Source organism: Halobacillus sp. A1-3 (genome assembly GCF_050971765.1).
GTDB classification, from domain to species: Bacteria; Bacillota; Bacilli; order Bacillales; family Halobacillaceae; genus Halobacillus; species Halobacillus mangrovi_B.
Window position 1 is genome coordinate 1 of record NZ_JBPCEO010000014.1, and the last position, 56,307, is coordinate 56,307.

The 56,307-nt window shown below is 43.3% G+C and carries 70 protein-coding genes and 2 other annotated features; all 70 genes read left to right on the plus strand.

Features of this window, described 5'->3' with window-relative positions; genetic code table 11:
* The first annotated feature begins 144 nt into the window (after positions 1-144).
* Positions 145-783 (plus strand): MgtC/SapB family protein, encoded by a 639-nt coding sequence (locus tag ACRYKC_RS19240; RefSeq protein WP_433809491.1) that lies wholly within the window; start codon positions 145-147, stop codon positions 781-783.
* Between the two features lie 162 nt (positions 784-945).
* The gene (locus ACRYKC_RS19245) at positions 946-1,410 is read left to right on the plus strand and encodes a CtsR family transcriptional regulator (RefSeq protein WP_433809327.1); all 465 of its coding nucleotides are present in this window, start codon (positions 946-948) and stop codon (positions 1,408-1,410) included.
* Positions 1,411-1,429: 19 nt separating this feature from the next.
* On the plus strand, positions 1,430-1,978 hold the full coding sequence (gene mcsA, locus ACRYKC_RS19250) for a protein-arginine kinase activator protein McsA (RefSeq protein WP_433809329.1): 549 nt from the start codon (positions 1,430-1,432) through the stop codon (positions 1,976-1,978).
* A complete protein-coding gene (mcsB, locus tag ACRYKC_RS19255; protein ID WP_433809331.1) occupies positions 1,978-3,048 on the plus strand; it encodes a protein-arginine kinase McsB in 1,071 nt (356 codons plus the stop codon). The genes mcsA and mcsB overlap by 1 nt, the downstream gene beginning before the upstream one ends.
* Positions 3,049-3,066: 18 nt before the next feature.
* Positions 3,067-5,526: an ATP-dependent protease ATP-binding subunit ClpC gene (gene clpC / locus ACRYKC_RS19260; protein WP_433809333.1), complete on the plus strand. Its 2,460-nt coding sequence runs from the start codon at positions 3,067-3,069 to the stop codon at positions 5,524-5,526.
* A 170-nt stretch (positions 5,527-5,696) separates the two neighbouring features.
* Positions 5,697-7,076 (plus strand): DNA repair protein RadA, encoded by a 1,380-nt coding sequence (gene radA, locus ACRYKC_RS19265; protein ID WP_433809335.1) that lies wholly within the window; start codon positions 5,697-5,699, stop codon positions 7,074-7,076.
* Positions 7,076-8,149, plus strand: a complete 1,074-nt coding sequence (gene disA, locus ACRYKC_RS19270) for a DNA integrity scanning diadenylate cyclase DisA (protein ID WP_433809337.1) — start codon at positions 7,076-7,078, stop codon at positions 8,147-8,149. Before radA ends, disA begins: the two co-directional genes overlap by 1 nt.
* Before the next feature lie 154 nt (positions 8,150-8,303).
* On the plus strand, positions 8,304-9,407 hold the full coding sequence (locus ACRYKC_RS19275; protein ID WP_433809339.1) for a PIN/TRAM domain-containing protein: 1,104 nt from the start codon (positions 8,304-8,306) through the stop codon (positions 9,405-9,407).
* 108 nt (positions 9,408-9,515) lie between these two features.
* Positions 9,516-10,706 carry a bifunctional 2-C-methyl-D-erythritol 4-phosphate cytidylyltransferase/2-C-methyl-D-erythritol 2,4-cyclodiphosphate synthase gene (locus ACRYKC_RS19280; protein WP_433809341.1) on the plus strand — a complete coding sequence of 397 codons (1,191 nt, stop codon included), beginning with the start codon at positions 9,516-9,518 and terminating at the stop codon, positions 10,704-10,706.
* Positions 10,707-10,764: 58 nt separating this feature from the next.
* Complete coding sequence (gene gltX, locus ACRYKC_RS19285) at positions 10,765-12,234, plus strand: glutamate--tRNA ligase (protein WP_433809343.1); 1,470 nt, start codon at positions 10,765-10,767, stop codon at positions 12,232-12,234.
* A gap of 44 nt (positions 12,235-12,278) precedes the next feature.
* Positions 12,279-12,491: a binding site (T-box leader), on the plus strand.
* Positions 12,492-12,561: 70 nt separating this feature from the next.
* Entirely contained in the window at positions 12,562-13,224 is a 663-nt protein-coding gene (gene cysE / locus ACRYKC_RS19290; RefSeq protein ID WP_433809345.1) for a serine O-acetyltransferase, read from the plus strand.
* Positions 13,214-14,614, plus strand: coding sequence for a cysteine--tRNA ligase (gene cysS / locus ACRYKC_RS19295; protein WP_433809347.1), 1,401 nt, complete (start codon positions 13,214-13,216; stop codon positions 14,612-14,614). The genes cysE and cysS overlap by 11 nt, the downstream gene beginning before the upstream one ends.
* Positions 14,615-14,616: 2 nt before the next feature.
* A complete protein-coding gene (locus tag ACRYKC_RS19300; RefSeq protein WP_433809349.1) occupies positions 14,617-15,018 on the plus strand; it encodes a Mini-ribonuclease 3 in 402 nt (133 codons plus the stop codon).
* Positions 15,015-15,758: a 23S rRNA (guanosine(2251)-2'-O)-methyltransferase RlmB gene (gene rlmB / locus ACRYKC_RS19305; RefSeq protein ID WP_433809351.1), complete on the plus strand. Its 744-nt coding sequence runs from the start codon at positions 15,015-15,017 to the stop codon at positions 15,756-15,758. The genes ACRYKC_RS19300 and rlmB overlap by 4 nt, the downstream gene beginning before the upstream one ends.
* 3 nt (positions 15,759-15,761) lie before the next feature.
* Positions 15,762-16,271: an NYN domain-containing protein gene (locus ACRYKC_RS19310; protein ID WP_433809353.1), complete on the plus strand. Its 510-nt coding sequence runs from the start codon at positions 15,762-15,764 to the stop codon at positions 16,269-16,271.
* Between the two features lie 81 nt (positions 16,272-16,352).
* The gene (gene sigH / locus ACRYKC_RS19315; RefSeq protein ID WP_433809355.1) at positions 16,353-17,009 is read left to right on the plus strand and encodes an RNA polymerase sporulation sigma factor SigH; all 657 of its coding nucleotides are present in this window, start codon (positions 16,353-16,355) and stop codon (positions 17,007-17,009) included.
* A gap of 79 nt (positions 17,010-17,088) precedes the next feature.
* A complete protein-coding gene (rpmG, locus tag ACRYKC_RS19320) occupies positions 17,089-17,238 on the plus strand; it encodes a 50S ribosomal protein L33 (protein WP_085026921.1) in 150 nt (49 codons plus the stop codon).
* Between the two features lie 42 nt (positions 17,239-17,280).
* On the plus strand, positions 17,281-17,457 hold the full coding sequence (secE, locus tag ACRYKC_RS19325; RefSeq protein ID WP_085026919.1) for a preprotein translocase subunit SecE: 177 nt from the start codon (positions 17,281-17,283) through the stop codon (positions 17,455-17,457).
* A gap of 127 nt (positions 17,458-17,584) precedes the next feature.
* Positions 17,585-18,121 carry a transcription termination/antitermination protein NusG gene (gene nusG / locus ACRYKC_RS19330; protein WP_085031714.1) on the plus strand — a complete coding sequence of 179 codons (537 nt, stop codon included), beginning with the start codon at positions 17,585-17,587 and terminating at the stop codon, positions 18,119-18,121.
* Between the two features lie 209 nt (positions 18,122-18,330).
* Positions 18,331-18,756: a 50S ribosomal protein L11 gene (gene rplK, locus ACRYKC_RS19335; protein WP_035545742.1), complete on the plus strand. Its 426-nt coding sequence runs from the start codon at positions 18,331-18,333 to the stop codon at positions 18,754-18,756.
* A gap of 116 nt (positions 18,757-18,872) precedes the next feature.
* On the plus strand, positions 18,873-19,568 hold the full coding sequence (rplA, locus tag ACRYKC_RS19340; protein WP_433809358.1) for a 50S ribosomal protein L1: 696 nt from the start codon (positions 18,873-18,875) through the stop codon (positions 19,566-19,568).
* A gap of 52 nt (positions 19,569-19,620) precedes the next feature.
* Positions 19,621-19,773 (plus strand) — a sequence feature (ribosomal protein L10 leader region).
* Between the two features lie 40 nt (positions 19,774-19,813).
* Positions 19,814-20,314, plus strand: a complete 501-nt coding sequence (gene rplJ / locus ACRYKC_RS19345; protein WP_433809360.1) for a 50S ribosomal protein L10 — start codon at positions 19,814-19,816, stop codon at positions 20,312-20,314.
* 52 nt (positions 20,315-20,366) lie between these two features.
* Positions 20,367-20,732, plus strand: coding sequence for a 50S ribosomal protein L7/L12 (gene rplL / locus ACRYKC_RS19350; RefSeq protein ID WP_433809362.1), 366 nt, complete (start codon positions 20,367-20,369; stop codon positions 20,730-20,732).
* Between the two features lie 80 nt (positions 20,733-20,812).
* On the plus strand, positions 20,813-21,415 hold the full coding sequence (locus ACRYKC_RS19355) for a class I SAM-dependent methyltransferase (RefSeq protein WP_433809364.1): 603 nt from the start codon (positions 20,813-20,815) through the stop codon (positions 21,413-21,415).
* 315 nt (positions 21,416-21,730) lie between these two features.
* Positions 21,731-25,258 carry a DNA-directed RNA polymerase subunit beta gene (rpoB, locus tag ACRYKC_RS19360; RefSeq protein WP_433809366.1) on the plus strand — a complete coding sequence of 1,176 codons (3,528 nt, stop codon included), beginning with the start codon at positions 21,731-21,733 and terminating at the stop codon, positions 25,256-25,258.
* A 65-nt stretch (positions 25,259-25,323) separates the two neighbouring features.
* Entirely contained in the window at positions 25,324-28,932 is a 3,609-nt protein-coding gene (gene rpoC / locus ACRYKC_RS19365) for a DNA-directed RNA polymerase subunit beta' (protein WP_433809368.1), read from the plus strand.
* A gap of 144 nt (positions 28,933-29,076) precedes the next feature.
* Positions 29,077-29,328, plus strand: a complete 252-nt coding sequence (locus ACRYKC_RS19370; protein WP_433809370.1) for a 50S ribosomal protein L7ae-like protein — start codon at positions 29,077-29,079, stop codon at positions 29,326-29,328.
* A 99-nt stretch (positions 29,329-29,427) separates the two neighbouring features.
* A complete protein-coding gene (rpsL, locus tag ACRYKC_RS19375; protein ID WP_433809372.1) occupies positions 29,428-29,847 on the plus strand; it encodes a 30S ribosomal protein S12 in 420 nt (139 codons plus the stop codon).
* Between the two features lie 54 nt (positions 29,848-29,901).
* On the plus strand, positions 29,902-30,372 hold the full coding sequence (gene rpsG, locus ACRYKC_RS19380) for a 30S ribosomal protein S7 (protein ID WP_085026901.1): 471 nt from the start codon (positions 29,902-29,904) through the stop codon (positions 30,370-30,372).
* A 42-nt stretch (positions 30,373-30,414) separates the two neighbouring features.
* Positions 30,415-32,493, plus strand: a complete 2,079-nt coding sequence (fusA, locus tag ACRYKC_RS19385; protein ID WP_433809374.1) for an elongation factor G — start codon at positions 30,415-30,417, stop codon at positions 32,491-32,493.
* A gap of 127 nt (positions 32,494-32,620) precedes the next feature.
* Positions 32,621-33,811 (plus strand): elongation factor Tu, encoded by a 1,191-nt coding sequence (tuf, locus tag ACRYKC_RS19390; protein WP_433809376.1) that lies wholly within the window; start codon positions 32,621-32,623, stop codon positions 33,809-33,811.
* A gap of 820 nt (positions 33,812-34,631) precedes the next feature.
* Positions 34,632-34,940, plus strand: a complete 309-nt coding sequence (gene rpsJ, locus ACRYKC_RS19395; protein WP_035511694.1) for a 30S ribosomal protein S10 — start codon at positions 34,632-34,634, stop codon at positions 34,938-34,940.
* Positions 34,941-34,973: 33 nt separating this feature from the next.
* Complete coding sequence (rplC, locus tag ACRYKC_RS19400) at positions 34,974-35,609, plus strand: 50S ribosomal protein L3 (protein ID WP_433809379.1); 636 nt, start codon at positions 34,974-34,976, stop codon at positions 35,607-35,609.
* A gap of 22 nt (positions 35,610-35,631) precedes the next feature.
* Positions 35,632-36,255 (plus strand): 50S ribosomal protein L4, encoded by a 624-nt coding sequence (gene rplD / locus ACRYKC_RS19405; RefSeq protein ID WP_433809381.1) that lies wholly within the window; start codon positions 35,632-35,634, stop codon positions 36,253-36,255.
* A complete protein-coding gene (gene rplW / locus ACRYKC_RS19410; protein ID WP_085026892.1) occupies positions 36,255-36,542 on the plus strand; it encodes a 50S ribosomal protein L23 in 288 nt (95 codons plus the stop codon). The genes rplD and rplW overlap by 1 nt, the downstream gene beginning before the upstream one ends.
* Before the next feature lie 34 nt (positions 36,543-36,576).
* The gene (rplB, locus tag ACRYKC_RS19415) at positions 36,577-37,410 is read left to right on the plus strand and encodes a 50S ribosomal protein L2 (RefSeq protein WP_085026891.1); all 834 of its coding nucleotides are present in this window, start codon (positions 36,577-36,579) and stop codon (positions 37,408-37,410) included.
* Positions 37,411-37,467: 57 nt separating this feature from the next.
* Entirely contained in the window at positions 37,468-37,746 is a 279-nt protein-coding gene (rpsS, locus tag ACRYKC_RS19420) for a 30S ribosomal protein S19 (protein WP_085026889.1), read from the plus strand.
* Between the two features lie 19 nt (positions 37,747-37,765).
* Positions 37,766-38,107 (plus strand): 50S ribosomal protein L22, encoded by a 342-nt coding sequence (gene rplV / locus ACRYKC_RS19425; RefSeq protein ID WP_433809384.1) that lies wholly within the window; start codon positions 37,766-37,768, stop codon positions 38,105-38,107.
* A gap of 3 nt (positions 38,108-38,110) precedes the next feature.
* Complete coding sequence (rpsC, locus tag ACRYKC_RS19430) at positions 38,111-38,752, plus strand: 30S ribosomal protein S3 (RefSeq protein WP_035543749.1); 642 nt, start codon at positions 38,111-38,113, stop codon at positions 38,750-38,752.
* Between the two features lie 18 nt (positions 38,753-38,770).
* Complete coding sequence (gene rplP / locus ACRYKC_RS19435; RefSeq protein ID WP_433809386.1) at positions 38,771-39,205, plus strand: 50S ribosomal protein L16; 435 nt, start codon at positions 38,771-38,773, stop codon at positions 39,203-39,205.
* The gene (rpmC, locus tag ACRYKC_RS19440; protein WP_008636054.1) at positions 39,195-39,395 is read left to right on the plus strand and encodes a 50S ribosomal protein L29; all 201 of its coding nucleotides are present in this window, start codon (positions 39,195-39,197) and stop codon (positions 39,393-39,395) included. The genes rplP and rpmC overlap by 11 nt, the downstream gene beginning before the upstream one ends.
* A 24-nt stretch (positions 39,396-39,419) precedes the next feature.
* Positions 39,420-39,683, plus strand: coding sequence for a 30S ribosomal protein S17 (gene rpsQ / locus ACRYKC_RS19445; protein ID WP_035543753.1), 264 nt, complete (start codon positions 39,420-39,422; stop codon positions 39,681-39,683).
* A gap of 41 nt (positions 39,684-39,724) precedes the next feature.
* Positions 39,725-40,093, plus strand: a complete 369-nt coding sequence (rplN, locus tag ACRYKC_RS19450; RefSeq protein ID WP_085026885.1) for a 50S ribosomal protein L14 — start codon at positions 39,725-39,727, stop codon at positions 40,091-40,093.
* 39 nt (positions 40,094-40,132) lie between these two features.
* Entirely contained in the window at positions 40,133-40,444 is a 312-nt protein-coding gene (gene rplX / locus ACRYKC_RS19455; RefSeq protein WP_085026883.1) for a 50S ribosomal protein L24, read from the plus strand.
* A gap of 26 nt (positions 40,445-40,470) precedes the next feature.
* A complete protein-coding gene (gene rplE / locus ACRYKC_RS19460) occupies positions 40,471-41,010 on the plus strand; it encodes a 50S ribosomal protein L5 (RefSeq protein WP_433809390.1) in 540 nt (179 codons plus the stop codon).
* Positions 41,011-41,036: 26 nt separating this feature from the next.
* Complete coding sequence (locus ACRYKC_RS19465; protein WP_079477340.1) at positions 41,037-41,222, plus strand: type Z 30S ribosomal protein S14; 186 nt, start codon at positions 41,037-41,039, stop codon at positions 41,220-41,222.
* Positions 41,223-41,252: 30 nt separating this feature from the next.
* Positions 41,253-41,651 (plus strand): 30S ribosomal protein S8, encoded by a 399-nt coding sequence (gene rpsH / locus ACRYKC_RS19470; protein WP_085026880.1) that lies wholly within the window; start codon positions 41,253-41,255, stop codon positions 41,649-41,651.
* Between the two features lie 31 nt (positions 41,652-41,682).
* Positions 41,683-42,219, plus strand: a complete 537-nt coding sequence (gene rplF / locus ACRYKC_RS19475; protein ID WP_433809393.1) for a 50S ribosomal protein L6 — start codon at positions 41,683-41,685, stop codon at positions 42,217-42,219.
* A gap of 35 nt (positions 42,220-42,254) precedes the next feature.
* Positions 42,255-42,617, plus strand: coding sequence for a 50S ribosomal protein L18 (rplR, locus tag ACRYKC_RS19480; RefSeq protein WP_085026876.1), 363 nt, complete (start codon positions 42,255-42,257; stop codon positions 42,615-42,617).
* A 20-nt stretch (positions 42,618-42,637) separates the two neighbouring features.
* The gene (rpsE, locus tag ACRYKC_RS19485) at positions 42,638-43,135 is read left to right on the plus strand and encodes a 30S ribosomal protein S5 (RefSeq protein WP_085026875.1); all 498 of its coding nucleotides are present in this window, start codon (positions 42,638-42,640) and stop codon (positions 43,133-43,135) included.
* 18 nt (positions 43,136-43,153) lie between these two features.
* A complete protein-coding gene (gene rpmD, locus ACRYKC_RS19490; RefSeq protein WP_085026873.1) occupies positions 43,154-43,336 on the plus strand; it encodes a 50S ribosomal protein L30 in 183 nt (60 codons plus the stop codon).
* A 29-nt stretch (positions 43,337-43,365) separates the two neighbouring features.
* Positions 43,366-43,806, plus strand: a complete 441-nt coding sequence (rplO, locus tag ACRYKC_RS19495) for a 50S ribosomal protein L15 (RefSeq protein ID WP_433809396.1) — start codon at positions 43,366-43,368, stop codon at positions 43,804-43,806.
* Positions 43,806-45,098, plus strand: coding sequence for a preprotein translocase subunit SecY (gene secY / locus ACRYKC_RS19500; protein WP_433809398.1), 1,293 nt, complete (start codon positions 43,806-43,808; stop codon positions 45,096-45,098). Before rplO ends, secY begins: the two co-directional genes overlap by 1 nt.
* A 41-nt stretch (positions 45,099-45,139) precedes the next feature.
* Positions 45,140-45,793: an adenylate kinase gene (locus ACRYKC_RS19505; RefSeq protein WP_433809400.1), complete on the plus strand. Its 654-nt coding sequence runs from the start codon at positions 45,140-45,142 to the stop codon at positions 45,791-45,793.
* Complete coding sequence (gene map, locus ACRYKC_RS19510; protein ID WP_433809402.1) at positions 45,790-46,536, plus strand: type I methionyl aminopeptidase; 747 nt, start codon at positions 45,790-45,792, stop codon at positions 46,534-46,536. The genes ACRYKC_RS19505 and map overlap by 4 nt, the downstream gene beginning before the upstream one ends.
* Positions 46,537-46,552: 16 nt before the next feature.
* On the plus strand, positions 46,553-46,888 hold the full coding sequence (locus ACRYKC_RS19515; protein WP_085026863.1) for a KOW domain-containing RNA-binding protein: 336 nt from the start codon (positions 46,553-46,555) through the stop codon (positions 46,886-46,888).
* Positions 46,866-47,084, plus strand: coding sequence for a translation initiation factor IF-1 (gene infA, locus ACRYKC_RS19520; RefSeq protein WP_035543089.1), 219 nt, complete (start codon positions 46,866-46,868; stop codon positions 47,082-47,084). The genes ACRYKC_RS19515 and infA overlap by 23 nt, the downstream gene beginning before the upstream one ends.
* Positions 47,085-47,112: 28 nt before the next feature.
* Positions 47,113-47,226: a 50S ribosomal protein L36 gene (rpmJ, locus tag ACRYKC_RS19525; RefSeq protein WP_002509257.1), complete on the plus strand. Its 114-nt coding sequence runs from the start codon at positions 47,113-47,115 to the stop codon at positions 47,224-47,226.
* A gap of 23 nt (positions 47,227-47,249) precedes the next feature.
* Entirely contained in the window at positions 47,250-47,615 is a 366-nt protein-coding gene (rpsM, locus tag ACRYKC_RS19530; RefSeq protein WP_433809464.1) for a 30S ribosomal protein S13, read from the plus strand.
* Positions 47,616-47,644: 29 nt separating this feature from the next.
* Positions 47,645-48,040, plus strand: a complete 396-nt coding sequence (gene rpsK / locus ACRYKC_RS19535; protein WP_085026859.1) for a 30S ribosomal protein S11 — start codon at positions 47,645-47,647, stop codon at positions 48,038-48,040.
* A 176-nt stretch (positions 48,041-48,216) separates the two neighbouring features.
* Positions 48,217-49,161, plus strand: a complete 945-nt coding sequence (locus ACRYKC_RS19540) for a DNA-directed RNA polymerase subunit alpha (protein ID WP_085026858.1) — start codon at positions 48,217-48,219, stop codon at positions 49,159-49,161.
* 44 nt (positions 49,162-49,205) lie between these two features.
* A complete protein-coding gene (gene rplQ / locus ACRYKC_RS19545; protein WP_035543099.1) occupies positions 49,206-49,565 on the plus strand; it encodes a 50S ribosomal protein L17 in 360 nt (119 codons plus the stop codon).
* Positions 49,566-49,779: 214 nt separating this feature from the next.
* Positions 49,780-50,619: an energy-coupling factor ABC transporter ATP-binding protein gene (locus tag ACRYKC_RS19550; RefSeq protein WP_433809467.1), complete on the plus strand. Its 840-nt coding sequence runs from the start codon at positions 49,780-49,782 to the stop codon at positions 50,617-50,619.
* Complete coding sequence (locus tag ACRYKC_RS19555) at positions 50,595-51,467, plus strand: energy-coupling factor ABC transporter ATP-binding protein (protein ID WP_433809469.1); 873 nt, start codon at positions 50,595-50,597, stop codon at positions 51,465-51,467. Before ACRYKC_RS19550 ends, ACRYKC_RS19555 begins: the two co-directional genes overlap by 25 nt.
* Positions 51,460-52,257 (plus strand): energy-coupling factor transporter transmembrane component T family protein, encoded by a 798-nt coding sequence (locus tag ACRYKC_RS19560; RefSeq protein WP_433809471.1) that lies wholly within the window; start codon positions 51,460-51,462, stop codon positions 52,255-52,257. Before ACRYKC_RS19555 ends, ACRYKC_RS19560 begins: the two co-directional genes overlap by 8 nt.
* Positions 52,258-52,272: 15 nt before the next feature.
* Entirely contained in the window at positions 52,273-53,022 is a 750-nt protein-coding gene (gene truA / locus ACRYKC_RS19565; protein WP_433809473.1) for a tRNA pseudouridine(38-40) synthase TruA, read from the plus strand.
* A gap of 365 nt (positions 53,023-53,387) precedes the next feature.
* Positions 53,388-53,825 (plus strand): 50S ribosomal protein L13, encoded by a 438-nt coding sequence (rplM, locus tag ACRYKC_RS19570; protein ID WP_433809475.1) that lies wholly within the window; start codon positions 53,388-53,390, stop codon positions 53,823-53,825.
* A 19-nt stretch (positions 53,826-53,844) separates the two neighbouring features.
* Positions 53,845-54,237, plus strand: a complete 393-nt coding sequence (gene rpsI, locus ACRYKC_RS19575; RefSeq protein WP_433809477.1) for a 30S ribosomal protein S9 — start codon at positions 53,845-53,847, stop codon at positions 54,235-54,237.
* A gap of 188 nt (positions 54,238-54,425) precedes the next feature.
* Positions 54,426-55,148 carry an N-acetylmuramoyl-L-alanine amidase CwlD gene (gene cwlD / locus ACRYKC_RS19580; RefSeq protein ID WP_433809479.1) on the plus strand — a complete coding sequence of 241 codons (723 nt, stop codon included), beginning with the start codon at positions 54,426-54,428 and terminating at the stop codon, positions 55,146-55,148.
* Between the two features lie 79 nt (positions 55,149-55,227).
* Positions 55,228-56,280 (plus strand): Mrp/NBP35 family ATP-binding protein, encoded by a 1,053-nt coding sequence (locus ACRYKC_RS19585; RefSeq protein WP_433809481.1) that lies wholly within the window; start codon positions 55,228-55,230, stop codon positions 56,278-56,280.
* Positions 56,281-56,307: the final 27 nt, after the last annotated feature.

Sequence of the window (56,307 nt, forward strand, 5' to 3'; positions counted from 1 at the left end):
GTCAAATGCAAGAAACCAGAAGTCATATGCTTCTGGTTTTTTCTATATTCATAGTGTGGTACATATAGTAAAAGCAAGGAGGGATCTGGATTGGAATGGTCTTACTTTTTTGATGATGATATCTTTACATTTATTTTTCGAATCATGATGGCTCTACTTTTATCAGGATTAATTGGGTTTGAACGTGAACTGAAAAACCATTCTGCTGGTTTCCGAACGCATATACTAGTAGGAATTGGTGCATGTCTCATGATGCTATTATCGCTCTATGGTTTTGAAGAATTTATGGATAAGTATGAGAATGTACGATTTGATCCTGCTCGTATACCTTCTTACGTAATTAGCGGTATCGGCTTTTTAGGTGCAGGGACGATTATTGTAAATGGAATGACAATTCGGGGATTAACGACTGCGGCATCCATCTGGACCGTGGCGGGCATCGGGCTAGTCGTTGGTGCGGGAATGTATGACATTGCTACAATAACCACCCTCCTCGTCTTACTTAGTCTCGTGTTCTTGAATAAGATTGAGAAGAAGAAATTCAACACCAATAGCAAGCATGTGTTTTACATTAAAGTAGAGCCGAATATTCGCTTGAACCAAGTGCTGGCAGTCTTTGAAGATGCGAATTTATACGTAAATAAAATAGACATTAGAAAACAGGAAAATGATTATCAAAAGCTGATTATAGGCCTGGATAAAAAGCAGACCTATCAAGCTGCCCCTTTGCTTCAAGCTTTATCCAATATTACTGAGGTCATTCAGGTTAGCCATCGTGATTAAAACTACGTAGAATTCTACGTAGTTTTTTTGTTTTAACTTAAGAAGAAACAGGGAATCATGAGAGATGTATTCTATATAAACATTTTAGTTGCGTATTGCCCAAAAATGAGTATAATAAAATTAAAGTCAAAGATAGTCAAAGTCAAAAAAGGGGGAGGGTAAATGAGGAATATTTCCGATATCATCGAAGAATATTTAAAGAATATTTTAAATGAAGATCATCAAAAGACCATTGAAATTAAGCGGAGTGAAATTGCTGACCAATTTCAATGTGTACCTTCTCAAATCAATTATGTGATTAAGACTCGTTTTACAGTGGAAAAAGGATATATAGTAGAAAGTAAACGAGGTGGGGGCGGATATATCCGGATTAGTCGGATCGAGCACAAAAAAGATTCAGATATGATTGAAGAAATTATGGATATGGTTCAGCCTACAGTTTCCCAAACAGCAGCGCTTGATGTTATTACCCGTCTCTTAGAAAGTGAAATCATAACAAATAGGGAAGCGAAAATAATACAAAGTATTATTGACCGCGAAGTACTAGCTTTTCCTCTCCCCTTACGTGATGAAGTTCGATCTCGAATTATGACAGCATTACTGTTTACTCTTAAATATAAAAGTTAAGGAGAAGGGAGAGAATGAGATGGAATGTCAAAATTGTCACCAAAGACAGGCAACCGTTCATTTAACTCAAGTCATCAATGGTCAAAAGACAGAAATTCACGTATGTGAACAGTGTGCCAAAGATAAAGGGTATATGAACTACGGGGAAGAGAATTTCACATTGAATGACCTCCTTTCTGGTCTATTTCATACTGAAAGCCCCTCGTCATTCAGTAATAAAAGTACCCAGCCGTATAAAAAATCCACACAGCTGAAGTGTCCAACATGCGGGCTGACTTATCAAGAGTTCGCACGAACAGGAAAATTTGGGTGTGCATCCTGTTATCAAACTTTTGATGAAAAATTGAATCCTATTTTAAGGCGTGTGCATAGTGGTAATACGACTCATGATGGGAAAATACCTAAACGTGAAGGCGGCAACCTGCACATGAAAAGAGAGCTTGATGAACATAAATCCAAGCTTCGACAATTAATCGAGCAGGAAGAATTCGAGGAAGCAGCGAAAGTTAGAGATAAGATCAAAACTTTGCACAGCCAACTTCATGAGGGGGAGGACGGTGATCAATAATGTCATTGCAACAGTTTATGAACGAGGCGATAAGCCCTTGGATGAAGCAGGAGGGACCGGATAGCGATATTGTAATGAGCAGCCGAATTCGACTTGCTCGGAATTTTTCGCAGCATCCTTTTCCAACGGTCGCTTCTGAAGAAACGTTAGAAAAAATCCTCGAGTTTTTTAACGGAGAATTTAAAAATCAATCTTTCAGGGATTATGAAAATTTCGAGCTTGTAAAGATGAAAGAGTTGCAACCCGTTGAAAAGCGCGTATTAGTGGAAAAACATTTGATCAGTCCTCATTTAGCTGAGAAATCAGACCAATCTGCTACGCTCATTTCTCAAAATGAACAAGTATCGGTTATGGTCAACGAGGAAGATCATATTAGGATTCAGCTTTATTTCCCTGGCTTCCAGCTTGATCGAGCTTTAGAGCAGGCCTCTCAACTGGATGATTGGCTGGAAGAAAAGATTGATTATGCTTTTGATGAAAAGCGTGGATACTTGACCGCATGTCCGACAAACGTGGGGACAGGGATGCGGGCATCCGTGATGATGCACCTTCCAGCCTTATCAATGACTCAGCAGATCAACCGTATGACCCCGGCTATTAACCAATTAGGTTTAGTTGTTAGGGGAATCTATGGAGAAGGCAGCGAGGCTGTGGGAAACATTTATCAAATATCGAATCAAATTACACTGGGAAAATCAGAGCAGGATATTGTGGAAGATCTCCATAGTGTAGTTAAGCAGTTGATCGATCAGGAACGAAAAGCAAGAGATGCATTGATGAACCGTTCTGGAATCCAGTTGGAAGACAGAATTTTCCGCTCATATGGTGTTCTGAAGCACAGTCGTATCATAGAGTCTAAAGAAGCGGCTAAGTGTTTATCTGATCTTAGGTTAGGAATTGATCTTGGCTTCATTGATCATATTCCAAAGACTATATTGAATGAGCTGATGATTTTAACTCAGCCTGGATTTTTGCAACAATATGCAAAAACCACACTAAGTCCTGATGAAAGAGATATTCGAAGAGCATCACTAATTCGAGAAAGACTTCAATTAGAAAATGAAGAATAATGTTAGGAGGGATTGTCCATGATGTTTGGGCGTTTTACAGAAAGAGCTCAGAAAGTACTTGCATTAGCACAGGAAGAAGCTGTTCGCTTAGGTCATAACAACATTGGAACTGAACACATTTTACTTGGATTAGTCAGTGAAGGTGAAGGTATAGCGGCTAAAGCATTAACAGCTCTAGGTCTCGAATCATCTAAAATCCAGCAAGAGGTTGAAAAACTAATTGGAAAAGGTGAGAAAGTATCACAGACGATCCACTACACACCACGTGCTAAAAAAGTGATTGAACTATCTATGGATGAAGCGCGTAAATTGGGTCATTCCTACGTGGGAACCGAGCATATTCTTCTAGGGTTGATCCGAGAAGGTGAAGGCGTCGCTGCCCGCGTATTAAATAACCTTGGTGTAAGCTTAAATAAAGCTCGTCAGCAAGTGCTGCAGCTATTAGGGAACAATGAGTCTACCGGAGGGCAAAATCGTCGAGGAGGAGGCTCTGCAGGTCAAGCAGCTAGTGCAAATACTCCAACCCTAGATTCACTGGCTCGTGACTTAACAGCGATTGCTAAAGAAGGCAACATCGATCCGGTCATCGGCAGAAGCAAAGAAATTGAACGAGTGATCCAGGTGCTAAGCCGCCGTACGAAAAACAACCCTGTTCTTGTCGGGGAGCCAGGTGTAGGTAAAACGGCGATAGCCGAAGGTCTTGCCCAGCAGATTATGAACAATGAAGTTCCGGAAATTCTACGCGATAAGCGAGTTATGACATTAGATATGGGTACGGTTGTAGCTGGTACCAAATATCGCGGTGAGTTTGAAGATCGCTTGAAAAAAGTAATGGAGGAAATCCGTCAGGCTGGCAACATCATTCTTTTCATTGATGAACTTCACACATTGATTGGTGCTGGCGGTGCTGAAGGTGCAATTGATGCTTCTAACATTCTTAAGCCATCACTTGCCCGTGGTGAATTGCAATGTATCGGTGCCACTACACTGGATGAGTATCGTAAATATATTGAGAAAGATGCTGCTCTTGAGCGTCGTTTCCAGCCGATCCAGGTTGATGAGCCTACACTTGATGAATCAGTTCAAATTCTTAAAGGACTGCGTGACCGCTATGAAGCTCACCACCGTGTAACGATCACGGATGATTCCATTGACTCTGCCGTACGTTTCTCTGACCGTTATATTACCGATCGCTTCCTTCCAGATAAGGCGATTGACTTGATTGACGAAGCAGCTTCTAAAGTGCGTCTTCGTTCTTACACTGCTCCACCGAACCTGAAAGAGCTTGAGCAGAAGCTTGAGGAAGTACGCAAAGAAAAAGACGCCGCTGTACAAAGTCAAGAATTCGAAAAAGCAGCTTCTTTAAGAGATACCGAGCAAAGGCTTCGCGACGAACTTGAGCAAACGAAAGATGAATGGAAAGAAAAACAAGGCCAGGAAGATTCAGAAGTAACAGTCGAAGATATCGCTTCTGTTGTATCCACTTGGACTGGAGTACCAGTTTCAAAAATGACGAAAGATGAAAGTGAACGTCTTCTTCAACTGGAAGACACGCTTCACAATCGTGTCATTGGTCAGGATGAAGCGGTAAAAGCTATTTCTAAAGCGATTCGTCGAGCTCGTGCCGGCCTTAAGGATCCGAAGCGTCCAATTGGCTCTTTCATTTTCCTAGGTCCTACAGGTGTAGGTAAAACAGAGCTTGCTCGTGCATTAGCCGAGAGCATGTTCGGTGATGAAGATGCGATGATCCGCATTGACATGTCCGAGTATATGGAAAAACACAGCACGTCTCGTCTTGTAGGTTCACCTCCAGGTTATGTAGGTTACGATGAAGGTGGTCAGCTGACTGAGAAAGTCAGAACGAAACCATACTCTGTCGTTCTGCTTGATGAAATTGAAAAAGCACACCCTGAAGTATTCAACATCTTGCTTCAAGTGCTTGAAGACGGACGACTTACAGATTCTAAAGGACGTGTTGTAGACTTCCGTAATACCGTACTGATCATGACTTCAAACGTTGGTGCTCAGGAGCTTAAACGTAATAAATACGTTGGCTTCTCAATGGGAGATGGCGACCAGGATTATAAAGACATGAAGTCTAAAGTGACAGATGAGCTTAAGAAAGCCTTCCGTCCAGAATTCTTAAACCGTATCGATGAAACGATCGTGTTCCATTCTCTTGAGCGTAAACACATGAAAGACATCGTTACACTTATGGTTGAAGAGCTCAGAAAACGTCTGCAAGAACAAGAAATCGACTTTACGCTTTCAGACGAAGCCATTCAGCATATTGCTGAATCCGGATTTGATCCGGAATATGGAGCTCGACCACTTCGTCGATCCATTCAGAAAAATGTCGAAGACTTATTGTCTGAAGAGCTGTTGAAAGAAAACATTGCTAAAGGACAAAAAGTAAGAATTGACTTAAATGACAACAAAGAATTCGTCGTTCACACCCAGCAAGAATCAACAAGTTAATCAGAATGTGAACCATTAGATTCAATTTTAAAAATCGGAAGGCTTTTGCCTTCCGGTTTTTTTCGTATTCTTATATGATTCTAGTAAGGGAATCTTAATATAAATGATATGATCATGAAACTTTTTCACAAGACATATCGTATAAACTATACAGAGAAGGAGCGATGATCTTGGCAAAAAGAAAAACAAAGTTTGTTTGCCAGGAATGTGGCTATGAAACACCCAAATGGATGGGGAAATGCCCAGGGTGTCACCAATGGAATACATTAGTAGAGGAAGTCAGTGCGGCCAGCACGAGCTCTCGGCATGTTTTCCAAACAAGTTCCACGTCAGCGTCGAGCAAGCCAGAAAAAATAAATTCAATTAAATCTCAGAAGGAACCGCGTCTACCTACGGATATGCCTGAGTTTAACCGTGTGCTTGGAGGTGGAATCGTCGCAGGCTCACTGGTTTTAATTGGTGGAGATCCGGGTATCGGAAAATCAACTTTACTTCTTCAAGTGTCTGCTCAAATTGCGAATAAGGACATGCCGGTCCTGTATATGTCTGGGGAGGAGTCTCCGCGGCAGACAAAACTTAGAGCAGAACGTTTAGATATATCGTCGGAGCAGCTTTACGTGCTGTCCGAAACCAATTTGCAAGATGTCATTAATCAAATTGAGGCGATTGATCCTAAGTTTGTGGTAATCGACTCGATTCAAACGATATTCAAAGAGGACGTAACTTCCGCACCAGGGAGCGTATCACAGGTGCGTGAGTGTACAAGTCAACTGATGAGAATTGCCAAAAGTAAAGGTATCCCGATTTTTATTGTTGGGCATGTTACTAAAGAGGGTTCTATTGCAGGACCGAGACTGCTCGAACATATGGTAGATGCCGTACTCTATTTTGAAGGAGAAAGGCATCACACATTCAGAATTTTGAGAAGCGTGAAAAACCGATTTGGAAGCACCCATGAAATGGGCATTTTTGAAATGAAAGAAAAAGGATTGAAAGAAGTCCTCAATCCTTCTGAAATATTTTTGGAAGAACGATCGCAAGGAGCGGCCGGGTCAATTGTCGTTGCTTCTATGGAAGGGACGAGGCCTGTGCTCGTGGAAATCCAGGCATTGATCTCTCCGACAGCCTTTGGTAATCCGAGGCGCATGGCGACTGGCCTTGATAACAGCAGAGTTCCACTTTTGATGGCTGTGTTGGAAAAACGAGCGGGACTGCTTTTACAAAACCAGGACGCTTACGTGAAAGTGGCAGGTGGAGTGAAGCTTGATGAACCCGCGATTGACCTTGCAGTAGCGATCAGCATCGCTTCAAGTTTTAGAGATCAGGCACCTAACCCGGACGATGTTGTCGTCGGTGAGGTGGGGCTGACTGGCGAAATTAGACGAGTCGCACGGATTGAACAGCGTGTGCAGGAGGCTGCTAAACTCGGATTTAAGCGAGCGATTATACCTAAGAAGAATATGGATGGTTGGACACCGCCTACTGAAATTCAAGTCATCGGGGTTAGCACCGTACAAGAAGCTATGAAGGTGACACTGGGGGATGCGTGATGGAGTGGCATGAAATGAAAGACAACGGAATAGGGGAAATTTTAAAACTGGTTGCTCCGGGAACCCCGCTTCGTGATGGCATTGATAACGTTCTTAGGGCGAACACAGGAGGACTTATCGTGCTTGGATACGGAGACCACATGCGTGATTTAGTAGATGGGGGCTTCCATATTCAGGCTGATTTCACACCAGCCCACCTCTACGAACTGGCAAAAATGGATGGGGCTCTTATATTGAATGACGAAGGTTCTAAAATTCTTTTTGCAAATGCTCAGCTTATGCCGGATCCTCATATCTATTCAACAGAAACTGGGATGAGACACCGGACGGCTGAACGTGTGGCGAAGCAGACAGGTGCCCTGGTTATTGCTATTTCCCAAAGAAGGAATGTCATTACTCTTTATAAAGGATCCTTGAGGTATTCATTAAAAGATATTGGCGTTATTTTGACAAAAGCGAACCAAGCCATTCAGACACTTGAAAAATATAAGAATGTACTCGATCAGAGTATAACGAATCTGGGTGCTATGGAATTTGAAAATATGGTTTCATTTTCTGAGGTTGTCCAGGTCGTTCACAGAGTCGAAATGGTGCTCCGTACAAAAACGGAAATCATTAATTACGTCAATGAATTAGGCACAGAGGGGCGATTAATTCAGCTTCAGATGACAGAGCTTGTTTCAAACATCGAAGAAGAAGCAGCACTCCTGCTTAAAGATTACAGTAAACGCCCTGATTACGAGCCTTATTATATTTTGAGAAAAATGCAGGAAGTCTCAAACACGGAGCTATTGTCAGATGAGCAGATATTGAAGTTACTAGGCTTTTCTCCAAATACAAAAATGGCTGATCCGATCCACCCGAGAGGGTATCGCATTTTAAGCCGGATTCCTCGCCTTCCTCCTTTAATTATTGAGCATTTGGTAGAGCGATTTGCCACCTTGGATGACATGATCCAGGCTTCTACGAAGGAACTTGTAGAAGTGGATGGGGTTGGAGAGATCAGAGCTTCGAAAATTCGTGATGGTTTAGAACGTATTCAAGAACAGCTGTTCGTAGATCGTCATATTTAATAAAATTGACTTATTTGCCATATATATGATATGATATTTGTTTTACTGATTGACTTATTTTGGGAATTGTGCTATTTTTATACCCATCATTCCTTTTTTATACGATTAATGGTTGTAGGGTTTGGTCATACTGTGAGTGAGGAGGTGAATACAAGTGCTTAAACGAATTGTACAGTTATTTATTGTAATAACCGGTGGAACAATCGGTTACCTCTATTTTCCAGAACTGTTTACAACCATGGGGCTGTCCTGGCAGAATTGGATACAATCTGTATTAGGAGCCGTACTAGGAGCACTTATTTTATTTTTATTAACTTTTTGGGTCGTGGATTATATTGTCGATTTCATTAGATGGGTGGAAGATTCTCTGGTCCGTGCACCAGTAGCTGATCTGCTTTTTGGCAGTATCGGTTTAATTGTCGGTCTGATTGTCGCTTATCTGATTAATGTATTTGTACAAGATATTCAGATTCAAGTCGTTAACCAAGTTGTACCGATCTTTTTAACGATTTTACTTGGCTATTTAGGTTTCCAGGTAGGTTTCAAGCGAAAAGATGAATTCCTAAGTCTACTTTCTAAAAAAGAAAAAAGCCATGATGGTGAACTGTCCCATACGCAGGATTTAGCAAAAGTAGATGCATCTCTTGTTCCGAAAGAGAAGATTTTGGATACGAGTGTCATCATTGATGGACGAATTGCAGACATCTGTGAGACGCACTTTTTAGAAGGTACCATTGTGATTCCGCAGTTTGTACTGGAGGAACTTCAACATATTGCTGATTCCTCTGATGGACTGAAGCGGAACCGTGGGCGCCGTGGGCTGGATATTCTCAATCGTCTGCAGAAGGATCTCCCTGTAAATGTTGAGATTTATGAAGGAGACTTTGAGGACATTCAGGAAGTGGACAGTAAGCTGGTTAAACTCGCTAAAGTGATGGACGGCATTGTTGTAACGAACGATTTTAATTTGAATAAAGTTTGTGAGTTTCAGAATGTTCAAGTCTTAAATATCAATGACTTGGCAAATGCGGTCAAACCAGTCGTTCTTCCTGGAGAAGAAATGAAGATTCAAGTCATCAAGGACGGTAAGGAGCATAATCAAGGTGTTGCTTATTTAGATGACGGTACGATGATTGTGGTTGAAGAAGGTAAAGACTACATTGGAAAAACAATTGATGTAGTTGTTACCAGTGTCCTTCAAACATCAGCGGGCCGCATGATTTTCGCCAAGCCGAAATCACTTGAAAAAGCCCTATAAAAACGGTATAAACAAATAGAGAATGACAAAAGTGATAACCTGTGTGTTATCGCTTTTGTTGTTTTAATGAGCATGAATAACGGTATAAATCAATTTAGGATGGATATTATGATAAAATACACAGCGATTATACTTGCGGCTGGTCAGGGAAAGCGGATGCTCGCCGGAAGGAATAAGCAGTTTCTATTGATCGATCAGCAGCCGTTGATCCTGCATACGTTATCGGTTTTTGACGCTGATGATTGGTGTGAAGAAATGGTCTTAGTAACCAACGAACGTGAGCGGTCGGAAATGGTACATCTTCTTGCTTCTTCTTCCATAAAGAAAGATATTCAGCTCGTTGACGGTGGTGCAGAACGCCAGGACAGTGTTTTTGAAGGGCTCAAGGCTATTCAACATACAGAACTTCCTGTGTTTATCCACGATGGCGCTCGTCCGTTTGTTAAAGAGGACCATCTGCATGAACTAGCTGAACGTACTAACGAAAAGCAAGCGGCATTATTAGCGGTTCCTGTGACAGATACCATCAAGCAGAAACAGGGGAATCAATTGAAAACGCTGGACCGGCAAACGTTATGGGCTGCGCAAACCCCTCAAGCTTTTTCTTATTCATTGATTCATAAAGCGCATCAAGAGGCGAGGGAACGTGGATACTATGGAACAGATGATGCCTCTCTCGTTGAACAGTTAGGCAAGGAAGTGGCTATCGTAAAAGGAAGTTATGACAATATTAAGTTGACAACTCCTGAAGACTTACATAAAGCTGAATCTTATGTGAAAAACCAACGTGAGAGAAAGGTGGAGGACCCATCTATGTTTCGAATTGGACAAGGATTTGATGTTCATCAGTTAACAGACGGACGAAAGTGTATCATCGGAGGGGTTGAAATCCCTTATGATAAAGGGCTGCTCGGCCATTCGGATGCGGACGTTTTACTACACACGATTGCTGATGCTTGTTTAGGAGCCATTGGTGAAGGGGATATTGGCAAGCATTTTCCTGATACAGATCCAGATTTTAAAGACGCAGATTCAGGAAAACTGCTGCAGCACGTTTGGACGATTGTGAAAGAGCGCGGATATGAGCTTGGAAACATGGACTGTACGGTTATTGCTCAGGCACCGAAGATGGCGCCGTATATTGATGAAATTCAAAACAATATCGCACGCCTTTTGAATGTTGAAGCTGGGCAGATTAATGTTAAAGCTACAACGACGGAAAAGCTAGGTTTTACAGGACGGAAAGAAGGAATCGCTGCGCAGGCCGTGGTCCTTTTGCAAAATAATCAACAATCTTAAACAAAAAATGATAAAATAATAGAAGGAAAAAGTTCGGAATGATGAAAGGAGAACAATTATGTCGAATGAAGTACGTGTGCGCTATGCACCAAGTCCAACAGGCAATCTCCATATCGGAAACGCGAGAACAGCCTTGTTCAACTATCTTTATGCAAAAAATGCAGGAGGCAAAATGGTCATCCGCATTGAGGATACAGATGAAAAACGAAACGTGAAGGGCGGAGAAGAAAGCCAGCTGAACTACCTGAAATGGTTGGGTGTTGAGTGGGAAGAGAGCCCGAACAAAGGCGGTGAATACGGGCCTTACCGTCAAATGGAGCGTCTTGATATTTATCAAAAATATGTTGATGAACTGCTTGAGCGCGGCCTTGCTTACAAATGTTACATGACAGCAGAGGAGCTTGAAGCTGAACGGGAAGCTCAAATCGCCCGTGGAGAGGCACCAAAATACTCAGGTGCTCACAGCAATTTGAGTCAAGAAGAGATCGAACAGTTTGAAGCAGAAGGACGCGAGCCAAGTATCCGTATCCGCGTACCTGAAGATCATACGTACACGTTCAATGATATTGTCCGTGATGACATTACGTTCGAATCCAGCGATTTCGGTGACTGGGTTATTGTGAAAAAGAATGGTACGCCAACTTATAACTTTGCCGTAGCGATCGATGATCATTTGATGAACATTACCCACGTGCTTCGCGGGGAAGAGCATATTTCCAACACACCGAAGCAAATGATGGTCTATGAAGCATTTGGATGGGAGCCTCCAAAATTTGGACACATGACTCTCATTTTAAACGAAAATCGCAAGAAACTAAGTAAACGAGATGAACATATTCTTCAATTTATCGAACAGTATAAAAACCTGGGGTACTTGCCTGAAGCATTGTTCAACTTTATTACTTTACTTGGATGGTCTCCAGTTGGTGAAGAAGAAATTTTCACACAAGAGAAGCTTGTAGAAATATTCGATGCGGAACGCCTATCTACTTCCCCAGCGGTCTTTGACCCTGCGAAGTTGAAATGGATGAACAACCAGTACATCAAAGCAGCGGACTTTGATCGTGTGGTTGAGCTGACGCTTCCTCATTTAATCGAAGCAGGACGTCTTCCTAAGGATATGTCCGAAGAAGATAAGAAGTGGGCTCATGAATTGATTTCTCTTTATCAGGAGCAGCTTAGCTACGGAGCGGAAATCGTAGAGCTTACAGAACTGTTCTTCAAGCAAGAGATTGAATACGACGAGGATGCTATGAGTGTATTAGAAGGCGAGCAAGTACCTGAAGTGTTGGAAACGTTCAAGAAAAACCTTCAAGAGCTTGAAGATTTCACGCCGGATAACATTAAAAAGCAAATCAAAGCGGTACAGAAAGAAACGGGTCATAAAGGCAAGAAACTCTTTATGCCAATCCGTGTAGCGACTACTGGCCAATCCCATGGGCCTGAGCTTCCGAATGCCATTCACTTGTTAGGAGTAGAAACGGTAACGGTCCGCTTAGACGATGTTTTAAGTAAGTTGCAAAACTAATCCGTTCACAAATGCTTGGATTTGTCATATAGTAAAGATACCTATACGAAACGTTGATGAGGAGAAGTAGAAGGAAGTGCCCTTATCCAGAGAAAATCACCGTTGGCTGGAAGTGATTTTAAGGGAGGTCTTCGAAATGCACCTCGGAGTCTTCAGCCGAAGGAAGTAGGTTGAAGCGGGTACCTTCCGTTATCAGGGACCAAGTGGGGAATGCCATTTCCCAAACAGAGTGGAACCACGCCTGACGCGTCTCTGTGCATCATTGCACAGAGACGCGTTTTTTATTGTAGGCCATGAATCACTCTTTAATAAAGGAGGAGGGCAAGTATGGGGCTTTTTAAAATGTTGAAGGAAGATGTCAATGTTGTCTTTGATCAAGATCCAGCTGCAAGGACGTATATAGAAGTGATTTTGACGTATTCTGGCCTGCACGCCATATGGGGACATCGAGTGGCGCATGCTTGTTTTAAACGTAAGTTTTTCTTCTTAGCGAGGATCATTTCACAAATTAGCCGCTTTTTTACTGGCATTGAAATACACCCTGGCGCTAAAATCGGTAAACGATTTTTCATCGACCACGGCATGGGTGTGGTTATTGGTGAAACCTGCGAGATTGGAGATAACGTAACGATTTTCCAGGGGGTCACGCTTGGAGGAACAGGTAAAGAAAAAGGTAAACGCCACCCTACGCTTTTGGATAATTCCTTAGTCGCGACAGGTGCCAAAGTACTTGGATCTATTACAATTGGAGAAAATTCTAAAGTTGGTGCTGGATCGGTCGTTCTACATGATGTACCGAACAATTCAACTGTGGTCGGTATTCCGGGTCACGTCGTTATTCAGGACGGGAAAAAGGTGCGCAAGAAAGATCTTGATCACCATAAGCTGCCTGACCCGGTGTATGACCGCTTGAACCATTTAGAGCAAGAAATCACACATTTACGGAAAGAATTAGAAGAAGCCAAAGGAGTGAACCAGAGTGAGTATTAATATTTACAATACACTAACACGGAAAAAGGAACCCTTCCAGCCGCTAGAAGAAGGTAAGGTAAAGATGTATGTGTGCGGCCCGACCGTTTATAACTACATCCACATCGGAAACGCTCGTCCTGCGATTGTTTTTGATACGGTGAGAAGATACTTTGAATATCGCGGGTATGATGTCCATTACGTTCTGAATTTCACAGACGTCGATGACAAATTGATCAAAGCGGCAAATGAATTAGGGGAAGAAGTCCCTGAGATTGCTAATCGTTTTATTAAAGCGTACAAGGAAGATGTAGGTGCACTCGGAGTTCAAGAAGCGGTCGATCACCCGCGTGTAACAGAGAACATGGATGAGATTATTGATTTTATTAAAGGACTGATTGAAAAAGGCCATGCATACGAAGCGGGCGGTGACGTCTATTTCCGTACTCGTTCTTTTGATGGCTATGGCAAACTCTCTCACCAGTCCATCGATGAACTGCGTTCAGGCGCACGCATTGAGGTAGGCGATAAGAAAGAAGATCCGCTTGACTTTACGTTATGGAAAGCAGCAAAACCGAGTGAAATCTCCTGGGAAAGTCCATGGGGGACCGGAAGGCCAGGGTGGCATATTGAGTGCTCAACGATGGCAAAAAAATACTTGGGCGAAACGATTGATATCCATGCTGGAGGGCAGGATTTGACCTTCCCGCACCACGAAAACGAAATCGCACAGTCCGAAGCACATAATGGTGAATCCTTTGCGCAGTATTGGATGCATAACGGGTATATTAATATCGAAAATGAAAAAATGTCGAAGTCATTAGGAAACTTCGTTTTGGCTCATGACCTTGTGAAGAGGCACGATCCGCAAGTCATTCGCTTCTTCATGCTGAGCGTACAATACCGCCACCCGATCAATTTCAGTGATGAATTGCTTGAAGGGGCGAAAAGCAGTTTCAATCGTATCAAGAATGCCTTCGAAAATATCCAGCACCGTAAAGATTCCAGCTTGAACTTGCAAGAGGACAATGAAAAATGGTTGAAAGAAGTGGATGGATACAAAGAACAATTCATTAAGGAAATGAACGATGATTTTAATACGGCTAACGCCATTTCTGTTCTTTTTGACCTGACAAAATCAGCAAACTTGTATCTTCAGGAAAACCAAACTCATACGGCAGTTTTAGAACGTTATGAGACCATGTTCAAAGAGCTTACGAATGTTCTCGGAATTGAATTGGAGCAACAGGAAGAGCTCTTGGACGAAGAGATCGAACAATTAATTGCTGAACGAAAGCAGGCAAGAAAAGATAGGAACTTCGAACGTGCTGATCAAATCCGTGATGAACTGAAAGAGAGAAACATTGTTTTAGAAGATACTTCTCAAGGCACACGCTGGAAGCGGGGATAGAGATGGAAAATGTGAAACAGATGAAAAGTCTCGCCCTTGCTTACATGGGGGACGCTGTCTATGAACTTTACGTCCGAAACCATCTGCTGGAGTCGGGTACAGTAAAGCCTCAGCACCTCCACCAAGCAGCTGTGAAGTTTGTCTCTGCAGTCTCACAAGCAGAGGTCGTAAAGCATTGGCAGAAAGAACAGCAACTGACAGAGGAAGAAGAAGGGGTGCTCAGACGCGGCCGCAATGCCAAGTCTGGGTCCGTCCCTAAAAGTACAGATGTACAAACCTATCGCTATTCAACAGCTTTTGAAGCGGTTTTAGGATTTTTGTATCTGGCTGGTCAAACGGAGCGACTGGAAGAGCTGATTACTGAAGCCATCCATTTTGTTGAAGAAAGGAGTGGAGAAGAGTGAAAGGAGAATGGATTATCGGGAAAAACCCGGTTCAAGAAGCGTTACGTTCAGGACGATCGATCAATAAAGTTCTTGTGTCCGATCAATTGCAGCATCAAGCTTCAAAAAAGTTAGAACAGCTGGCTAAAGAAAATGGCGTCATTGTTCAAAAGGTTCCTAAGAAAAAAATCGATCAACTTGTCGATGGCAACCACCAGGGTGTAGCGGCATCAGTAGCCGCATACGAGTATAGCGATCTTGAGGACCTTTTCGCTAAGGCTGAAGAAAAAGGGGAAGCTCCCTTTTTTATTATCTGTGATGAAATTGAAGACCCTCATAACCTGGGTTCGATTCTGCGTACAGCTGATGCCAGTGGTGCGCATGGAGTTATCATTCCTAAAAGACGTTCTGTAGCTTTGACAGGAACTGTTGCCAAAACATCTACAGGGGCGATTGAATACATTCCTGTTGCACGGGTAACGAACCTTGCTCGCACGATCGAGGAGTTGAAGGAGAGGTTTGTCTGGGTCGTCGGGACAGATGCAACAGGCACAGAAGATTATAGGCAGTTAGACGGTACGATGCCAATTGCTCTAGTAATTGGCAGTGAAGGAAAAGGCATGAGCCGTCTGACAAAAGAGAAGTGTGACTGGACAGTGAGTCTTCCGATGGCAGGAAAAGTCACGTCGTTAAATGCGTCGGTAGCGGCTTCTTTATTGATGTATGAAGTATATAGAAAGCGCCATCCGATTGGTGAATAACTTATGATTGTTCTAATCGTAGATGGATACAACATGATCGGTGCTTGGCCGGAACTGAAGAGGCTGAAGGAAAAAGATCTAGGCCAAGCCCGTGATCTTCTAATAGAAATGCTTGCGGAATATCAATCTTATACTGGCGATCGGATCATTGTTGTTTTTGATGCTTACCATGTTCGAGGCTTAGAAAAAAAGCATAAAAATTACAAAGTTGATGTTATTTTCACCAAAGAAAACGAAACGGCAGACGAACGGATAGAAAAACTAGCGGGAGAGTTGAATGATGTTCGGACCCAGGTCTATGTGGCGACTTCGGATTATGCAGAGCAGCGAACGATCTTTGGACAAGGAGCATTCCGAAAATCTGCTAGAGAGCTTTATATCGAGATTAAAAATATAGAAAACCAAATAAAAAAAGATGTAGAATCTCACAATCAAGTACAGAACCAGCCGAAAATACCAATGAATGAAGAAGTGCGAAAATTATTTGAAAAATGGCGTCGAGGAGATAAATAATTCTGACAACTTGTTGACGCTTTTCAAGCGCTTACTGTATAATATTGCTATATTGAGGTAGCACGGTCGGGGGGATCCTGTGTGAGCATCATTCAAACGGAGAGAGACATCAATGAGTTGGATCTTAGCAAGCTTGAGGATGAAGCGATTATCGAACGGATTAATCAAGGTCAGGTCCAAGCTCTCGATTATTTAATTAATAAGTACAAGAACTTTGTTCGCGCTAAAGCTCGGACTTACTTTCTTATTGGCGCAGACCGGGAAGACATTGTGCAGGAAGGTATGATTGGTCTTTATAAAGCTATCCGTGATTACCAGGAAGGAAAGCTGTCTTCTTTTAAAGCCTTTGCCGAACTATGCGTCACCCGTCAAATTATTACCGCAATCAAAACTGCCACCAGACAAAAGCACATCCCTTTAAATTCCTACGTTTCACTGGACAAGCCTATTTATGACGAAGAATCTGATCGGACATTATTAGATGTGATCGCTGGCTCTAAAGCCATTGATCCACAAGAATTGATTGTTAACAAAGAAAAGTTTTCTGACATGGAAGAGAAAATCTCAGAGTTGTTAAGCGAATTAGAGAAGCAAGTCCTCTCCCTATACTTGGACGGGCGTTCGTATCAGGAGATTTCAGTCGAGCTTAATCGTCACGTAAAATCCATAGATAATGCTCTGCAACGGGTTAAAAGGAAACTTGAGAAGTACTTGGAGATTAGCGAAATCACTCTATAAATGGAAGATTGACAGGCTCTAGTAAGAGTGCTACATTTATTGAGTGTGTAAACCTCTAAATAAAGAGGGTGACGAACTAATGCGAAAAAAAGTAGTTTTAGCTTGTACTGAATGCTCTAGTCGAAACTATAGTTCATATAAAAATCAATCGAGTCAATCCGAACGTCTAGAAGTTCGTAAGTTTTGTAAGAGGTGCGGCAAACACACCTTGCATCGCGAAACGAAATAGAGAAAGAAGCCGGCAGGCACAAGTTTGGGGGGTATGGCATCCATGTTTAAGTTCTTTAAGAACGTAGCTAGAGAAATGCGCAAGGTCAGCTGGCCAAAAGGTCGTGAACTTACACGTTATACAATTACTGTTTTAGCTACAGTTGCTTTCGTTGCCGTTTTCTTTGCCGTTGTTGATCTTGGGATATCCCAGGTACTTGAACTCATTGCTAAAGAATAGTACAGTAGATTTTATGCTATAATAGGAGATAGACTCACAAAAAACCCGTTTAACGGGTTTTTTATGTTGGAAAAAAAGTATTAAATTTAATATAAGGGAGGGAAGGGCAAGCATTTGTCCTGTTCAAATGGAAAAAAGATGGTATGTTGTTCACACCTACTCAGGTTACGAAAACAAAGTAAAGACCAACTTAGAAAAGCGAGTCGAGTCAATGGGAATGGAAGATAAAATCTTTCGTGTGTTAGTCCCTGAAGACGAAGAAGCGGAAATTAAGAATGGTAAAAGAAAAATCGCGAAGAAAAAAGTATTCCCGGGTTACGTTTTAGCTGAGATGGTCATGACAGATGATTCATGGTATGTCGTACGGAATACGCCGGGGGTTACAGGGTTCGTTGGATCAACCGGCTCCGGCTCTAAACCAATCCCTCTCCTTCCTGAAGAAGTGGACACTGTTCTCAAACGTATGGGCATGAACGAAAAGCCGAAAACAGAGGTTGACTTTGAGGTGAAGGAAAGTGTTAAAGTAACGGACGGACCTTTCGCAAACTTCACTGGAACGATCGAGTACATTGATACGGATAAACAGAAGGTGAAAGTTCACGTCAACATGTTCGGCCGTGAAACTCCGGTAGAGTTAGACTTTTCTCAAATCGAAAAATTATAGATTTGAACAAGGAAGCGCCTGGGTCAGCTCTGATAAATTCATCGACCATTTAAAAAATCATCCTCTCCCCCCTTGCATTCTTCTAATAAAGATGCTAGAATTTTTATGTTCTTTATGTGCCTCAATCGGAGAGGCGTTAAGCATATTGCAAAATGAGTGGGAGGGGTTATCCCTATTACCACATCACGGACTTTAAGGAGGTGTGTCTCGTGGCTAAAAAAGTTATTAATGTTGTAAAGCTTCAAATTCCTGCAGGTAAAGCGAACCCAGCACCGCCAGTAGGACCAGCACTAGGTCAAGCGGGTATTAACATCATGGGTTTCTGTAAGGAGTTTAACGCTCGTACTCAGGAACAAGCGGGTACGATTATCCCAGTTGAAATTACGGTATATGAAGACCGTTCCTTTACATTCGTTACGAAAACTCCACCTGCTGCTGTGCTTCTTAAGCAAGCGGCTGGTATTGAATCAGGTTCTGGTGAACCAAACCGTAACAAAGTAGCTACTGTGAAACGCGACAAAGTTCGCGAAATCGCAGAAACAAAAATGCCTGATTTAAATGCTGCTGACGTTGAAGCTGCAATGCGCATGGTTGAAGGTACTGCGCGCAGTATGGGAATCACAATCGAAGATTAACCCCACAGCGTCATCTGGAGAGATAGGAAAGGTTGCGGAACTGGAGCTTAGACCCTTTTCGCAACCTTTATTCGTGGGAGGAAAATCCGTTAAAACCACAAAGGAGGAAAATTATAATGGCTAAAAAAACTAAGAAACAACAAGAACTACAAAAGCTTGTTGACCGTACAAAAGCTTATGAAGTAAATGAAGCGATTAAGCTAGCACAAGAAACTGCAAAAGCAAACTTTGATGAAACTGTTGAAGCTGCATTCCGTTTAGGCGTTGATCCTAAGAAAGCGGACCAGCAAATTCGTGGAGCTATGGTGCTTCCTCACGGTACAGGTAAATCCCAGCGTGTGCTTGTTTTCGCTAAAGGTGATAAAGCGAAAGAAGCAGAAGCAGCGGGTGCTGACTACGTAGGTGAACAAGACCTAATCAACAAGATTAACCAGGGCTGGTTTGATTTTGACGTAGTTGTAGCGACTCCTGACATGATGGCTGAAGTAGGTAAGCTTGGTCGTGTACTAGGACCTAAAGGTCTTATGCCAAACCCTAAAACAGGTACAGTAACATTCGAAGTGGAAAAAGCGGTTAACGAAATCAAAGCTGGTAAAGTAGAATACCGCGTTGATAAAGCTGCTAACATCCACGTTCCAATTGGAAAAGCTTCTTTCGACCAGGACAAATTGGTTGAGAACTTCGAAGCAATTACTGAGACACTTGTTAAAGCGAAGCCTCAAGCAGCTAAAGGAACTTACATGCGTAATGCTGCTGTTTCATCAACAATGGGACCTGGAATCAAAGTTGATGTTTCTGCTTACACAAAATAAGTAATTTATTGTTGACTTTCCATTGCTGATTAGTTACAATTAGTAATGTTGTATAAATGAATACGTTATACCGTAGACAGTAGGTGCGGATATCCCGCTTAATTTCCTGCCGAGGTGTGTGAATAAACAAAGCAGCGCCAATTGCTGCCCTGCTTTGTCATACAGTACCTCCATGTCTACATGGAGGTACTTTTTTATGTAAGCCTTCCGAACGGTATGATGATCAGTCAATAGGAGGTGGAACGATGAGCAGTATTATTGAACAGAAAAAGCAGGTTGTATCTGAGCTAGCTGATAAGTTCCGCAACAGTAAATCTGCAGTAGTTGTAGATTACCGCGGTCTTGACGTAGCGGAAGTTACAGAGCTTCGTTCACAACTTCGTGAAGCCGGCGTAGATTTCAAAGTGTACAAAAACACAATGACTCGCCGTGCGACAGAAGAAGTTGAACTATCTGAACTTCATGAAGTGCTACAAGGTCCGACTGCATTAGCATTCCATGCAGACGACGCTGTAGCTCCAGCGAAAGTTCTTAACAACTTTGCTAAAGATCACGAAAACCTTGAAATTAAAGGTGGAGTGGTTGAAGGACAAGTTGCAACTCTTGAGCAAATCAAAGAGCTTGCAAACCTTCCAAACTACGAGGGTCTTGTATCTATGTTCCTAAGCGTACTACAAGCGCCTATCCGCAACTTCGCATACGCGACAAAAGCTATTGCGGATCAAAAAGAAGAAGAAAGCGCGTAAGTTAGCGTTCGTTTAAACTATAAACCTAAAATTAATAAGGAGGAAATTTCTCATGTCTAACGAACAAATCATTGAAGCGATTAAAGAAATGTCTGTTCTTGAGCTTAACGATCTAGTAAAAGCAATCGAAGAAGAATTTGGTGTATCCGCTGCTGCTCCAGTAGCTGCTGGTGCTCCTGCTGCAGGTGGCGAAGCTGCTGAAGAGCAAACAGAATTCGACGTAGTTCTAGAAGCTGCTGGATCTTCTAAGATCAAAGTTGTTAAAGCAGTACGTGAAATCACTGGTCTAGGTCTTAAAGACGCAAAAGACCTTGTTGACAACGCTCCTAAAGCTGTCAAAGAAGGCATTGCTAAAGAAGAAGCAGAAGAAATCAAGTCTCAGCTTGAAGAAGCTGGCGCAACAGTTGAAGTTAAGTAAGTTGATGTTGAAAGTAAAGCTCGCTGATTATCGGCGGGCTTTCTTTTTCTTACAAGAATATTAAAGAAGGTGTTCGGATCATGTCGGAACATTATTATTCAAAAAAAACCACTGCTGATAGTGATGAAAGATCCTGGTCTTTTACTTTAAGAGACCATACGTTAGACTTTACTACCGATAACGCCGTTTTTTCTAAAAGAGAAGTAGACTATGGATCAAGGCTGCTCATTGAATCATATGAAGAACCGGAAGTAGGTGGTGACTTGCTTGATCTGGGGTGCGGATACGGTCCGGTCGGCATAGCGCTGGCAAAGGATTTTCCAGATCGGCATGTATGGATGGTGGATGTAAACGAGCGAGCTTTGAATTTAGCTGATAGAAATGCTAAACAAAACGCTGTGACGAACGTAACCATTCAAGAGAGTGATCGTCTGCAAGGTTTGGTTGAGCATAAATTTGCTTCCATATTGACAAACCCTCCGATACGAGCCGGAAAAAAGGTCGTACATCAAATGTTTGAAGAATCATATAAAGCATTGCTGGATCAAGGAGAATTGTGGATTGTCATTCAGAAGAAGCAAGGTGCTCCATCTGCCAAACAAAAAATAGAAGATTTGTTTGGAAATGTTGACGTAGTTGTGAAGCAAAAAGGGTATTACATCCTTAAGGCATTAAAAGTTTGACTGGCCAATCTATTTGTGCTAGTATTGAAAAATGCCAATATGACTAAAGTCTGTCAAGTCTTTTTTTCTAAAATGTATAAAAAAATGATAGACGGTTAGAATGGTAAAAATCGAACCCAAAGTAAATGAGGTTTTTGAATGAGCAAAACCCTTTTTCTTTTTTGTCTAACGTTAGAGAGAAATGAAGAATCACCATTTGCTATAGTGGCGAATGTTTAAATAGTGCTTGTGGCAAGATCAACCGCAAGCCTGTTCGGCATGTCTTGCCGGACCCTTTTTTCGTTATAAAAATGCTTGATTTGAGGGGTGAATCAGTTGACAGGTCAACTAGTTCAGTATGGACGACACCGCCAACGCAGAAGTTATGCACGCATCAGTGAAGTATTAGAATTACCTAACTTGATCGAAATTCAAACCGCTTCTTATGATTGGTTCCTAGAAGAAGGTTTGAAAGAGATGTTCCAGGATATCTCTCCAATCGAAGATTTCACAGGTAATCTCTCACTTGAGTTTGTAGACTACAGCTTAGGCGAACCAAAGTATCCAGTCGATGAGTCAAAGGATCGCGACGTAACATATAACGCACCGCTTCGTGTGAAAGTCCGTCTATTAAATAATGAGACAGGCGAAGTGAAAGAGCAAGAAGTGTTTATGGGTGATTTCCCACTGATGACAGACACAGGTACCTTTATTATAAATGGTGCTGAACGTGTTATTGTTTCTCAGCTTGTTCGCTCTCCAAGTGTCTATTACAACAAAAAGATTGATAAAAACGGTAAGAAAGGCTATACCGCAACGGTCATTCCGAACCGCGGTGCATGGTTAGAGTTCGAAACCGATGCGAAAGATGTTGTACATGTACGTATCGACCGTACTCGTAAATTGCCGATTACCGTTCTTCTTCGTGCTTTAGGTTTCGGTACAGACCAGGAGATCATCGATATTATCGGCGATAACGAATACCTGAAGAACACACTCGAAAAAGATAACACGGAAAATAGCGAGAAAGCTCTTTTAGAAATCTATGAACGTCTGCGTCCTGGTGAGCCGCCGACGGTAGAAAATGCGAAGAGTCTACTTGTTTCCCGTTTCTTTGATCCGAAGCGCTATGATTTGGCGCGTGTCGGACGATATAAAATGAACAAAAAGCTTCATATTAAGGATCGTTTATTTAATCAAACGCTTGCTGAAACACTCGTCGACGAAGAAACAGGCGAAGTCTTAGCAGAGAAGGGCGACAAGATTGATCGCCGTTTATTAAACAAACTTATTCCTCACTTTGATAGTGATGAAGCGAATCTAAGTGAACAATCATTGGAGCCTGTAGAAGGTGTGCTTGAAGATCCTATCCGTGTACAGTCTGTGAAAATCGTAGATCCGACTGATCCGGAAGGTGAAAAGTCTATCAATGTCATCGGAAATGCCAACATTGATCGTGATGTGAAGAACATTACACCAGCTGATATTCTTTCTGCAATCAGCTACTTCTTCAACCTCTTGCACAATGTAGGCGGTACAGACGATATCGACCACCTAGGTAACCGTCGTCTTCGTTCTGTCGGTGAACTTCTTCAGAACCAGTTCCGTATTGGTTTGTCCCGTATGGAGCGTGTTGTGCGTGAGCGTATGTCTATTCAGGATACGTCATCCATTACACCACAACAGCTGATTAACATCCGGCCAGTGATTGCGTCGATTAAAGAATTCTTCGGAAGTTCCCAGCTATCTCAGTTCATGGACCAGACGAACCCGCTAGCAGAATTGACACACAAACGTCGTCTTTCTGCACTAGGACCAGGTGGTTTGACTCGTGAACGTGCTGGTTTCGAAGTACGTGACGTACACTACTCTCACTACGGTCGTATGTGTCCGATTGAAACACCTGAGGGCCCAAACATCGGTTTGATCAACTCCTTGTCTTCCTATGCGAAGGTCAACGAGTTCGGTTTCATTGAAACTCCATACCGTCGTGTGGATCCTGATACAAATAAAGTTACAGAACAAATCGATTATCTGACTGCAGATGAGGAAGATAATTACGTCGTAGCCCAGGCCAACGCGAAGCTAGGAGATGACGGCTCTTTCGTTGATGAAGAAGTCATCGCTCGTTTCCGTGGTGAAAACACGGTAGTTCAACGTGATCGCCTTGATTATATGGACGTATCACCGAAGCAGGTTGTTTCTGCAGCGACTGCTTGTATCCCATTCTTAGAGAATGACGACTCTAACCGCTCTCTAATGGGTGCAAACATGCAGCGACAAGCTGTACCGTTGCTTAAGCCGGACGCTCCGCTTGTTGGTACAGGCATGGAGTACGTTTCTGGTAAAGACTCTGGTGCTGCTGTTATTTGCCGTCATGAAGGAATCGTTGAGCGTGTGGAAGCAAAAGAAGTACTAGTACGCCGCGTTTCCGAAGTGGATGGAAGAGAAGTAGAAGGTGACCTTGATCGTTACCGTCTACAGAAGTTCATCCGCTCCAACCAAGGTAGCTGCTACAACCAGCGCCCAATCGTTTCTAAAGGAGATCGCGTTACAAAAGGTGAAATCCTTGCTGACGGTCCATCTATGGATATGGGTGAACTAGCTCTTGGACAAAACCCGCTAGTAGCCTTTATGACATGGGATGGTTATAACTATGAGGACGCGATCATCATGAGCGAGCGCCTTGTAAAAGATGATGTTTACACATCTATTCATATAGAAGAATATGAGTCTGAAGCTCGTGATACGAAGCTTGGACCAGAAGAAATCACCCGAGATATTCCTAACGTCGGTGAAGATGCCCTTCGCGACTTAGATGATCGTGGTATTATCCGTGTTGGTGCGGAAGTCAGCGATGGCGACTTACTTGTAGGTAAGGTCACTCCTAAAGGGGTAACGGAGCTTTCGGCTGAAGAGCGCCTTCTTCACGCAATCTTTGGTGAAAAAGCACGCGAAGTTCGTGACACCTCTCTTCGTGTACCACACGGAGCTGGTGGAATCGTATTGGATGTGAAGATCTTTAACCGTGAAGACGGGGATGAACTTCCACCAGGTGTTAACCAGTTGATCCGTGTCTATATCGTTCAGAAGCGTAAGATTTCTGAAGGTGATAAGATGGCTGGGCGTCACGGTAACAAAGGTGTTATTTCTAAGATCCTTCCGGAGGAAGATATGCCGTTCCTTCCTGATGGAACACCAGTTGACATCATGTTAAACCCATTAGGGGTACCATCACGTATGAACATTGGACAGGTACTGGAATTGCACCTGGGTATGGCTGCTCGCCTGTTAGGTGAAAGAGTCGCTACACCAGTATTCGATGGTGCGCGTGAGGAAGATGTTTGGGAAACACTTGAAGAGGCTGGTATGTCGCGTGATGCGAAAACCATCCTTTATGATGGACGTACAGGTGAACCGTTTGACAACCGAGTATCTGTAGGTGTCATGTATATGATCAAGCTTGCACACATGGTTGATGACAAACTTCATGCCCGTTCCACAGGTCCATATTCACTTGTTACGCAACAACCGCTTGGTGGTAAAGCACAATTTGGTGGACAGCGTTTCGGTGAGATGGAGGTATGGGCACTTGAAGCATACGGTGCCGCTTACACCCTTCAAGAGATTCTGACCGTTAAATCGGATGACGTTGTAGGTCGTGTGAAGACTTACGAAGCCATTGTCAAAGGTGATAATGTACCTGAACCAGGAGTTCCAGAATCATTCAAAGTACTAATTAAAGAACTTCAAAGTCTTGGTATGGATGTGAAGATTCTGTCTGGTGACGAACAGGAAATCGAAATGCGTGATATCGAAGAAGAGCAAACGAAAGAATCCGAGAACTTAAATCTAGACGATTAATAGACTCCAGAAGCTCGTATTCTAAGCTTAGGGAAAACCCGGATACTAAAAGGGAGGTAGGCCCCTTGCTAGATGTAAACAATTTTGAGTATATGAAAATTGGCTTGGCTTCACCGGACAAGATCCGCTCTTGGTCCTACGGTGAGGTCAAGAAGCCAGAAACGATCAACTATCGTACGTTAAAACCAGAAAAAGACGGCTTATTCTGTGAACGTATCTTCGGCCCGCAAAAAGACTGGGAATGTCACTGTGGTAAATACAAACGTGTCCGCTATAAAGGTGTCGTTTGTGACCGTTGCGGTGTCGAGGTAACGAAAGCGAAAGTACGTCGTGAGCGTATGGGGCACCTGGAACTAGCTGCCCCTGTCTCTCACATCTGGTATTTCAAAGGAATTCCAAGTCGTATGGGTCTTGTCCTAGACATGTCACCAAGGGCATTGGAAGAAGTTATTTATTTCGCTGCTTATATCGTTACAGACCCAGGTGAAACAGCTCTTGAGAGGAAGCAGCTTCTTTCCGAGAAGGAATACCGTTCCTATCGTGAGAAGTTCGGTCAAGGTTTCCAAGCTGCTATGGGTGCAGAAGCGATTCGTAAGCTTCTTTTCGATATCGATTTGGACGGCGAAGTAGACACACTGAAAGAAGAATTGAAAACTGCTCAAGGTCAGCGTCGTACACGTGCGATCAAACGCTTGGAAGTTCTTGAATCATTCCGTAACTCTGGAAACGATCCTTCGTGGATGATCCTCGATGTGCTTCCAGTCATTCCGCCGGAGCTTCGTCCTATGGTTCAGTTGGATGGAGGACGTTTTGCTACGTCTGACTTGAACGACCTTTATCGTCGTGTTATCAACCGTAACAACCGTCTGAAGCGTTTGTTGGATCTTGGTGCACCGACAATTATCGTTCAAAACGAAAAGCGTATGCTGCAGGAAGCTGTAGACGCACTGATTGATAATGGCCGCCGCGGCCGTCCTGTAACGGGACCAGGAAACCGTCCACTTAAGTCTCTTTCCCATATGCTGAAAGGTAAGCAAGGACGTTTCCGTCAAAACTTACTTGGTAAACGTGTAGACTATTCCGGTCGTTCCGTTATCGTTGTTGGTCCATCACTGAAAATGTATCAATGTGGACTTCCGAAAGAAATGGCTCTTGAGCTATTCAAGCCTTTTGTAATGAAGGAACTTGTATCTCGCGGACTAGCCCATAACATTAAGTCAGCTAAGCGTAAAATAGAACGGGTACACCATGAAGTGTGGGATGTTTTAGAAGACGTCATTAAAGAGCACCCGGTACTATTAAACCGTGCACCAACACTTCACCGTTTGGGTATCCAGGCGTTCGAACCGACTCTTGTAGAGGGTCGCGCTATTCGTCTTCACCCGCTCGTATGTACAGCATATAACGCCGACTTCGACGGAGACCAAATGGCCGTTCACGTACCATTGTCTTCAGAAGCTCAGGCAGAAGCGCGCATTCTTATGCTTGCTGCTCAAAACATCCTTAACCCTAAGGATGGTAAACCAGTCGTTACACCATCACAGGATATGGTACTAGGTAACTATTACCTTACTCTAGAGCGTGAAGGTGCTGTGGGCGAAGGTATGTTCTTCAAAGACTTGAATGAGGCTCTTATGGCATACCAAAACGGATATGTGCACTTGCATACACGTGTAGCTGTACAAGCAAGCTCACTTAACAATGAAACATTCACGGAAGCACAGAATCAGCAGCTTCTGCTTACGACAGTAGGTAAGTTGATTTTCAACGAAATGCTGCCTTCGTCCTTCCCATATATTAATGAACCGACTCAAGAAAACCTTGAGGTTAAGACTCCAGATCAATACTTTGTGCCTCACGGAACGGATATTCGCAAAGAGATTTCCAGCCGTGACGAAGTATCTCCATTCAAGAAAGGTATTTTAGGAGATATCATTGCAGAAGTCTTCAAACGCTTCTCTATCAGTGAAACTTCTAAGATGCTTGACCGAATGAAAGATCTAGGTTTCGCTTATTCTACGAAAGCTGGTATTACGGTCGGTGTCTCTGACGTTGTCGTACTACCAGAGAAACAAGAGATTCTTGATGAAGGTCAAGAAAAAGTAGATAAAGTGATGAAACAATTCCGTCGTGGTCTGATTACCGAGGAAGAACGTTATGATCGTGTTATTGAGATCTGGTCTGCGGCTAAAGATGACATTCAAAACCGTTTGATGAAATCCTTAGACCCAACCAACCCGATCTTCATGATGAGTGATTCCGGAGCGCGTGGTAACGCATCTAACTTTACACAGTTAGCTGGTATGCGTGGTCTAATGGCCAACCCGGCTGGACGAATCATCGAACTTCCGATCAAATCAAGCTTCCGTGAAGGCTTGACGGTACTTGAATACTTTATTTCTACTCACGGTGCCCGTAAAGGTCTTGCCGATACGGCCCTTAAGACAGCCGACTCAGGTTACTTGACGCGTCGTCTAGTTGACGTTGCTCAAGACGTTATCGTACGTGAAGACGATTGTGGTACAGACCGTGGATTGACTGTACAATCTCTTACAGAAGGTACAGAGGTCATCGAACCATTAATTGATCGTTTAATCGGACGTACAGCTTTCCAAACGATCAAGCATCCTGAAACAGGTGATGTCCTTGCCACTCGTAATGAAGTAATTTTCGAAGATGCAGCTAAACAAATCGTTGATGCGGGCATCGAGAAAGTTGTAATCCGTTCAGCATTCACATGTAACACGAAACACGGTGTATGTAAGAAGTGTTACGGACGCAACCTTGCTACAGGTGATGAGGTTGAAGTCGGAGAAGCAGTCGGAATTATCGCCGCTCAGTCCATCGGTGAGCCAGGTACACAGCTTACAATGCGTACCTTCCACACAGGTGGGGTAGCCGGAGATGACATCACGCAGGGTCTTCCGCGTATCCAGGAGATTGTGGAAGCTCGAAACCCTAAAGGACAAGCCGTTATCACTGAGATCGACGGCACGGTCGAAGAGGTCAACGAAGTGAAAGAGAAACAGGAGATTGTTGTCCAAGGATCTGTTGAAACACGTTCCTACACAGCACCATACGGCGCACGCCTTAAAGTTTCTGTCGGTGATGAAGTGAAAGCTGGAGAGCCACTTACTGAAGGTTCCATCGATCCGAAAGAACTACTGACTGTTCAAGGTCTGGATGGCGTGCAAGAGTACCTTCTGAAAGAAGTTCAGAAAGTTTACCGTATGCAAGGTGTTGAAATCTCCGACAAACACGTAGAAGTTATGGTTCGCCAGATGCTTCGCAAAATCCGTGTTCTTGACTCTGGAGACACAGATGTGTTGCCAGGATCACTTCTTGAGATTCACCAGTTCAAAGAAGCTAACCAAAAAGCGCTTATGGAAGGTGGACAGCCAGCAGTTGGACGTCCAGTTATCCTTGGTATTACCAAAGCATCGCTTGAAACGGACAGCTTCTTGTCAGCCGCATCCTTCCAGGAGACAACTCGTGTCTTGACGGATGCAGCTATTAAAGGTAAGCGTGATGAACTGCTTGGCCTGAAAGAAAATGTCATTATCGGTAAGCTTGTTCCTGCGGGTACAGGTATGACTCGATATCGTAAGATTCAAGCTCAATCCGAGGCATCTCAAGAAACAGTAGAGCAGCCTGAAGAAGTCACACAATCCTAAAATAAAATAGATAGAGGTTAACAAAGGGTAAAAAAATAGGAAGCACCCAAAAAACTACCTAAAATGCAGTTGACATGCATTTTAGGTAGTGATAATATAATCAAGGTGCTTCCATTTATCCTTGTTACTTTGGAGGATATGAACATGTCTTATGAAAAAGTAGCACGGGCTAAAGCAGATATAGTAATTGGGACCAAACAAACACTTAAAGCCATGAAAAGTGGTGAAGTGAGTGAAGTCATAACGGCTGATGATGCTGATCAGTCGATGACCACAAAAGTAGTGAAGTTAGCCAGGCAAATGAACATTCCGCATACCAATGTCCCATCTATGAAAGAGTTGGGAAATGCATGCGGCATCGATGTTGGCGCAGCTACTGTGGCGATAAAGCAATAAAGTTTTGGCGGTGATTCGCGAAAGCTTTGTTTTTTGCCTTTTAATGAACCACCTGGATGTGTGGTATTAAAAATAAGTGAAGAAGGGAGGATATCAAACATGCCTACTATTAATCAATTAGTACGTAAAGGACGTGTGAGCAAGACTAAACAATCTAACGCTCCAGCTTTGAACAAAGGTTACAACAGCTACAAAAAGCGTATGACTGACCTGTCTGCTCCTCAAAAACGTGGAGTTTGCACACGTGTTGGTACAATGACACCTAAGAAACCGAACTCTGCACTTCGTAAATATGCACGTGTTCGTTTGACTAACCAGCTTGAGGTTAACGCTTATATCCCTGGTATTGGCCACAACCTTCAAGAGCACAGTGTTGTTCTGATCCGTGGCGGTAAGGTTAAAGACTTGCCAGGTGTACGTTACCACATCGTTCGTGGTGCTCTTGACACTGCAAGCGTTGAAGGTCGTATGCAAGGCCGTTCTAAATACGGTACGAAAAAACCTAAAGCTAAAAAATAATCGATATGCTAATATCGCTTAAATAAAAAGTATTCAAAGAAGGGAGGGGAACATATGCCACGTAAAGGTCCAGTAGCTAAACGTGATGTGTTACCAGATCCGATGTACAGTTCTAAGCTTGTTACTCGCCTGATCAACCAAATCATGGTTGACGGTCAGCGCGGAAAAGCTCAGAAAATCCTTTATAAATCTTTCGAGCTAGTTCAAGAGCGTAGCGGCAATGACGCTATGGAAACTTTTGATCAAGCAATGAAAAACGTAATGCCTGTATTGGAAGTCCGCGCTCGTCGTGTGGGTGGTTCCAACTATCAGGTACCAGTAGAGGTTCGTCCTGAGCGTCGTCAAGCTTTAGGCTTGCGTTTCATCGTTAACTATGCGCGTCTTCGCGGTGAGAAAACGATGGAAGAACGCTTGGCTAACGAAATTCTAGATGCAGCAAACAACACCGGTGCAGCTGTTAAGCGCCGTGAAGAAATGCACAAAATGGCTGAAGCGAACAAAGCATTCGCTCACTATCGTTGGTAAGTTTCCACAAAATAATTTTTCATTCAGGAAGGAGAAAGATTCATGCCTAGAGAGTTCTCCTTGGAAAAGACTCGTAATATCGGGATTATGGCTCACATCGATGCTGGTAAAACAACAGCAACTGAGCGTATTCTTTTCTACACAGGACGTATCCACAAAATTGGTGAAACTCACGAAGGAGCTTCCCAAATGGACTGGATGGAGCAGGAACAAGAGCGCGGAATTACAATCACTTCCGCTGCGACAACTGCTCAATGGAAAGGTCACCGTATCAACATCATTGATACACCTGGACACGTAGACTTCACTGTTGAAGTTGAACGTTCCTTGCGTGTACTAGATGGTTCAGTAGCTGTCCTTGATGCGCAGTCTGGTGTTGAACCACAAACAGAAACTGTTTGGCGCCAAGCGACAACATACGGTGTTCCACGTATTGTTTTCGTTAACAAAATGGACAAAATTGGTGCAGACTTCGTTTACTCCTTGGGTACGTTGAAAGACCGCCTAGGAGCAAATGCTGCAGCCGTACAACTTCCAATCGGTGCAGAAGATGAATTCGAAGGAATCATTGACCTTGTAACGATGGAAGCATACTACTACTTGGATGACTTGGGTACACGTGCAGAATCACGCCCAATTCCTGATGAGTATAAAGATCAAGCTGAAGAGTTCCGCGCTAAGCTTGTTGAAGCTGTAGCTGAACTTGATGAAGACTTGATGATGCAGTACCTTGAGGGAGAAGAAATCACAAATGATCAGCTGAAAGCGGCGATCCGTACAGCGACTCTAAGTGTAGACTTCTATCCTGTATTCTGTGGTTCTGCGTTTAAGAACAAAGGTGTTCAACTTCTAATTGATGGAGTTATCGACTATCTTCCATCTCCATTGGATGTACCTCCAATTGAAGGTCACGTACCTCAAACGGATGAGCCTGTTGTTCGTAAAGCAGACGATAAAGAGCCATTCTCTGCATTGGCCTTTAAAGTTGCCACAGACCCTTATGTTGGTAAACTTACATTCTTCCGTGTTTACTCTGGTGTACTATCATCTGGTTCATACGTGAAGAACTCAACGAAAGATAAGCGTGAGCGTGTAGGACGTATCCTGCAAATGCACGCAAACTCTCGTGAAGAGATTTCTGAAGTGTATTGCGGTGATATCGCTGGTGCGGTAGGCCTTAAAGACACTGGTACAGGTGACACACTATGTGATGAGAAGAGTCTTGTTATTCTTGAGTCTATGGAATTCCCTGAGCCTGTTATCTCTGTAGCCATTGAGCCAAAGTCTAAAGCAGACCAAGACAAAATGTCTGTAGCACTTGGTAAACTTGCAGAAGAGGATCCAACATTCCAAACTGAAACGAACGTGGAAACTGGGCAAACAATCATCGCTGGTATGGGTGAACTTCACCTTGATATCATCGTTGACCGCCTGAAGCGTGAGTTCAAAGTTGAAGCGAACATTGGTGCTCCGCAAGTGGCATACCGCGAAACATTCCGCGGAAGTGCACAAGTTGAAGGTAAATTCGTACGTCAGTCTGGTGGTCGTGGACAGTTCGGACACGTATGGGTTGAATTCGAGCCTAACGAAGAGGGTGCTGGCTTCGAATTCGTTAACAAGATCGTTGGTGGTGTAGTACCACGTGAATACATTCCATCCGTAGAACAAGGAATCAAAGAATCTATGGAAAATGGTGTACTTGCAGGTTACCCAATGGTAGACATCAAAGCCACTCTTTATGATGGTTCTTACCACGATGTCGACTCCAACGAAATGGCCTTTAAAGTTGCCGCTTCCATGGCACTTAAAGAGGCTAAAAACAAGTGTAAACCAGTTCTTCTTGAACCAATGATGAAAGTTGAAGTTGTTATTCCAGAAGAATACATGGGAGATATCATGGGTGACGTAACTTCACGTCGTGGACGTGTAGAAGGTATGGAAACTCGTGGTACAGCACAAGTTGTTAAAGCATTCGTTCCACTTTCCGAAATGTTCGGTTACGCAACAGCGTTGCGTTCCAACACTCAAGGACGCGGAACGTATACAATGCACTTTGACCACTACGAAGAAGTTCCGAAGAGCATCTCTGAGGAAATCATCAAGAAAAATGCTGGTCAGTAATTGATTTTTTCTACGAGTTAAAGTATAACTTGTATTGTAAGCTTAGGAGTAATATACTTACTCCTGAGCTTCACATAAACTTTTAAACACTTAAAAAATGTTACTTATTTAAAGGAGGAAATATACAATGGGTAAAGAAAAATTCGACCGGTCCAAGTCCCACGTTAACATTGGTACAATTGGACACGTTGACCATGGTAAAACAACTCTAACTGCAGCGATCACTACAGTACTTCACAAGCGTTCTGGTTCTGGTTCTGCAATGGCTTACGATATGATCGATGGTGCTCCAGAAGAGCGCGAACGTGGAATCACAATCTCAACTGCACACGTTGAGTACGAAACAGAAACTCGTCACTATGCACACGTTGACTGCCCAGGTCACGCGGACTACGTTAAGAACATGATCACTGGTGCGGCACAAATGGACGGAGCGATCCTAGTTGTTTCTGCAGCTGACGGTCCAATGCCACAAACTCGTGAGCACATCCTACTTTCTAAAAACGTAGGTGTACCAGCTATCGTTGTATTCTTGAACAAAGTTGACATGGTAGACGACGAAGAGCTACTTGAACTAGTTGAAATGGAAGTTCGTGACCTTCTTTCTGAGTATGACTTCGATGGTGACGATGTACCAGTAATCAGCGGTTCTGCTCTTAAAGCTCTAGAAGGCGAAGAGCAGTACGAGCAAGCAATCTTCGATCTTATGGATGCAGTTGACGAGCATATCCCAACTCCAGACCGTGACACTGATAAACCATTCATGATGCCAGTTGAGGATGTATTCTCTATCACTGGTCGTGGTACAGTTGCAACTGGTCGTGTTGAGCGTGGACAAGTTAAAGTCGGTGATGAAGTTGAAATCATCGGTATGGCTGAAGAAGCTCGTAAGACTACAGTAACTGGTGTTGAAATGTTCCGTAAGCTTCTTGATTACGCTGAAGCTGGCGATAACATTGGTGCACTTCTTCGTGGTGTTAACCGTGAAGACATCAACCGTGGTCAAGTACTAGCTAAGCCTGGTTCTATCACTCCACACACAAACTTCAAAGCTGAAGTTTATGTACTAGCAAAAGACGAAGGTGGACGTCACACTCCATTCTTCTCTAACTACCGTCCACAGTTCTACTTCCGTACTACGGACGTAACTGGTGTAATTCAACTTCCAGAAGGCGTAGAAATGGTTATGCCTGGCGATAACGTTGAAATGACAGTAGAACTTATCTCTCCAATCGCGATCGAGGACGGAACTCGTTTCTCCATCCGTGAAGGTGGACGTACAGTAGGTTCTGGTGTTGTAACTGAAATCACTAAATAATTTCAGTTTCCACTATATAAAAGGCAGCAGGTTTTCACCTGCTGCCTTTTTTGTTTTTTCATTGTTCATACATTCTATTTGATTACGTAAGAAGAAACTTTGTCCTAATAAGGTTCTTTATTTTGAAAACTCTCGAGATTGTTGTGTGAAAATGGTGGATGGGAAAACGGCTCGCTTTCCGTGGGCATGTGCTGAGCCTCCTCAGACTTCGTCTTCCGGGGTCTCATCTAGCATGTTCATCCCACAGGAGTCTCGCCGTTTTCCCATCCACCATACGTTAGGAACAGAATCTTGAAAAGTTTTCTTAAAGTGGAAGTATATACGATTGCTGATGTTGATCCTTCCGAACTACAGATATGTCTTCTTCGATCAATGGGCAAATTGAACAAACAAGATTATTAGAACCTCATATGGCTAACTTATATATGTAAAGATATGAAAATAAAATTTAACCCATTAACTGTTGAAGAAGAGTCGTTGATTTGTTTTAATGGATAATGGATTAAATGAGTCGTAGGTAATTAGTGGAGTCGGCCTGGGGTGCTGGCTTTTTTAATACGTGAAATTCAATAATCCGTGTCGATTATCCTTGAAAATGTGCTGAAAGGTTAGTATAATGTTTTGAGGTGTTCGTAACAAAAAAATTATGGATTTATCCTTGCAATGACCGCATTTCTTCTATATAATGAATAATGTTGGTCATAAAAGGCGATGAAGCGAAAGGTTGTTGACACACCCGGCCCCTTTGCCATGGCTAGTGAGTCAAGTTTTTTCGCGGAGAATGTCTATTTTAAAAATGGGCGAAGAAGGAGGGAAAATAATGGCAAAAGAAAAAATTCGTATTCGTTTAAAAGCGTATGATCACAGAGTACTTGATCAGTCCGCTGAGAAAATCGTAGACACAGCGAAGCGCTCCGGAGCTAACGTATCTGGTCCGATCCCGCTTCCAACTGAACGTTCTGTTTACACAGTACTTCGTGCGACTCATAAGTATAAAGATGCTCGTGAGCAGTTCGAAATGCGTACGCACAAACGTCTAATCGACATTGTCAATCCAACGCCACAAACGGTTGATTCTCTAATGCGTTTGGATCTACCATCTGGTGTGGATATCGAAATCAAACTATAAATTTAATTTTTATATTAATAGGAGGTGTAACGGATGACGAAAGGAATCTTAGGACGCAAAGTCGGCATGACTCAAATCTTCTCTGAAGACGGAGAATTGATCCCTGTAACGGTTGTACAAGCTGAGCCAAACGTAGTTCTTCAGAAGAAGACTGCAGAAAACGATGGTTATGAAGCTATTCAACTAGGTTTTGCTGATGAAAAGTCTAATCGTTTGAAAAAAGCTGCTAAAGGCCATGCTGAAAAAGCAAACACAACACCTAAGCGCTACGTTCGTGAATTCCGTACTACAAACCTTGATGACTACGAACTAGGTCAAGAGGTTAAAGTTGATATTTTTGAAGCAGGAGAAGCAATTGATGTAACAGGAACTTCTAAAGGTAAAGGTTTCCAGGGTGCAATCAAGCGCCACAACCAATCTACTGGACCTAAAACTCACGGTTCCCGTTTCCACCGTCGCTCCGGATCCATGGGACAAGGTGCTGACCCATCCAAAGTATTCAAAGGTAAAGGTCTTGCAGGTCAAATGGGTGGAGAAACAGTAACGCTTCAAAACCTTGAGGTAGTTAAAGTAGACGCCGAGCGTAACTTGCTACTAGTCAAAGGTAACGTACCTGGTGCGAAAAAATCGTACGTTAAGATTTCAAGTGCAGCTAAGGCTAGCAAATAAATAACGGAAGGGAGGATATGTCATGCCTAAAGTAGCACTATTAAACCAAGGCGGCTCTAACGTTGGAGAAATCGAACTAAATGACGCTGTTTTTGGTATTGAACCTAATACTCACGTATTACACGAAACTGTGTTGATGCAACGCGCGAATCTTCGCCAAGGCACACACAAAGTAAAAGGACGCTCTGAAGTTAGTGGCGGAGGCCGCAAACCATGGCGCCAAAAAGGGACTGGACGTGCGCGTCAAGGGTCCATCCGTGCACCACAATGGGTAGGCGGTGGAACTGTATTTGGTCCTACACCACGTAGCTACAGCTACACAATGCCTAAGAAAGTACGTCGTTTAGCTCTTCAGTCTGCTTATTCTTCAAAAGTTAAGGAAGACAACATCATCGTTCTTGAAAGTCTATCTCTAGACGCTCCAAAAACGAAAGAAGTTGTAAGCATTCTAAATGCGCTAGATGTCAACGAAAAAGCATTGATTGTAACTGCAGAGAAAGACGAAAATGTCGTTCTTTCTTCTAACAACATCCCTACAGTTAAAACTCTATCTGTAGAAGAAGTAAGTGTGTTGGATCTTCTAACGCATGACAAGCTGATCCTTACTAAGGAAGCAGCTGAAAAAGCAGGGGAGGTGCTCTCATAATGAAAGAACCACGCGATATCATTAAGCGCCCCGTCATTACTGAACATTCTGCTGATCTTATGGGAGAAAAGAAATATACGTTTGAAGTTAGCCCGAAAGCTAACAAAACTGAAATTAAAAAAGCAGTTGAAGAAATCTTTGGTGTAAGTGTTGAATCTGTTAACACTATGAACCTAAAAGGTAAATTCAAGCGTATGGGCCGTTACGGCGGTTATCGTTCTGATCGTAAGAAAGCAGTTGTCAAGTTGACTCAAGACAGTGAAGAACTAGAATTCTTTGAAGTATAAACTATAAATCTTATTCGAGAAGGAGGGAAAAAAGATGGCGATTAAAAAGTTCCGACCAATTACTAACGGTCGCAGACACATGACAGTATCTGATTTCGCTGAAATCACTACTGACAAACCTGAACGCTCCCTTGTCACACCACTTCATAAAAAAGGTGGACGTAACAACCAAGGTAAGCTGACAGTTCGTCATCAAGGCGGAGGTCACAAGCGTCAATACCGTATCATCGACTTTAAGCGTGATAAAGATGGAATACCAGGACGCGTTGCTACGATCGAATACGATCCGAACCGTTCCGCTAACATCGCACTTATCAACTATGTTGATGGTGAAAAACGTTACATCCTAGCTCCAAAAGGAGTTAAGGTTGGTACAGAAATCATTTCTGGTGAAGGTGCAGATATCAAACCAGGTAATGCTCTTCAATTGAAAGACATTCCTGTTGGTACAATCATTCACAACGTAGAACTTAAACCAGGACGTGGTGGACAGCTTGTACGCTCTGCTGGTGCATCTGCACAAATTCTTGGACGTGAGGAAAAGTACACACTAGTACGTCTTACATCCGGAGAAGTACGTCTGGTACTAAGCACTTGCCGTGCGACAATCGGTCAAGTCGGTAACCTAGAGCACGAATTGATCAGCGTTGGTAAAGCTGGACGTTCTCGTTGGAAAGGTAAACGCCCTACAGTACGTGGTTCTGTAATGAACCCTAGTGATCACCCACACGGTGGTGGTGAAGGACGTGCACCAATCGGTATGCCTTCTCCAGTAACTCCATGGGGTAAACCAACTCTTGGTTACAAGACAAGAAAACGCAACAAGCCGTCTGATAAATATATCGTACGTCGACGTGGTAAAAAATAACGGGGTTGTTGGACGGGAGATAACACCCGTCTTGCAATCACGAAGGGAGGTTTATTCATGGGCCGCAGCCTGAAAAAGGGACCTTTTGTAGATGATCATTTAATGAAAAAAGTTGAGAAGTTGAACGAAGACAATAAACACCAAGTGGTGAAGACATGGTCTCGTCGTTCTACTATCTTCCCAAACTTTGTCGGACACACACTTGCCGTTTATGACGGTCGTAAACACGTACCAGTTTATGTAACAGAAGACATGGTAGGTCATAAACTAGGTGAATTCGCGCCAACCCGTACGTTCAAGGGACACTCTGGCGACGATAAGAAAACAAAACGCTAAATAGAGAGGAGGCACTCTAATGCAAGCTAAAGCAGTTGCTAAAACCGTTCGTATCGCTCCTCGTAAAGCTCGTCTAGTTATTGATTTGATTCGAGGAAAAGATGTAGGTGAAGCGCTAGCGACATTACGTCTGAAACAACGCGGTGCATCACCAGTAATTGAAAAAGTTCTTAACTCTGCGATCGCTAACGCAGAACACAACTATGAATTGGACCCGGAAAACCTATACGTTTCCGAAGCGTTTGTAAACGAAGGGGTAACTCTTAAACGTTTCCGCCCTCGTGCTATGGGCCGCGCAAGCCAAATCAACAAACGCACAAGCCACATCACAGTGGTCGTATCAGAAAAAAAGGAGGGATAATCAGTGGGTCAAAAAATTAATCCGGTAGGTCTTCGTATCGGCGTTATCCGTGACTGGGAGTCTAAATGGTACGCTGGTAAAGACTACGCTGACTTGTTGCATGAAGACATTAAGATTCGTGAATTTGTTGAAAATCGTCTGAAAGATGCTGCTCTATCTACTGTTGAGATCGAACGTGCAGCTAACCGTGTAAACATCACTGTCCACACGGCTAAACCAGGAATGGTTATCGGTAAAGGCGGTTCTGAAGTTGAAGCACTTCGTAAAGCTCTTAACCAACTAACTGGCAAACGTGTACACATCAACATCGTTGAAGTGAAGAAGCCAGATCTTGACGCTACTCTTGTAGCTGACAATATTGCACGTCAATTGGAAAACCGTGTATCTTTCCGTCGTGCTCAGAAACAAACAATCCAACGCGCTATGCGTGCAGGAGCTAAAGGTATTCGTACCCAAGTATCTGGTCGTCTAGGTGGCGCGGATATCGCTCGTGCTGAATATTACAGTGAAGGAACAGTACCACTACACACACTTCGTGCAGACATCGATTACGGAACTGCAGAAGCTGACACCACATACGGTAAACTTGGTGTTAAAGTGTGGATCTATCGTGGCGAAGTCCTTCCAACGAAAACAGACAAATAAGGAAGGGGGAAAAGCATTATGTTAATGCCAAAACGTGTTAAGTATCGTCGTCAACACCGCACTAGCCTTAAAGGCCGCGCTAAAGGTGGCACTGAGGTATCGTTCGGTGAGTATGGTTTACAAGCAATTGATCCAGCGTGGATCACAGCCCGTCAAATCGAGGCAGCGCGTATTGCGATGACTCGTTATATGAAACGTGGCGGTAAAGTATGGATTAAAATCTTCCCTGACAAACCTTATACTGCTAAACCCCTAGAAGTTCGAATGGGTTCCGGTAAAGGTGCTCCAGAAGGTTTCGTAGCTGTTGTGAAACCAGGGAAAATTATGTTCGAGATCGCAGGAGTTTCTGAAGAGGTGGCTCGCGAAGCACTTCGTCTTGCTTCCCACAAACTTCCGATCCGTACGAAATTCGTAAAACGTGAAGAAATTGGTGGTGAAATCAATGAAGGCTAATGAGATCCGTGAATTAACCACTGCCGAAATTGAACAAAAAGTTAAGTCTCTTAAAGAAGAACTTTTCAACCTACGTTTCCAACTGGCAACAGGTCAACTTGAGAACACTGCACGTATTCGTGAAGTTCGCAAGTCTATCGCACGCATGAAAACTGTTGCTCGTGAACGTGAGCTAGGTGTAAATAACTAATAGATGAGAGGAGGTCACCCTCACATGACTGAACGTAACAATCGTAAAGTTTATACTGGTCGTGTCGTATCTGACAAAATGGATAAAACAATCACGGTTTTAGTAGAAACTTATAAGTTCCACAAGCTTTACGGCAAACGCGTAAAGTATTCCAAGAAATTCAAAGCTCATGACGAAAACAACCAGGCGAAAAATGGAGACATCGTTCGCATTATGGAAACTCGTCCACTATCAGCATCCAAGCGTTTCCGTCTGCTAGATGTTGTTGAAGAGTCTGTTATTATCTAATTTAGATCGCTCGGATTTATTCCGAAGGGAGGTTACATGGTATGATTCAACAAGAATCTCGTCTGAAAGTTGCAGATAACTCAGGTGCGCGTGAAATCCAAACAATCAAAGTTTTGGGTGGATCTGGCCGTAAGACCGCAAACATTGGTGACATCATCACCGCAACGGTGAAACAAGCAACACCAGGAGGCGTTGTTAAAAAAGGTGATGTCGTTCAAGCGGTTATCGTACGTTCTAAGAGCGGAGTTCGCCGTAAAGATGGTTCCTACATTCGTTTTGATGAAAACGCAGCAGTAATTGTACGTGATGACAAAGGACCACGCGGTACTCGTATCTTTGGACCGGTAGCTCGTGAACTTCGTGATGCTAAGTTCATGAAGATCGTATCTCTTGCTCCAGAAGTACTATAAAGACTGAATGAAATGCCTTGTTAAGGAGGTGCGCGAAGCATGCACGTGAAAAAAGGTGACAAAGTAATGGTTATTACTGGTAAGGATAAAGGCAAACAAGGAACTGTCCTTGAAGCTTATCCAAAGAAAGATCGTGTTCTTGTTGAAGGTGTGAACGAAGTGAAGAAACACGCTAAACCTTCTCAAGAGAACCCACAAGGTGGAATCTTGACACAAGAAGCAGCGATCCACGTATCCAACGTATTACCAATTGACCCGAAAACTGGTGAACCAACACGCGTTGGTTATAAAGTTGATAACGGAAAGAAAGTTCGTATCGCGAAAAAATCTGGTGAAGCGCTAGATAAATAACCCGTAGATGAAAGGAGGGCCACACGATGAACGAACTAAAGAAAAAATACACTGATGAAATTGTTCCATCTCTGATGAACAAATTTGAATATGATTCTGTAATGCAAACACCTAAGATCGAAAAGATCGTCATTAACATGGGTGTTGGTGATGCTGTTCAAAATGCGAAAGCACTTGACACTGCAGTAGAGGAACTGACTCTAATCACAGGTCAAAAACCAATGATCACTAAAGCGAAGAAATCAATTGCAGGTTTCCGTCTGCGTGAAGGCATGCCAATCGGTGCGAAGGTAACTCTTCGTGGCGAGCGCATGTACGAATTCTTCCAAAAGCTTATCTCAGTATCTCTTCCACGTGTGCGTGACTTCCGTGGAATTTCTAAGAAAGCTTTTGACGGCCGTGGAAACTACACTCTAGGTGTTAAAGAACAATTGATTTTCCCAGAAATTGATTACGATAAAGTTAACAAAGTTCGTGGTATGGACATCGTAATTGTCACTACTGCTGACTCTGATGAAGAAGCCCGTGAACTATTAGCTCAATTCGGTATGCCGTTCCAAAAATAACGAGCTAACCATAAGGAGGGAAAATTGTGGCTAAAAAATCAATGGTAGCGAAGCAAAAGCGCAAGCAGAAGTACCAAGTACGTGAATACACGCGCTGCGAACGCTGCGGACGTCCACACTCCGTACTTCGTAAATTCAAACTGTGCCGTATTTGTTTCCGTGAACTTGCATATAAAGGACAAATCCCTGGTGTCAAAAAAGCCAGCTGGTAAACCCGAAACAGGGAAGGAGGTAAATGAGTTATGACAATGACAGATCCAATTGCAGATATGCTGACGCGTATTCGTAACGCTAACATGGTGCGTCACGAGAAGCTTGAGCTTCCAGCTTCCAACGTTAAAAAAGAAATCGCTGATATCCTTAAACGTGAAGGTTTTGTACGTGATTATGAATTTGTTGAAGACAACAAACAAGGTGTTCTTCGCATCTTCCTTAAATACGGTCAAAACAATGAGCGCGTAATTACTGGTGTTAAACGTATCAGTAAGCCAGGTCTACGTGTTTACGCTAAAGCCGAAGAGCTTCCGAAAGTTCTTAACGGTCTAGGTGTAGCCGTTGTATCTACTTCAAAAGGTGTACTAACAGATAAAGAAGCTCGCGAACAAGCCATCGGCGGCGAAGTTCTAGCTTACATCTGGTAAAAATTCTGAACAGACAGGAGGTGCAAAAACTATGTCTCGCGTAGGTTTAAAATCACTTGAAATCCCTGAGGGTGTAGAAATCAAACAAGATAACAATACAATCACGGTCAAAGGTCCAAAAGGTGAACTTACTCGTACGTTCCACCAGGACATTACAGTAAAAATTGAAGACAACGTTCTTACTGTTGAACGTCCTAGCGATCACAAAGAACACCGTGCTCTTCACGGAACTACACGCAGCCTGATCGGTAACATGGTTGAAGGTGTATCTAAAGGTTATGAAAAGAACCTTGAAATCATCGGTGTAGGTTACCGTGCGCAGAAACAAGGTCAAACGGTTGTCATTAACGCTGGATACTCTCACCCAGTAGAAGTTGAAAACCGTGAAGGAATCGAAATCGAAGTTCCATCTAACACAAAAGTTACTGTTAAAGGTATCGATAAAGAACTAGTCGGAGCTGTTGCAGCGAAGATTCGTGCAATCCGTCCTCCAGAGCCTTATAAAGGTAAAGGAATTCGTTACGAAGGCGAATATGTACGCAGAAAAGAAGGTAAGACAGCTAAATAAGGTTCTTAGGTAATGTATAGAAAGGAGTGACCCAGATGATCACGAAGGCAGACAAAAATGTCGTGCGTAAAAAACGTCATGCCCGCGTTCGTAAAAATGTTTTCGGAACAGCTGAACGCCCGCGTTTGAACGTATATCGCTCTAACAAACACATCTATGCTCAACTAATCAACGATGAAAGCCAAGTCACTGTAGCAAGTGCGTCTACTATGGACAATGGTTTCGATCTAGATGTTACTGGTAACGTAGAAGCTGCACAAAAAGTCGGTGAAATGGTTGCTAAACGTGCCATTGACAACGGAATTAAAAGCGTTGTTTTTGACCGCGGAGGTTACTTGTACCATGGACGTGTGAAAGCACTAGCAGAAGCCGCTCGCGAAGCCGGCCTAGAATTTTAATAGTTAAAGGAGGGACATATATGGTTACAAACATCGACCCTAATAAACTGGATCTTGAAGAACGCGTAGTAACGATTAATCGTGTAGCAAAAGTTGTTAAAGGTGGTCGCCGCTTCCGTTTTGCTGCATTGGTTGTTGTAGGAGATAAAAATGGTCATGTCGGTTTCGGTACTGGTAAAGCTCAAGAGGTACCTGAAGCGATCAAAAAGGCTATTGATGATGCGAAGAAAAATCTAATTACAGTACCAATTAAAGATACGACGATTCCACACGAAATCACAGGACGTTTTGGTGCAGGCAGCATTCTTATGAAGCCAGCTTCAGAAGGTACTGGAGTTATCGCTGGTGGTCCTGTACGTGCTGTCCTTGAGCTTGCGGGTGTTCATGACATCCTATCTAAGTCTCTTGGTTCTAACACACCTATTAACATGGTGCGTGCTACAATCACTGGACTTAGCGAGCTTAAGCGCGCAGAAGACGTTGCACGACTTCGTGGGAAATCCGTAGAAGAACTGTAGGATAAGGAGGGAAATACAATGGCTAAAAAGTTAGAAATTACCCTCACGCGCAGTGTTATTGGTAGACCGCAAGATCAACGCTCTACTGTCAAGGCGCTAGGTCTTAATAAGATCCGTCAAACTGTCGTTCTTGAAGATAACCCAGCGATCCGAGGTATGGCTAATAAGGTGTCTCACCTTGTATCGATCAAAGAAGTATAATCATAGATAAGAATTAAGGAGGTGCTCGTATGAAACTGCATGAACTAAAAGCAGCTAAAGGCTCTCGTAAAGAACGTAACCGCGTTGGTCGTGGAATGGCTTCTGGTAATGGTAAAACATCCGGCCGTGGTCATAAAGGTCAAGGTCAGCGTTCTGGTAGTAAAACTCGCCCAGGTTTTGAAGGTGGTCAAATGCCACTATTCCAACGCCTGCCTAAGCGTGGTTTCACCAACGTTCACCGTAAGGAATTCGCGATTATCAACCTAGAAGCCCTAAACCGCTTTGAAGAAGGTACTGAGGTTACACCTGAACTATTGCTAGAGTCTGGTGTAGTAAGCAATCAGAAATCTGGAATCAAAGTTCTAGGTAAAGGTTCAATCGAGAAAAAACTTACAGTGAAAGCTCATAAGTTCTCTGCTTCCGCAAAAGAAGCGATTGAAGCAGCGGGCGGTCAAACTGAGGTGATTTAATGTTCCGGACAATCTCCAATTTTATGCGCGTGAGTGATATTCGACGGAAAATTATCTTCACTTTATTGATGCTCGTTGTTTTTCGCTTGGGAACATTTATCCCTGTTCCTTTCACGAACAGAGATGCTATTAATTTTATGGATGAACAGAATGCGTTCGGATTTCTGAACACATTCGGAGGCGGGGCATTGCAAAACTTCTCCATCTTCGCGATGGGAATCATGCCCTACATTACAGCCTCCATTATCATGCAGTTATTGCAAATGGATGTTGTGCCCAAGTTTGCAGAATGGAAAAAGCAGGGTGAAGTTGGTCGTCGAAAATTAGCTCAGTTTACCCGCTATGGAACGATTGTTCTTGCTTTCATCCAGGCAATTGGGATGTCCATTGGTTTTAACGCTCTGGCAGGAGGTCAGTTGATCGTAAATCCAGGCGTAACCAAATTCCTAGTCATTGCTCTTGTGCTGACAGGCGGGACAGCTTTCCTCATGTGGCTTGGTGAGCAAATCACTGCACATGGAGTTGGAAATGGTATTTCCATTTTAATTTTCGCAGGAATCGTTGCTGCGATCCCAACAGGTGTTAATCAGTTGTATGACCAGTATATTTCCGGTGCAGGAGAGGAACTGTTCATCAATCTCGTTATCATCGCGTTGATCGCTTTAGTCATCGTTGCGGTTGTGGTGGGTGTTATTTTCATCCAGCAAGCCCTTCGTAAGATTCCAATTCAGTATGCGAAGCGCTTAGTAAACCGTTCTCCAGTAGGTGGACATTCAACTCACCTACCATTGAAAGTCAATGCCGCAGGGGTAATCCCAGTCATCTTTGCGATTTCCTTTATTATCGCACCAAGAACGATTGCTGGATTCTTTGAAAATAGCGAAGTAGCCTCTGTGATTCAATATATTTTTGATTATCAGAACTGGCCTGGAATGATTATCTATGTAGCGTTAATCATTGCCTTCACATATTTCTATACATTTGTTCAGGTAAACCCGGAACAAATGGCAGAAAACTTGAAGAAGCAAGGCGGTTATATTCCGGGAATTCGTCCTGGTGCAAATACTGAAACGTATTTGACTCGTGTTATGTACCGTTTAACGTTCGTAGGTTCCATCTTCCTAGCAGCTGTATCTATTCTTCCGATTATTCTAGGTTCAGTGGCACAACTGCCACCGACTGTTCAAATCGGCGGAACAAGCTTACTCATCGTTGTCGGTGTTGCACTTGAGATGATGAAGCAGCTTGAGAGTCAGCTAGTGAAACGCCACTATGAAGGTTTTATTAAATAATTAGTGAGTAACTAATGAATAATGAGAGCGAGGGGAACACGTTGAATTTAATTCTGATGGGTCTCCCAGGTGCCGGCAAGGGCACTCAGGCGGAGAAGATAGTAGAAAAATATAACATCCCTCATATCTCAACTGGAGATATGTTCCGTTTAGCTATCAAAGAAGGAACAGAACTTGGTAAAGAAGCTAAATCTTACATGGACAAAGGTGAACTGGTTCCAGATGAAGTAACAATCGGAATCGTTCGCGAGCGTCTAAGCAAGCCAGATTGTGAAAAAGGATTTCTGCTTGATGGGTTCCCTAGGACGATCGCTCAGGCGGAAGCTCTTGAGAACCTGTTGAATGATATGGACGAATCATTAGATTATGTTCTTCATATCGACGTTCCACAAGACCAACTCGTCGAGCGTCTGACTGGACGACGCATCTGCCCGACATGCGGTGCCACATATCACGTTGTATTCAATCCTCCGAAAGAGGAAGGCAAATGTGATCATGATGGTTCTGAATTGATTCAAAGGGAAGACGATCAGCCGGAAACCGTTAAAAAGCGTCTTGAGGTGAATGTAGAGCAAACACAGCCATTGCTTCATTTCTACCAGGACAAAGGATATCTAGTATCCTTTGAAGGTGATAAAGATATCAATGAAGTATTCAAGGATATTGACAAAAAGCTTGGAGACCTTAATTCATGATTATTTGTAAGACTCCACGGGAATTAGATATTATGCGGGAAGCCGGAAAAATTGTGGCTTTAACGCACCAAGAGTTGGAACGTAACATCCAACCAGGTATAACTACTGGAGAATTGGATAAGATTGCTGATAGATTCATACGCAGTATGGATGCAATCCCATCTTTTAAAGGTTATAATGGATTCCGTGGTAGTATTTGCACATCGGTTAATGAAGAGCTCGTCCATGGAATCCCGGGAGACCGGGTTTTGAATGACGGAGATATCATCAGCATCGATATCGGTGCCAAATACAAGGGTTATCATGGTGACTCGGCCTGGACGTATCCGGTCGGCACTGTGAATGAGGAAGCCATGGAATTGTTGAGAGTTACGGAAAAGTCGCTTTTCCAAGGACTTGATGAAGCAAAACCAGGTGAACGCCTTTCAAATATATCCCACGCCATTCAAAGCTACGTAGAATCGGAAGGCTTTTCGATTGTGCGTGAGTATGTGGGCCATGGAGTAGGTCAGGAACTGCATGAGGATCCTCAAATTCCTCATTATGGTCCTCCTAACAAAGGTCCGCGTCTGAAGCCTGGGATGGTGTTGGCAGTCGAACCAATGGTTAACGCAGGGTCTCGCTATGTGAAGACACTGGCTGACCGTTGGACGGTAGTTACGAAAGATGGTAAAATGTGTGCGCATTTCGAACACACCGTCGCGATTACGGAAGAGGGTTACGAAATCTTAACTAAATCCTAAATGAAGGTGATCGTTTTTGAACGAATCTGAGTCGAGTCCACGAATAGGTCAAATTGTTCGTATCGTGCAGGGGCGTGAGGCAGGACAGTACGCGGTTGTAATCGATGTGCTGGATGGCCGCTTTGTGCTGCTTGCCGACGGAGAGAAACGTAAGTATGATCGACCAAAGAAAAAGAACTTGCAGCATATTGAGCTTATGGATTTCATCTCTCCGGAAGTCCAGAACAGCCTTCTAGAAACTGGTCGCGTCACAAATGGCAAACTCCGCTTTGCCGTGTCTAAATATGTCAATGAACTAGTGACTGATTTGAAGAAGGGAGATCAACTCGATGGCGAAAGACGATGTTATTGAAGTAGAAGGGACGATCGTTGAAACCTTACCGAACGCACAGTTCAAGGTAGAACTCGAGAACGGTCATACCGTTTTAGCTCATGTTTCTGGTAAAATTCGTATGCACTTCATCCGAATCTTGCCTGGAGACAAAGTAACGGTAGAACTTTCCCCTTATGATTTGACAAAAGGTCGTATAACGTACCGTTACAAATAAAACTCCGATATTAAAGGAGGTATGGACGATGAAGGTAAGACCTTCTGTAAAACCAATTTGCGAAAAATGCAAAGTCATCAAACGTAAAGGTAAAGTCATGGTTATCTGTGAAAACCCTAAGCATAAACAAAAACAAGGTTAATCTGAAGGAGGTGCACGTACCACATGGCACGTATAGCAGGTGTAGATATTCCTCGCGATAAGCGCGTGGCAATTTCACTAACGTATGTATTTGGAATCGGTAAATCCCTAGCTAAAGAAATCCTAGCAGAAGCTGGTGTTTCTGAAGATACTCGCGTTCGTGACCTAACAGAAGACGAATTGACTAAAATCCGTCAAGCTGTAGAAAATCACAACGTTGAAGGTGACCTTCGCCGTGAGAACTCTCTAAACATCAAACGTTTGATTGAGATCGGTTCTTACCGCGGAATCCGCCACCGTCGCGGACTTCCAGCTCGCGGACAGAAAACGAAAAACAATTCTCGTACACGTAAAGGCCCACGTCGTACAGTGGCTAATAAACGTAAATAATAGAAACGTAAAGGAGGTAAGCTAACTATATGGCACGTAAAGGAAACACTCGCAGTCGTAAGCGTCGCGTGAAAAAGAATATAGAGACAGGAATGGCTCACATTCGCTCTACATTCAACAACACCATCGTAACCATTACTGATGTTCAAGGTAACGTAATCAGCTGGAGCAGCGCTGGTGCTTTAGGATTTAAAGGATCCCGTAAATCCACTCCTTTCGCTGCGCAAATGGCTTCTGAAGCTGCAGCAAAAGATGCAATGGATAACGGTATGAAATCACTAGAAGTTACAGTAAAAGGCCCTGGTGCTGGTCGTGAAGCAGCGATCCGTTCACTACAAGCAGCAGGTCTTGAAATCACGGCAATCCGTGACGTAACTCCAGTACCACACAATGGTTGCCGTCCACCAAAACGTCGTCGCGTATAATAGTTCTGAATAGAATTTGTCACCCTGTCTATAATGGGTTATGATAGCTTTTATCACAGCACCGCAGTAGACAGAATCATATGCAGTTGTCTTATTTTGGACTGCCTACCTGAGGAATTTCGGTTAGACCATTGTCTAACCGGGGTTTCGACGTTTTGAAGGAGGGTTTTTTGTAAATGATCGAAATTGAAAAGCCAAAAATTGAGACGGTTGAGATCACCGATGAGTCCACTTTTGGTAAGTTCGTCGTAGAACCGCTTGAACGTGGGTATGGTACAACTCTAGGGAACTCCTTGCGTCGTATCCTATTATCCTCACTTCCTGGCGCTGCTGTAACATCTGTTCAAATCGACGGGGTACTTCACGAATTCTCAACTATTGATGGAGTCGTGGAGGACGTAACCACAGTCATTTTGAACCTAAAGAAACTAGCTTTGAAGATTTATTCTGAAGAAGAGAAGACTTTAGAGATTGATGTACAGGGTGAAGGAAAAGTAACTGCAGCTGACATTACGCACGATAGTGATGTGGAAGTTCTAAATCCAGATCTTCATATCGCTACACTAGACAGCACGGCTAGCCTTCGTATGCGTATTACAGCTGAACGAGGCCGAGGATATCGTCCGGCTGAAGGAAATAACCATGAAGATTTACCAATCGGCGTAATTCCAGTTGACTCTATTTTTACGCCTGTATCCCGTGTGACGTACCAAGTAGAGAATACAAGAATTGGTCAAACATCCAACTTCGATAAACTGACGTTAGACGTTTGGACTGACGGAAGTATTCGTCCGGAAGAGGCGATCTCTCTTGGAGCCAAAATCTATATGGAACACCTCAATATCTTTGTCGGCTTGACTGATGAAGCTCAAAAAGCTGAAATCATGGTTGAGAAAGAAGAGGACCAAAAAGAGAAGGTTCTTGAGATGACGATCGAAGAGCTTGACCTCTCTGTTCGTTCTTACAATTGCTTGAAACGCGCTGGGATTAATACAGTGCAGGAACTTGCGAACAAATCTGAAGAAGATATGATGAAGGTTCGTAACCTTGGTCGCAAGTCACTTGAAGAAGTGAAGCACAAATTGGATGAACTGGGATTAGGTTTACGAAAAGACGATTAATAAATAGATCACATCTAAGAGTTTCTGAAAGGGAGGGATAACGAATGGCTAGAAAACTAGGACGTACTACTGATCAACGCATGGCGCTGCTTCGTAACTTAGCGACAGACTTGATCATCCATGAACGTTTAGAAACAACAGAAGCTAAAGCGAAAGAGCTTCGTTCTGTTGTAGAGAAGATGATTACACTAGGTAAACGCGGCGATTTACATGCCCGTCGTCAAGCTGAGTCATTCCTTTACAACGCTAAAGCTGACGGTGAAGGAGAGCAAACAGCACTTCAAAAGCTATTCTCTGACATCGGCCCACGCTATGAGGACCGTCAAGGTGGATACACTCGCGTGCTTAAGCTAGGCGAACGTCAAGGTGACGGAGCTAAAATGGCGATCATTGAACTAGTTTAATGAATACCATTAGTGTAAAAGGGCAGGACTGATCTCATCGTGAGGTTGAATCCAGCCCTTTTTTTATGGTTTAAAACGTAACTTGTATCGTTTATAGATATGAAAGATGCTCCGTTTAGAAATCTTTAAAGCTATGTAGAATAATGAGAAATGAAGATAGGAAATCTTGTCGTATTTCCTGGGAAATAGTCAGGTGAGCAGAGGGGGAAGGAGAATGGAACAGAGCCAGATCGAGTTTAGAAACGTTTCTTTTCGTTACCAGGAGAATATGCCTTGGGTTTTGAAGAATGTAAGCTTCACAATTGACGCGAATGAGTGGGTAGCCATCATTGGGCATAATGGTTCTGGAAAATCTACTATTGCCAAGCTGATGAACGGTTTGTTGTTTCCGGAAGAAGGGGAAATCCATGTTAATGGCAAAAAGGTAGAACCAGAAACGGTTTGGGATGTTAGAAAACAAGTAGGGATGGTTTTCCAAAACCCTGATAACCAGTTTGTTGGCACAACGGTACGCGATGATGTCGCCTTTGGTATGGAGAATCACGGCATGCCGCGAGAGTTGATGATCGAACGAATTCATCAAAGCTTAGAAGCCGTTAAGATGTCAGAATACCTGCGTCATGAACCCCACCGCTTATCAGGCGGCCAAAAACAGCGAGTGGCTATCGCCAGCGTTCTTGCCGTATCACCGAAATACATTATTTTAGATGAAGCGACAGCCATGCTAGACCCTAAAGGGCGAAAAGAAATTATGAGGACGATCCGGGAAGTACAAGAACAACGGAACCTCTCTTTAATCACAATTACACACGACTTGAAGGAAGTGACCCAGGCAAGCCGGGTACTTGTGATGAACCAGGGAGAGGTCTGGATGGAAGGCACTCCAAGGGATGTATTTTCCAAAAAGGATCAGTTAATCAAAATTGGCTTAGATACTCCTTTCGTTAGCAAACTTGCAGATCAATTACGGACTGCGAGTATGCAGCTTTCACGTGAGCCACTCAATCACCAGGAGTTGTTGGAGGAACTATGGACATTACGTTCGAGAATGTAAGTTATGTGTACCAACCCAATAGTCCGTTTGAGCACCGCGCATTGAATGACCTTTCTTTTTCTATCCAATCGGGGTCATTCGTGGCGATCATCGGCCATACGGGTTCTGGGAAGTCGACGTTGATCCAACATCTCAATGGGCTTTTACAGCCGACAGATGGAAAAGTATCAATCGGTGAGTATCAGATGAAGGCTGGAGAAAAAAATAAAGATTTGAAAAAACTCCGGGAAAAAGTTGGTGTCGTTTTTCAATATCCTGAGCATCAGTTGTTTGAAGAAACAGTTGCCAAAGACATCGCTTTCGGTCCACAAAACTTTGGAGTCGAAGAGGAAGAGATTTCAAGAAGGACCAAAGAAGCGATTCAAGCCACCCATTTGCCGGAAGAACTGCTCGAGCGTTCTCCTTTTGATCTAAGTGGAGGGCAAATGAGAAGGGTCGCTATATCGGGTGTACTGGCAATGAACCCTGAAGTGCTCGTATTGGATGAACCGACAGCTGGGCTTGATCCAAACGGTCAAAGAGAAATCATGGATATGTTCCATCACCTTCATAAAACGAAGCAGCTTACAACGATACTTGTGACGCACAGTATGGAGGATGCTCTCGCCTATGCGGACCACATTATTATTCTTAATCACGGTGAAGTATATCGGGAAGGTACACCGCTTGAGATCTTTAAACAACAAGAAGCGCTTAAAGCTGTTCAGCTTGATGTGCCAGAAGTCATAGAGTTTATATCGAAAGTGAACGAGGAATTTAACACGGCTATAGAATATAAGGGCCAGACGATAGCAGAGTTAGCAAAGGAATTGGCTCAAATGATGGAAGGGGGCCGCGATCATGAGTAGTTCATTGATTATCGGCCAGTTCATCCCTGGCGATTCAGTTGTACACCGCATGGATCCCAGGTCTAAAATCGCCATTATCTTTTTCTTTGTCGTGATCGTATTTTTTGCTAATTCTGTTATGAGCTATGGGCTGCTCGCGTTATTTGCTATCGGCAGTGCCTTGTTATCCAGAATTCCTTTTCCATATATTATGAAAGGATTAAAGCCTGTCTGGTTTTTAATCATTTTTACTTTCATTCTGCATTTGCTCGTCACAAGACAAGGTGATGTAGCGTTCAGTGTGTTTGGGTGGGAAGTCTATGAAGAAGGGCTGATTCAGGGCGCTGCGATATCTCTTCGCTTCTTTTTATTAATACTGGTGACATCAATGCTTACACTGACTACTACACCGATAGAGATTACTGATGCTATTGAAGAACTGTTAGGTCCTTTGAAAAAGGTGCGCTTCCCTGTCCATGAGCTTGCCCTGATGATGTCTATATCCTTGCGTTTTATCCCGACACTTATGCAGGAAACAGAAAAAATCTCTAAGGCTCAGGCTTCTAGAGGTGTAGACTTCCGCACAGGGTCCTTTAAAGACCGTATAAGAGCCGTTATCCCACTCTTGGTCCCTTTGTTCGTCAGCGCCTTTAAACGCGCTGAGGAGCTTGCTATGGCTATGGAGGCACGAGGCTATCAAGGTGGAGAAGGCCGAAGTAAGCTAAGAGAGCTTAGAATAGGTAAATTGGATATTTATCTCTATATCCTCTTTATTCTTTTAGTCATCGGTCTGTTTTTGACTCGAAGCTAACAGGAGGAAAAAACCATGGAACGTTTAAAAGCGATTATCCAGTACGATGGCACCCATTATGCAGGCTATCAAATCCAGCCAAACGGGAATACGGTGCAGGCAGAGATGGAAAAGGCACTCTCCAAAATGCATAAAGGACGAAAAGTTAAAGTAACGGCATCTGGCAGAACCGATTCTGGTGTTCATGCGCTCGGACAAGTAATTCACTTTGATACCGACTTGAATATCCCCGTCGGAAATTGGAAACGGGCCCTTTCTTCAATGCTGCCTCAGGATATTTACGTTTCATCTGTGGAGCAGGTGGGCCGAGATTTTCACGCACGATATGATGCAAAAGGGAAAGAATACCGTTACTTTATTTGGAACGATCAAGAGCCGAATATTTTCAAACGGCACTATCGTTACCATATAAAAGCTGATTTAGATGTAGCGTCAATGCAGCAAGCGTGTAAGTATATTGAGGGAGAGCATGATTTCACCTCCTTCTGTTCACCACGGACCGATATAAAAGGAGACAAAATCCGTCTAATCCATGAAGCTTCTGTGCATAAAGAGGGAGAAGAGCTTGTCTTTGTATTCAGAGGATCAGGATTTTTATATAATATGGTTCGTATTTTGGTAGGGACGCTTGTAGAAGTGGGACGACATGATAGAGACCCTGGTGAGATTCCTATGATCATTGAAGCTAAGGAACGTGAGGCTGCAGGAAAGACGGCGCCTCCTCAAGGTCTGTTTTTATGGGAAGTTTTCTATGATGGGGATTGAATGCCCAGAGAAGGAGCAGGCATATCGGTGAAGGAGCAGTGGATATCAGCGAACGTCGATATATATCAGCGATAGAGGGCCCTTTATCGGCGAACGCCGATATATATCAGCATTCGCTGATAATAAGGATACCGTACGTCGCTTGTATTAAGCTTTTCGGGGTTGACCAAGGCGATTCAACACGCAAATTATAAAAAAACAACGATTCCTGGTGTACACCTCTTGACATCGGTGATTAGAGTGTTATATTATATTCTATGGCATTTTATTTCTATACCACGATTAGCCCCGGAAACTAATCGTATTTGAGATAAATATTCGTAACTAAAGATTTGTGAAACTAACAATTCAGGAGGGAAACCGACATGCGCACAACTTTCATGGCAAATGAAAACAACGTGGAACGTAAATGGTATGTTGTCGACGCTGCAGGACAGACACTTGGCCGTTTAGCAAGCGAAGTTGCTGCGATCCTTCGCGGTAAGAACAAACCGACATACACTCCACACGTAGATACTGGTGATCACGTTATCATCATTAACGCTGGTGAGATTCAACTAACAGGAAACAAGATCAACGATAAGGTCTATTATCGTCACTCTAACCACCCTGGTGGTTTGAAATCACGTACGGCAAACGAAATGCGTAATAAATACCCTGAGCAAATGCTAGAACTTGCTGTAAAAGGTATGCTTCCAAAAGGAAGCCTTGGACGTAAAATGGGCAAAAAACTTCATGTTTACGCTGGCTCTGATCACAAACATGAAGCACAACAACCAGAAGTTTACGAACTTCGCGGATAATAAAAGGAGGTAATCAAGAGTGGCACAAGTACAATACACTGGTACTGGACGTCGTAAGAGCTCAACAGCTCGTGTACGCCTAGTCCCTGGAACTGGTCGTGTAGTAGTTAATAAACGTGATGCTGAAGATTTCTTCCCATATGAAACTCTTCGCATGATTTTGAAACAGCCTCTAGCTGTTACAGAAACCGAAGGAAGCTATGACGTTCACGTAAACGTTCATGGTGGAGGTTTCACTGGACAAGCGGGTGCGATCCGTCACGGAATCGCTCGTGCACTATTAGAAGCAGATCCTGAATACCGCACAACACTTAAGCGTGCAGGTCTTCTAACTCGTGACGCACGTATGAAAGAGCGTAAGAAATACGGTCTTAAAGGTGCTCGTCGTGCACCACAATTCTCCAAACGTTAAGATATCAACGTTTCAAAGGCTCTCAACCAAATTGGTTGGGGGTCTTTTTTTACATTCTGTTATTTCCAAATAATGTTACCTCAGGTCATCCAGATTCTGGATGACCTGAGGAGGGAATGCATTCGAATCATATTTCTGGCCCTTGTCCCATATAGTGAGGTAGAGAGAACAAGGGAGTGTGGGGATGGATGATTCGTCGTATGAAAACTTTCGTTTGGTTAGCGGGAATAGTAGCTCTCGTTTGGCTTGTATCATATCCCATCCAGGAGGCCAAAGACGCCTGGACGGTTTGGTCATCACCGCTATCAGGAAAGGTAATCGTTATTGATCCGGGGCATGGAGGACCGGATGGCGGAGCGGAAGGGTCAGACGGAACACAGGAGAAAGAAATCACTTTGCAGATGAGTGAATACCTAAGAGACTATCTTCAAGAAGCAGGAGCCCTTGTATATTTAACGAGGTATGAGGATACAGATTTGTCTTCTGAGGGTGCAGGCAGTTTGTCTAGAAGGAAATCTGAAGATATTAGGAATCGTGTACAATATATTGAAGAAAAGGAAGCCGACTTCTACTTGAGTATCCATTTAAATGCTATTCCATCTTCGAAGTGGAGAGGTGCTCAAACATTTTATAACCCGAATATGGATGAAAGTGAATATTTGGCTAAGTTTATTCAATCTGAAATAAAAACTAACCTTGAGAATACGACAAGAGAATCTCTGGGATTATCAAATATTTATCTACTACGAAACGTGAAAGCCCCAGGCGCTCTAGTTGAGGCGGGTTTTTTGTCCAATCCTGAAGAACGTGAATTGTTGAAGTCGGATGATTATCAGCGTAAGATGGCTGCCTCTATTTATCAGGGTGTCTTACGTTATGTAACTGAACGTGAATATCCATCGGGTAATTGATTGAAGCAAATCACTTAGAAAGCGTTTCATGTATGTTATACTAGCACTACTGAAACATTTCTAAGGATGGTGAAACGGTTTGCTAACACAAGAGAAAGTACTTGAAATCCTAAACTCAATCGAAGATCCGTTTTTACATAAAACGTTGGAAGAAACCGGTGGGGTTGAAGAGATAAAGATTAAAGAAGAGAAAAACCACGTAAGTGTGAAGATATTAATCGCGAAGACCAACACGGCTGAACAAATGGAGCTTCAGCAAACGATTGTTAATGCATTGAAAAACGGCGGTGCCGCTACAGTCGGTCTTCGTTTCGATCAATTACCAGATGAGGTTCTCAACAAATTCCAGCCGGAAGCAGAGAAGCAACAAGAAGCTTCATTGCTGGATGGCGGTGCAGATACAAAGTTCATCTCTATTGCCAGTGGTAAAGGTGGCGTAGGAAAATCAACGGTTACAGTTAACTTAGCGGTTGCTCTGACTCGTTTAGGGAAAAAAGTTGGAATTATCGATGCGGATATCTACGGATTCAGTGTACCGGATATGATGGGAGTCGAGGAACGTCCTGTCGTTCGTGGTGAAAAAATCATCCCAGTTGAACGCTTTGGTGTGAAGTTAGTGTCCATGGGCTTCTTCGTTGAGGATAATTCTCCGATTATTTGGCGTGGCCCTATGTTAGGGAAAATGCTGACAAGCTTTTTCAAGGAAGTTGAATGGGGAGATCTTGATTATTTACTTCTTGATCTGCCGCCCGGAACCGGAGATGTCGCGCTTGATGTCCATTCTATGCTTCCGTCATCGAAGGAAATTATCGTTACGACTCCACACCCGACAGCAGCATTTGTAGCTGCCCGTGCTGGTCAAATGGCTCTGAAAACAGACCACGAAATTCTTGGGGTCGTTGAAAACATGGCTTACTTTGAAAGTAAAGAAACAGGGAATAAAGAATTCGTCTTCGGTCGTGGAGGCGGTGTGAAATTGGCAGAACAGCTGCAGACAGATGTATTAGGGCACATTCCTTTGCAGCAGCCTTATGAAGAAGAGGATGTATTTGCTCCATCCGTATACCAGGCTGATCATCCGACAGGAGTCATCTATAGGAATATGGCTGCAAAAATCATTTCCAAATATTAAATAAAAAATCACGCTTTCCCATAACGG

Excerpts from the sequence above, each read along its gene's own strand:
- rplO (WP_433809396.1), top strand. The coding sequence starts at position 43,366 with ATGAAACTGCATGAACTAAAAGCAGCTAAAGGCTCTCGTAAAGAACGT.
- rplD (WP_433809381.1), top strand. The coding sequence starts at position 35,632 with ATGCCTAAAGTAGCACTATTAAACCAAGGCGGCTCTAACGTTGGAGAA.
- ACRYKC_RS19310 (WP_433809353.1), top strand. The coding sequence starts at position 15,762 with ATGATTGTTCTAATCGTAGATGGATACAACATGATCGGTGCTTGGCCG.
- rplM (WP_433809475.1), top strand. The coding sequence starts at position 53,388 with ATGCGCACAACTTTCATGGCAAATGAAAACAACGTGGAACGTAAATGG.
- truA (WP_433809473.1), top strand. The coding sequence starts at position 52,273 with ATGGAACGTTTAAAAGCGATTATCCAGTACGATGGCACCCATTATGCA.
- rplV (WP_433809384.1), top strand. The coding sequence starts at position 37,766 with ATGCAAGCTAAAGCAGTTGCTAAAACCGTTCGTATCGCTCCTCGTAAA.
- rplN (WP_085026885.1), top strand. The coding sequence starts at position 39,725 with ATGATTCAACAAGAATCTCGTCTGAAAGTTGCAGATAACTCAGGTGCG.
- rplA (WP_433809358.1), top strand. The coding sequence starts at position 18,873 with ATGGCTAAAAAAACTAAGAAACAACAAGAACTACAAAAGCTTGTTGAC.
- map (WP_433809402.1), top strand. The coding sequence starts at position 45,790 with ATGATTATTTGTAAGACTCCACGGGAATTAGATATTATGCGGGAAGCC.
- ACRYKC_RS19560 (WP_433809471.1), top strand. The coding sequence starts at position 51,460 with ATGAGTAGTTCATTGATTATCGGCCAGTTCATCCCTGGCGATTCAGTT.
- rpsJ (WP_035511694.1), top strand. The coding sequence starts at position 34,632 with ATGGCAAAAGAAAAAATTCGTATTCGTTTAAAAGCGTATGATCACAGA.
- rplB (WP_085026891.1), top strand. The coding sequence starts at position 36,577 with ATGGCGATTAAAAAGTTCCGACCAATTACTAACGGTCGCAGACACATG.
- rplR (WP_085026876.1), top strand. The coding sequence starts at position 42,255 with ATGATCACGAAGGCAGACAAAAATGTCGTGCGTAAAAAACGTCATGCC.
- rpsQ (WP_035543753.1), top strand. The coding sequence starts at position 39,420 with ATGACTGAACGTAACAATCGTAAAGTTTATACTGGTCGTGTCGTATCT.
- ACRYKC_RS19355 (WP_433809364.1), top strand. The coding sequence starts at position 20,813 with ATGTCGGAACATTATTATTCAAAAAAAACCACTGCTGATAGTGATGAA.
- ACRYKC_RS19280 (WP_433809341.1), top strand. The coding sequence starts at position 9,516 with ATGATAAAATACACAGCGATTATACTTGCGGCTGGTCAGGGAAAGCGG.
- rplP (WP_433809386.1), top strand. The coding sequence starts at position 38,771 with ATGTTAATGCCAAAACGTGTTAAGTATCGTCGTCAACACCGCACTAGC.
- rpmD (WP_085026873.1), top strand. The coding sequence starts at position 43,154 with ATGGCTAAAAAGTTAGAAATTACCCTCACGCGCAGTGTTATTGGTAGA.
- fusA (WP_433809374.1), top strand. The coding sequence starts at position 30,415 with ATGCCTAGAGAGTTCTCCTTGGAAAAGACTCGTAATATCGGGATTATG.
- rpsS (WP_085026889.1), top strand. The coding sequence starts at position 37,468 with ATGGGCCGCAGCCTGAAAAAGGGACCTTTTGTAGATGATCATTTAATG.
- rplQ (WP_035543099.1), top strand. The coding sequence starts at position 49,206 with ATGGCTAGAAAACTAGGACGTACTACTGATCAACGCATGGCGCTGCTT.
- rpsG (WP_085026901.1), top strand. The coding sequence starts at position 29,902 with ATGCCACGTAAAGGTCCAGTAGCTAAACGTGATGTGTTACCAGATCCG.
- rplF (WP_433809393.1), top strand. The coding sequence starts at position 41,683 with ATGTCTCGCGTAGGTTTAAAATCACTTGAAATCCCTGAGGGTGTAGAA.
- ACRYKC_RS19370 (WP_433809370.1), top strand. The coding sequence starts at position 29,077 with ATGTCTTATGAAAAAGTAGCACGGGCTAAAGCAGATATAGTAATTGGG.
- ACRYKC_RS19300 (WP_433809349.1), top strand. The coding sequence starts at position 14,617 with ATGGAAAATGTGAAACAGATGAAAAGTCTCGCCCTTGCTTACATGGGG.
- rplJ (WP_433809360.1), top strand. The coding sequence starts at position 19,814 with ATGAGCAGTATTATTGAACAGAAAAAGCAGGTTGTATCTGAGCTAGCT.
- rpmG (WP_085026921.1), top strand. The coding sequence starts at position 17,089 with ATGCGAAAAAAAGTAGTTTTAGCTTGTACTGAATGCTCTAGTCGAAAC.
- rplL (WP_433809362.1), top strand. The coding sequence starts at position 20,367 with ATGTCTAACGAACAAATCATTGAAGCGATTAAAGAAATGTCTGTTCTT.
- cysE (WP_433809345.1), top strand. The coding sequence starts at position 12,562 with ATGGGGCTTTTTAAAATGTTGAAGGAAGATGTCAATGTTGTCTTTGAT.
- ACRYKC_RS19245 (WP_433809327.1), top strand. The coding sequence starts at position 946 with ATGAGGAATATTTCCGATATCATCGAAGAATATTTAAAGAATATTTTA.
- mcsA (WP_433809329.1), top strand. The coding sequence starts at position 1,430 with ATGGAATGTCAAAATTGTCACCAAAGACAGGCAACCGTTCATTTAACT.
- infA (WP_035543089.1), top strand. The coding sequence starts at position 46,866 with ATGGCGAAAGACGATGTTATTGAAGTAGAAGGGACGATCGTTGAAACC.
- tuf (WP_433809376.1), top strand. The coding sequence starts at position 32,621 with ATGGGTAAAGAAAAATTCGACCGGTCCAAGTCCCACGTTAACATTGGT.
- ACRYKC_RS19240 (WP_433809491.1), top strand. The coding sequence starts at position 145 with ATGATGGCTCTACTTTTATCAGGATTAATTGGGTTTGAACGTGAACTG.
- ACRYKC_RS19555 (WP_433809469.1), top strand. The coding sequence starts at position 50,595 with ATGGACATTACGTTCGAGAATGTAAGTTATGTGTACCAACCCAATAGT.
- rplE (WP_433809390.1), top strand. The coding sequence starts at position 40,471 with ATGAACGAACTAAAGAAAAAATACACTGATGAAATTGTTCCATCTCTG.
- gltX (WP_433809343.1), top strand. The coding sequence starts at position 10,765 with ATGTCGAATGAAGTACGTGTGCGCTATGCACCAAGTCCAACAGGCAAT.
- rplW (WP_085026892.1), top strand. The coding sequence starts at position 36,255 with ATGAAAGAACCACGCGATATCATTAAGCGCCCCGTCATTACTGAACAT.
- disA (WP_433809337.1), top strand. The coding sequence starts at position 7,076 with ATGGAGTGGCATGAAATGAAAGACAACGGAATAGGGGAAATTTTAAAA.
- mcsB (WP_433809331.1), top strand. The coding sequence starts at position 1,978 with ATGTCATTGCAACAGTTTATGAACGAGGCGATAAGCCCTTGGATGAAG.
- rpsL (WP_433809372.1), top strand. The coding sequence starts at position 29,428 with ATGCCTACTATTAATCAATTAGTACGTAAAGGACGTGTGAGCAAGACT.
- rplC (WP_433809379.1), top strand. The coding sequence starts at position 34,974 with ATGACGAAAGGAATCTTAGGACGCAAAGTCGGCATGACTCAAATCTTC.
- rpmJ (WP_002509257.1), top strand. The coding sequence starts at position 47,113 with ATGAAGGTAAGACCTTCTGTAAAACCAATTTGCGAAAAATGCAAAGTC.
- ACRYKC_RS19540 (WP_085026858.1), top strand. The coding sequence starts at position 48,217 with ATGATCGAAATTGAAAAGCCAAAAATTGAGACGGTTGAGATCACCGAT.
- ACRYKC_RS19550 (WP_433809467.1), top strand. The coding sequence starts at position 49,780 with ATGGAACAGAGCCAGATCGAGTTTAGAAACGTTTCTTTTCGTTACCAG.
- cwlD (WP_433809479.1), top strand. The coding sequence starts at position 54,426 with ATGATTCGTCGTATGAAAACTTTCGTTTGGTTAGCGGGAATAGTAGCT.
- rpsK (WP_085026859.1), top strand. The coding sequence starts at position 47,645 with ATGGCACGTAAAGGAAACACTCGCAGTCGTAAGCGTCGCGTGAAAAAG.
- nusG (WP_085031714.1), top strand. The coding sequence starts at position 17,585 with ATGGAAAAAAGATGGTATGTTGTTCACACCTACTCAGGTTACGAAAAC.
- rpsE (WP_085026875.1), top strand. The coding sequence starts at position 42,638 with ATGGTTACAAACATCGACCCTAATAAACTGGATCTTGAAGAACGCGTA.
- clpC (WP_433809333.1), top strand. The coding sequence starts at position 3,067 with ATGATGTTTGGGCGTTTTACAGAAAGAGCTCAGAAAGTACTTGCATTA.
- secE (WP_085026919.1), top strand. The coding sequence starts at position 17,281 with ATGTTTAAGTTCTTTAAGAACGTAGCTAGAGAAATGCGCAAGGTCAGC.
- rpsM (WP_433809464.1), top strand. The coding sequence starts at position 47,250 with ATGGCACGTATAGCAGGTGTAGATATTCCTCGCGATAAGCGCGTGGCA.
- rplX (WP_085026883.1), top strand. The coding sequence starts at position 40,133 with ATGCACGTGAAAAAAGGTGACAAAGTAATGGTTATTACTGGTAAGGAT.
- rpsH (WP_085026880.1), top strand. The coding sequence starts at position 41,253 with ATGACAATGACAGATCCAATTGCAGATATGCTGACGCGTATTCGTAAC.
- rpmC (WP_008636054.1), top strand. The coding sequence starts at position 39,195 with ATGAAGGCTAATGAGATCCGTGAATTAACCACTGCCGAAATTGAACAA.
- secY (WP_433809398.1), top strand. The coding sequence starts at position 43,806 with ATGTTCCGGACAATCTCCAATTTTATGCGCGTGAGTGATATTCGACGG.